The 57271-nt window shown below is 48.8% G+C and carries 54 protein-coding genes (1 of these 54 running past the window's edge); 35 read left to right on the forward strand and 19 right to left on the reverse strand.

The window, feature by feature from the left end; all coding sequences use genetic code 11:
- The first annotated feature begins 84 nt into the window (after positions 1-84).
- Positions 85-291 carry a hypothetical protein gene (locus tag SHEWMR4_RS20870; protein WP_157037018.1) on the forward strand — a complete coding sequence of 69 codons (207 nt, stop codon included), beginning with the start codon at positions 85-87 and terminating at the stop codon, positions 289-291.
- Between the two features lie 90 nt (positions 292-381).
- Positions 382-1959, forward strand: coding sequence for a hypothetical protein (locus SHEWMR4_RS00280; RefSeq protein ID WP_011620885.1), 1578 nt, complete (start codon positions 382-384; stop codon positions 1957-1959).
- A 207-nt stretch (positions 1960-2166) separates the two neighbouring features.
- On the opposite strand, the gene SHEWMR4_RS00285 is transcribed toward SHEWMR4_RS00280, so the two are convergent.
- The 5 genes from SHEWMR4_RS00285 to SHEWMR4_RS00305 form a co-directional block, all read right to left on the reverse strand.
- The gene (locus tag SHEWMR4_RS00285) at positions 2167-3528 is read right to left on the reverse strand and encodes a TrkH family potassium uptake protein (protein ID WP_011620886.1); all 1362 of its coding nucleotides are present in this window, start codon (positions 3526-3528) and stop codon (positions 2167-2169) included.
- Between the two features lies 1 nt (position 3529).
- A complete protein-coding gene (locus SHEWMR4_RS00290) occupies positions 3530-4228 on the reverse strand; it encodes a potassium channel family protein (protein WP_011620887.1) in 699 nt (232 codons plus the stop codon).
- Between the two features lie 44 nt (positions 4229-4272).
- Positions 4273-4962, reverse strand: a complete 690-nt coding sequence (locus SHEWMR4_RS00295) for a response regulator transcription factor (protein ID WP_011620888.1) — start codon at positions 4960-4962, stop codon at positions 4273-4275.
- Positions 4963-6009 carry a DUF4118 domain-containing protein gene (locus SHEWMR4_RS00300; protein WP_011620889.1) on the reverse strand — a complete coding sequence of 349 codons (1047 nt, stop codon included), beginning with the start codon at positions 6007-6009 and terminating at the stop codon, positions 4963-4965. It lies immediately after the preceding gene.
- A 227-nt stretch (positions 6010-6236) separates the two neighbouring features.
- Positions 6237-7160, reverse strand: coding sequence for a pirin family protein (locus SHEWMR4_RS00305; protein WP_011620890.1), 924 nt, complete (start codon positions 7158-7160; stop codon positions 6237-6239).
- 484 nt (positions 7161-7644) lie between these two features.
- Here SHEWMR4_RS00305 and SHEWMR4_RS00310 point away from each other — a divergent pair, with 484 nt between their 5' ends.
- The 3 genes from SHEWMR4_RS00310 to SHEWMR4_RS00320 all read left to right on the forward strand — a co-directional run bounded on the left by SHEWMR4_RS00310 (position 7645) and on the right by SHEWMR4_RS00320 (position 11395).
- On the forward strand, positions 7645-9318 hold the full coding sequence (locus SHEWMR4_RS00310) for a sensor histidine kinase (RefSeq protein ID WP_011620891.1): 1674 nt from the start codon (positions 7645-7647) through the stop codon (positions 9316-9318).
- A complete protein-coding gene (locus SHEWMR4_RS00315) occupies positions 9312-10043 on the forward strand; it encodes a LytR/AlgR family response regulator transcription factor (protein ID WP_011620892.1) in 732 nt (243 codons plus the stop codon). Before SHEWMR4_RS00310 ends, SHEWMR4_RS00315 begins: the two co-directional genes overlap by 7 nt.
- Before the next feature lie 107 nt (positions 10044-10150).
- Entirely contained in the window at positions 10151-11395 is a 1245-nt protein-coding gene (locus tag SHEWMR4_RS00320) for an MFS transporter (protein WP_011620893.1), read from the forward strand.
- 89 nt (positions 11396-11484) lie between these two features.
- Here the strand turns inward: SHEWMR4_RS00320 and SHEWMR4_RS00325 are convergent, their stop codons facing one another.
- Positions 11485-12105, reverse strand: coding sequence for a hypothetical protein (locus SHEWMR4_RS00325; protein ID WP_011620894.1), 621 nt, complete (start codon positions 12103-12105; stop codon positions 11485-11487).
- 425 nt (positions 12106-12530) lie between these two features.
- Between SHEWMR4_RS00325 and SHEWMR4_RS00330 the strand changes: the two genes are divergently transcribed.
- The 4 genes from SHEWMR4_RS00330 (at position 12531) to SHEWMR4_RS00345 (ending at position 16438) form a co-directional block, all read left to right on the forward strand.
- On the forward strand, positions 12531-13268 hold the full coding sequence (locus tag SHEWMR4_RS00330; RefSeq protein ID WP_011620895.1) for a sulfite exporter TauE/SafE family protein: 738 nt from the start codon (positions 12531-12533) through the stop codon (positions 13266-13268).
- 115 nt (positions 13269-13383) lie between these two features.
- Positions 13384-13848 carry an NlpC/P60 family protein gene (locus tag SHEWMR4_RS00335; RefSeq protein WP_041408656.1) on the forward strand — a complete coding sequence of 155 codons (465 nt, stop codon included), beginning with the start codon at positions 13384-13386 and terminating at the stop codon, positions 13846-13848.
- A 24-nt stretch (positions 13849-13872) separates the two neighbouring features.
- A complete protein-coding gene (locus SHEWMR4_RS00340) occupies positions 13873-15321 on the forward strand; it encodes an MFS transporter (protein WP_011620897.1) in 1449 nt (482 codons plus the stop codon).
- An 88-nt stretch (positions 15322-15409) separates the two neighbouring features.
- Entirely contained in the window at positions 15410-16438 is a 1029-nt protein-coding gene (locus SHEWMR4_RS00345; protein WP_011620898.1) for a LacI family DNA-binding transcriptional regulator, read from the forward strand.
- Between the two features lie 58 nt (positions 16439-16496).
- Here SHEWMR4_RS00345 and gtfA read toward each other — a convergent pair whose 3' ends face one another.
- Positions 16497-17981, reverse strand: a complete 1485-nt coding sequence (gene gtfA / locus SHEWMR4_RS00350; protein WP_011620899.1) for a sucrose phosphorylase — start codon at positions 17979-17981, stop codon at positions 16497-16499.
- A 256-nt stretch (positions 17982-18237) separates the two neighbouring features.
- Here gtfA and SHEWMR4_RS00355 point away from each other — a divergent pair, with 256 nt between their 5' ends.
- The 4 genes from SHEWMR4_RS00355 to mog all read left to right on the forward strand — a co-directional run bounded on the left by SHEWMR4_RS00355 (position 18238) and on the right by mog (position 23905).
- Positions 18238-19458 (forward strand): MFS transporter, encoded by a 1221-nt coding sequence (locus SHEWMR4_RS00355; RefSeq protein ID WP_011620900.1) that lies wholly within the window; start codon positions 18238-18240, stop codon positions 19456-19458.
- 259 nt (positions 19459-19717) lie between these two features.
- On the forward strand, positions 19718-22114 hold the full coding sequence (locus tag SHEWMR4_RS00360) for a TonB-dependent receptor domain-containing protein (protein WP_011620901.1): 2397 nt from the start codon (positions 19718-19720) through the stop codon (positions 22112-22114).
- 92 nt (positions 22115-22206) lie between these two features.
- On the forward strand, positions 22207-23166 hold the full coding sequence (locus SHEWMR4_RS00365) for a carbohydrate kinase family protein (protein WP_011620902.1): 960 nt from the start codon (positions 22207-22209) through the stop codon (positions 23164-23166).
- A 205-nt stretch (positions 23167-23371) separates the two neighbouring features.
- Positions 23372-23905 carry a molybdopterin adenylyltransferase gene (mog, locus tag SHEWMR4_RS00370; RefSeq protein WP_006083754.1) on the forward strand — a complete coding sequence of 178 codons (534 nt, stop codon included), beginning with the start codon at positions 23372-23374 and terminating at the stop codon, positions 23903-23905.
- 33 nt (positions 23906-23938) lie between these two features.
- On the opposite strand, the gene SHEWMR4_RS00375 is transcribed toward mog, so the two are convergent.
- The gene (locus SHEWMR4_RS00375) at positions 23939-24157 is read right to left on the reverse strand and encodes a hypothetical protein (protein ID WP_011620903.1); all 219 of its coding nucleotides are present in this window, start codon (positions 24155-24157) and stop codon (positions 23939-23941) included.
- Positions 24158-24308: 151 nt separating this feature from the next.
- Between SHEWMR4_RS00375 and SHEWMR4_RS00380 the strand changes: the two genes are divergently transcribed.
- Complete coding sequence (locus SHEWMR4_RS00380) at positions 24309-25352, forward strand: GlxA family transcriptional regulator (RefSeq protein ID WP_011620904.1); 1044 nt, start codon at positions 24309-24311, stop codon at positions 25350-25352.
- A 3-nt stretch (positions 25353-25355) separates the two neighbouring features.
- Here the strand turns inward: SHEWMR4_RS00380 and SHEWMR4_RS00385 are convergent, their stop codons facing one another.
- From SHEWMR4_RS00385 to SHEWMR4_RS00400, 4 genes are all read right to left on the reverse strand, one after another.
- Positions 25356-25616: a hypothetical protein gene (locus tag SHEWMR4_RS00385; RefSeq protein WP_011620905.1), complete on the reverse strand. Its 261-nt coding sequence runs from the start codon at positions 25614-25616 to the stop codon at positions 25356-25358.
- 49 nt (positions 25617-25665) lie between these two features.
- Complete coding sequence (locus tag SHEWMR4_RS00390; protein ID WP_011620906.1) at positions 25666-26805, reverse strand: ABC transporter permease; 1140 nt, start codon at positions 26803-26805, stop codon at positions 25666-25668.
- Between the two features lie 88 nt (positions 26806-26893).
- Positions 26894-27628: an ATP-binding cassette domain-containing protein gene (locus SHEWMR4_RS00395; protein WP_011620907.1), complete on the reverse strand. Its 735-nt coding sequence runs from the start codon at positions 27626-27628 to the stop codon at positions 26894-26896.
- 2 nt (positions 27629-27630) lie between these two features.
- Entirely contained in the window at positions 27631-29238 is a 1608-nt protein-coding gene (locus SHEWMR4_RS00400) for an alpha/beta hydrolase (protein WP_011620908.1), read from the reverse strand.
- A gap of 92 nt (positions 29239-29330) precedes the next feature.
- Between SHEWMR4_RS00400 and SHEWMR4_RS00405 the strand changes: the two genes are divergently transcribed.
- From SHEWMR4_RS00405 to SHEWMR4_RS00435, 7 genes are all read left to right on the forward strand, one after another.
- Positions 29331-29696: a GntR family transcriptional regulator gene (locus SHEWMR4_RS00405; RefSeq protein WP_011620909.1), complete on the forward strand. Its 366-nt coding sequence runs from the start codon at positions 29331-29333 to the stop codon at positions 29694-29696.
- Positions 29697-29742: 46 nt separating this feature from the next.
- The gene (locus tag SHEWMR4_RS00410) at positions 29743-30606 is read left to right on the forward strand and encodes an ABC transporter ATP-binding protein (protein ID WP_011620910.1); all 864 of its coding nucleotides are present in this window, start codon (positions 29743-29745) and stop codon (positions 30604-30606) included.
- On the forward strand, positions 30603-31913 hold the full coding sequence (locus tag SHEWMR4_RS00415) for a hypothetical protein (RefSeq protein ID WP_011620911.1): 1311 nt from the start codon (positions 30603-30605) through the stop codon (positions 31911-31913). The genes SHEWMR4_RS00410 and SHEWMR4_RS00415 overlap by 4 nt, the downstream gene beginning before the upstream one ends.
- 128 nt (positions 31914-32041) lie before the next feature.
- The gene (locus SHEWMR4_RS00420) at positions 32042-33835 is read left to right on the forward strand and encodes an AMP-dependent synthetase/ligase (protein WP_011620912.1); all 1794 of its coding nucleotides are present in this window, start codon (positions 32042-32044) and stop codon (positions 33833-33835) included.
- Positions 33836-33975: 140 nt separating this feature from the next.
- Positions 33976-36465, forward strand: coding sequence for a toxin-antitoxin system YwqK family antitoxin (locus SHEWMR4_RS00425; RefSeq protein WP_011620913.1), 2490 nt, complete (start codon positions 33976-33978; stop codon positions 36463-36465).
- Between the two features lie 107 nt (positions 36466-36572).
- Positions 36573-36983: an acyl-CoA thioesterase gene (locus tag SHEWMR4_RS00430; protein WP_011620914.1), complete on the forward strand. Its 411-nt coding sequence runs from the start codon at positions 36573-36575 to the stop codon at positions 36981-36983.
- Positions 36984-37100: 117 nt separating this feature from the next.
- Positions 37101-37649: an HPP family protein gene (locus SHEWMR4_RS00435; protein WP_011620915.1), complete on the forward strand. Its 549-nt coding sequence runs from the start codon at positions 37101-37103 to the stop codon at positions 37647-37649.
- A gap of 251 nt (positions 37650-37900) precedes the next feature.
- Here SHEWMR4_RS00435 and SHEWMR4_RS00440 read toward each other — a convergent pair whose 3' ends face one another.
- The 3 genes from SHEWMR4_RS00440 to SHEWMR4_RS00450 are packed head-to-tail and all read right to left on the reverse strand — an operon-like array spanning position 37901 to position 39109.
- Positions 37901-38308, reverse strand: a complete 408-nt coding sequence (locus SHEWMR4_RS00440) for a hypothetical protein (RefSeq protein ID WP_011620916.1) — start codon at positions 38306-38308, stop codon at positions 37901-37903.
- Positions 38309-38357: 49 nt separating this feature from the next.
- Positions 38358-38621, reverse strand: a complete 264-nt coding sequence (locus SHEWMR4_RS00445) for a GNAT family N-acetyltransferase (protein ID WP_011620917.1) — start codon at positions 38619-38621, stop codon at positions 38358-38360.
- 59 nt (positions 38622-38680) lie between these two features.
- Positions 38681-39109, reverse strand: a complete 429-nt coding sequence (locus tag SHEWMR4_RS00450; protein ID WP_037416226.1) for an acyl-CoA thioesterase — start codon at positions 39107-39109, stop codon at positions 38681-38683.
- A 183-nt stretch (positions 39110-39292) separates the two neighbouring features.
- Here SHEWMR4_RS00450 and SHEWMR4_RS00455 point away from each other — a divergent pair, with 183 nt between their 5' ends.
- From SHEWMR4_RS00455 to SHEWMR4_RS00475, 5 genes are all read left to right on the forward strand, one after another.
- Positions 39293-39646 carry a MerR family transcriptional regulator gene (locus SHEWMR4_RS00455; RefSeq protein ID WP_011620919.1) on the forward strand — a complete coding sequence of 118 codons (354 nt, stop codon included), beginning with the start codon at positions 39293-39295 and terminating at the stop codon, positions 39644-39646.
- A gap of 71 nt (positions 39647-39717) precedes the next feature.
- A complete protein-coding gene (locus SHEWMR4_RS00460) occupies positions 39718-40296 on the forward strand; it encodes an NAD(P)H-dependent oxidoreductase (protein WP_011620920.1) in 579 nt (192 codons plus the stop codon).
- Positions 40297-40311: 15 nt separating this feature from the next.
- Positions 40312-40707: a GFA family protein gene (locus SHEWMR4_RS00465; RefSeq protein ID WP_011620921.1), complete on the forward strand. Its 396-nt coding sequence runs from the start codon at positions 40312-40314 to the stop codon at positions 40705-40707.
- 3 nt (positions 40708-40710) lie between these two features.
- Entirely contained in the window at positions 40711-41067 is a 357-nt protein-coding gene (locus tag SHEWMR4_RS00470; protein ID WP_011620922.1) for a MerR family transcriptional regulator, read from the forward strand.
- 183 nt (positions 41068-41250) lie between these two features.
- Positions 41251-41637, forward strand: a complete 387-nt coding sequence (locus SHEWMR4_RS00475) for a carboxymuconolactone decarboxylase family protein (protein WP_011620923.1) — start codon at positions 41251-41253, stop codon at positions 41635-41637.
- 51 nt (positions 41638-41688) lie between these two features.
- Here the strand turns inward: SHEWMR4_RS00475 and mtnC are convergent, their stop codons facing one another.
- The gene (gene mtnC, locus SHEWMR4_RS00480; protein ID WP_011620924.1) at positions 41689-42369 is read right to left on the reverse strand and encodes an acireductone synthase; all 681 of its coding nucleotides are present in this window, start codon (positions 42367-42369) and stop codon (positions 41689-41691) included.
- Between the two features lie 363 nt (positions 42370-42732).
- On the opposite strand from mtnC, the gene SHEWMR4_RS00485 reads away from it, so the two are divergent.
- From SHEWMR4_RS00485 to SHEWMR4_RS00495, 3 genes are all read left to right on the forward strand, one after another.
- The gene (locus SHEWMR4_RS00485) at positions 42733-43167 is read left to right on the forward strand and encodes a hypothetical protein (protein ID WP_011620925.1); all 435 of its coding nucleotides are present in this window, start codon (positions 42733-42735) and stop codon (positions 43165-43167) included.
- Between the two features lie 92 nt (positions 43168-43259).
- Positions 43260-44273: a DUF3137 domain-containing protein gene (locus tag SHEWMR4_RS00490; protein WP_011620926.1), complete on the forward strand. Its 1014-nt coding sequence runs from the start codon at positions 43260-43262 to the stop codon at positions 44271-44273.
- A 128-nt stretch (positions 44274-44401) separates the two neighbouring features.
- Positions 44402-45133, forward strand: coding sequence for a hypothetical protein (locus tag SHEWMR4_RS00495; RefSeq protein WP_011620927.1), 732 nt, complete (start codon positions 44402-44404; stop codon positions 45131-45133).
- Positions 45134-45223: 90 nt separating this feature from the next.
- Here the strand turns inward: SHEWMR4_RS00495 and SHEWMR4_RS00500 are convergent, their stop codons facing one another.
- Positions 45224-47119, reverse strand: a complete 1896-nt coding sequence (locus tag SHEWMR4_RS00500; protein WP_227499217.1) for a DUF885 domain-containing protein — start codon at positions 47117-47119, stop codon at positions 45224-45226.
- 281 nt (positions 47120-47400) lie between these two features.
- Here SHEWMR4_RS00500 and SHEWMR4_RS00505 point away from each other — a divergent pair, with 281 nt between their 5' ends.
- Both SHEWMR4_RS00505 and SHEWMR4_RS00510 read left to right on the forward strand, forming a co-directional pair.
- A complete protein-coding gene (locus SHEWMR4_RS00505) occupies positions 47401-47829 on the forward strand; it encodes a MarR family winged helix-turn-helix transcriptional regulator (protein WP_011620929.1) in 429 nt (142 codons plus the stop codon).
- A gap of 35 nt (positions 47830-47864) precedes the next feature.
- Positions 47865-48611, forward strand: a complete 747-nt coding sequence (locus SHEWMR4_RS00510; RefSeq protein ID WP_011620930.1) for a siderophore-interacting protein — start codon at positions 47865-47867, stop codon at positions 48609-48611.
- Positions 48612-48681: 70 nt separating this feature from the next.
- Here SHEWMR4_RS00510 and SHEWMR4_RS00515 read toward each other — a convergent pair whose 3' ends face one another.
- Positions 48682-49161 carry a hypothetical protein gene (locus SHEWMR4_RS00515; RefSeq protein ID WP_041408657.1) on the reverse strand — a complete coding sequence of 160 codons (480 nt, stop codon included), beginning with the start codon at positions 49159-49161 and terminating at the stop codon, positions 48682-48684.
- 153 nt (positions 49162-49314) lie between these two features.
- Positions 49315-50541 (reverse strand): imidazolonepropionase, encoded by a 1227-nt coding sequence (hutI, locus tag SHEWMR4_RS00520; protein WP_011620931.1) that lies wholly within the window; start codon positions 50539-50541, stop codon positions 49315-49317.
- A gap of 197 nt (positions 50542-50738) precedes the next feature.
- Between hutI and hutC the strand changes: the two genes are divergently transcribed.
- The 4 genes from hutC to fdnG form a co-directional block, all read left to right on the forward strand.
- Positions 50739-51446 (forward strand): histidine utilization repressor, encoded by a 708-nt coding sequence (hutC, locus tag SHEWMR4_RS00525; RefSeq protein ID WP_011620932.1) that lies wholly within the window; start codon positions 50739-50741, stop codon positions 51444-51446.
- A gap of 123 nt (positions 51447-51569) precedes the next feature.
- Positions 51570-53240: a urocanate hydratase gene (gene hutU, locus SHEWMR4_RS00530; protein ID WP_011620933.1), complete on the forward strand. Its 1671-nt coding sequence runs from the start codon at positions 51570-51572 to the stop codon at positions 53238-53240.
- 47 nt (positions 53241-53287) lie between these two features.
- Positions 53288-54829 carry a histidine ammonia-lyase gene (gene hutH / locus SHEWMR4_RS00535; RefSeq protein WP_011620934.1) on the forward strand — a complete coding sequence of 514 codons (1542 nt, stop codon included), beginning with the start codon at positions 53288-53290 and terminating at the stop codon, positions 54827-54829.
- A 608-nt stretch (positions 54830-55437) separates the two neighbouring features.
- Positions 55438-57271, forward strand: the 5' portion of a protein-coding gene (gene fdnG / locus SHEWMR4_RS00545) for a formate dehydrogenase-N subunit alpha (RefSeq protein ID WP_157037019.1). Its footprint extends 1181 nt past the window's final position; only the first 1834 of its 3015 coding nucleotides appear in the window; it begins with the start codon at positions 55438-55440; the stop codon falls past the right edge of the window.

Consider the following 57271-nt stretch of genomic DNA (forward strand, 5'->3'; position numbering starts at 1 on the left):
GAATATCTGTAAACGTTGAGATTTTGCTGTATAAATGACTAATGCTTTTCTTCATTTCACTATAGACCTAAAAGGGCTGTTAAAATGACTAGAGAACAACGGAAGGTGACCCTCTGGACTAGCAACTACTCTGATCGTTCAGGATTAGAAAAAGTTAATGTTGAATTACCTATTAGCAATGAGTTGAAAGGAAAGATTCAGGCGGCATTCTCAAGTTCTTCATCTGATGAGCGCATTAAAATGTATGCATCGGTAACTGATAATGCTTCTTTAGCTCGAGTATTCGGCTAACATTTTCTGATAATAAGACATTTTAACCGCCCGATAGTAAAACTAGGAGGCGGTTTTTGTTTATCCAATGTTGCTACGCGGTCGATTGAATTGAATACAAATAAACCTTTAAGATTTTTTGATTTTTCTTCTGCAGATAATCCGCTCGTTGAAATTCAGAGGAGATTGGGATCTCAACAGTCTCGTTATGTATCTAAGTACTTGAATTTTTTGGGTGCAAAAAAAGTATTAGTTGAGGATAATTACTTCGACAGGGACTATCTTAATGAATTCTCCGCATTTTATAGTCTTAGTGCCAAAGGGTATCCAAATATTTGTCAACGCCTTCATTTTTTTTCTACTATGCGGCTCGATAGAGAGTTGTTTGTTAGTGCGGTTGGAGGGGACGAAAGTGCTATTGATGAGCTTCAAAATGGTTATTTAGGGTTTATAGTTGTTAGGCCTATTACTGATTCACCTTTTGGTAGAACGGTGTTGAAGTGGTATCCAGATCAAACACCGGGAACGCCAAGAGTTACACAACCATCTAGAGATTATGTATGCAATGTTGCTGGACTAGAGTTTTGTGTTCATGGATTGGCATGGCAGCAGCAAGATTCTGGCGTCGCTGCATGCGCTACAATTGGTATTTGGAGCATGCTTCACTCCTCAGCATTTAATGAATGTAATGCCATCCCAACAACATCAATGATAACTGAGGCTGCACATTCTTCTGCACTTGTAGGGCGTCCACCTTATCCATCGCATTTCCTTAGAATTGATCAAATACAACATGCGATTATTCAACTTGGTTTTTCACCAGCCATAACTAATGGTGAATTAGTTGGCCAATTCTTTACTACTGCTCGGTTTGCAAATACTTGCGCAGCATATCTTCGATCTGGCTATCCTCTCCTAATTGGGGGCGTCCATGGTGATGGTGTACCAGTTGGTCATGCTGTTTGTGCTGTAGGATTTAGGGAGCCAGCTCCTCAACAAGGAGGTGGTATTGCTGAGGTATCTTTACAAGATGATAATATTTCATACCTCTATATTCACGATGATAATATTGGACCAAATGTTAGATTTAAATTAATCACACAAAAAGTCCATGAAGGAACTCCTGAAGAGTTTGAACGCTGTGTTATGAAAATGGAGACTCCTGCTTACCTAAATGTTGGTGCGGCTGAAAACCTTGATAATACAACAATTATACCTCAATCCATTATTGCTGCTGTTCATCCTGATCTTAAAATAACTTCAGATAGTTTTTTTCGACATGGTATATCTCTAACTGGAAGTTTACATGCCGCATTAAAGGAATATACGGAAGGAATGAATATTGAACCAACATCACTTGTTTTTAGCACTCGTTTTGTGATGTTGAAAGATTACTTATCAATTGAACTAAAGAGACAGTTAGGGAGCGAGCCTGATTTATTATCTAACACTAGAATTCAGCTCCAAGAAAATGTACCGCCAATGAGTCTACATTTAGCATTACTTAGAATTGCGATGCCAGATGCATCTGTATTAATTGATGTTTTGTTTGATACAACAGATACGGACAAAAACAGATCTGTTTTTTGTCATGTTGTATATGACCTAACATTTGCGAATTTTCTAGACGTACTACAGACTAATGTAAGAGAACGATTTTTAGGGGTGTTTGTGAAAGCATATAAATAATTACAATCCCTTAATTTTATAGCGTCTGTAGGTAAGAGAGTTTGGTTCGTTGTATATAATAATTCTGGAGACTACAATCTATATTTTATAGTTAAATAAGTTATATTGATTATTATTTTTATAAAATAACTAAGTAAAGACTTACATTAGGAATGAGGTCTAAATTTAAAAGGTATCAACCTTTCTATTGTTCTTAAATAACGTGATTTACCCAATTGCCAATTTGGTTTCTGCATAGCGCAGCTTTTTTACCCTTGGGTTGGCAAGGAAGTAGGCCAACATCAGTGGGCCGAGGCGACCCATGAACATCATAAAGATGATGATGGCTTGGCCTAGGCTAGTTAAGTTACCTGTCAAACCGCGGGATAAACCGACTGTGCCCAGTGCGGATATGGCCTCGAAGACGATATCGACTAACGGCGCTTTCTCGCTTAATACCAATATGAAGATGGCCAGCCAAGATACGACCAAAGAGATGATGGTTAGCGCTAAGGCTTTGCTGACGGTATCTTTGGGGATTTCCCGCTTAAACACATACACTGCTTCATCGCGGCGTAAATAGCCGTAGGTGGCGAGAATAAGCACCATAAAGGTCACGACTTTAATGCCGCTGGCGGTGCTGAGGGAGCCGCCGCCGATAAACATCAGCACTAAAATCAATAGGGTGGAACCATCCTCGAGTTGGTCTATGGGCAAGGTGTTAAAGCCTGCGGTGCGCGGGGTCACGGCTTGAAACCAAGAGGCCAACCATTTGCCGAGCTCGCTTAAGGGCGCGAGGGTGTTGGGGTTGTTGTATTCAATCAGGTAAATGGCTATCACGGCCACGGCATTGATCAGTATGGTGCCAGTAATCATCATGCGGCTGTAGACGGTGAGTTTCGACCAACGTTTATTGCGCTTAAGGTCAATCCACACCGAAAACCCAAGGCCGCCCACAATAAATAAACCTGTGATGGTGAGGTTAACGACTGGGTCGGCCACATAGGGGATTAAGCTATCTGGGCTTAGGGCAAAACCCGCGTTATTAAAGGCGCTAATAGTATAAAAGAAGCCATGAAATAAGCTAGTTTGCCAACCCAATTCGCCGCTCCAGTAGACAGATAAAATCAGCATACCCACGGCTTCAACCAATAGCGAAAACACCAGTACGGCCTTAGCAGTCGAGACTAAGGTAGAGGTATCGGTTTGATTAAACGCTTCTTTCGCCACTGTTTGCTGCAAGAAACCTATCTTACCGCCCAGCGCTATTAGCGTGACTATGGCAAAGGTCATCAAGCCTAGGCCGCCGCATTGAATTAACAGCGCGATAATCACTTGGCCAAAGGGCGTGAACATACTGCCAGTATCGACGACCACAAGCCCTGTGACCGTCACCGCCGAGGTCACGGTAAAGAGGCTTTGCAGCCAAGTAATAGGCGACTCGGTGGCGATAGGCAGTTTAAGCAAGCAAGTGCCAAGTAAGATCAGCAGAGCAAAACTGACACTTAAGATAAAGGGCGGCGCGCCAAAGAGTTTTTTACCGCTTTTAGGTGTGTGCTCTAGGGTGAGCGAAGGATGCCATTGAACCACGTTACACCAACCTTGGTGCGAGCTGTTTTAACTCGGCACGGCTACCGCAGAGGAATAGGGTATCCTCTGTGTGCAGGCTAAAGTCGCTATCAATCTTGCTAAATACGTTGTGCTCACGTTTAACCATCAGCGCCGCTATCTTGCCCTTAGGATTGCGTGGGACATTGGTTTGCTCATCGGTGCTGTGCTCCTGCAAGCTCCCGAGCAGTTGGCCAACAGTGGTGTGATGCAACTGGGCTTTAATATGGATTTCAACAATATAAAGCCCATCGCCGATGGCGAGAAAGTTATTCACCATAGGATAGTTAAGCGACTGGGCGACGCGGATCCCCATTTCCTCCTCGGGATGAATAATGCGGGCAACGCCGAGTTTCGACACTATGGTATGGTGCGCCATGGTGCTGGCCTTGACCCAAATCGTCTGCACGCCGAGGTTTTTCAGTGCCAGCGTGCACAGCAGGCTAGACTGCATATCCTCACCGATAGCGACCAGCACTGCCTCGCAGTTGGTCAGATCGAGTTCGCGCAGCGACGCCTCATCGGCGCAGTCGCAAATCACCGCTTCGGTAAGACTTTCTACATATTTTTCAACGATTTTTGGGTCGCTATCGACACCGGTAACCGTGTGGCCTAAGTGGATGAGTTCGAGGCTCGCGGCAACGCCGAAGCGGCCTAATCCGATGACAGTAAAATGTGCCATTTCATATCCTTTTGTGGTTGAGCTAAAGAGTGAGGCGAGTTGGCCTAGGGCGGGCCGAGGTCGGTGAGTCGATACCCTAAGCCGGGCTCGGTTTTGATCAGTTGTTGTTCGTCGCTGTCGTTAAGCTTTTTACGCAGTTGGCGGACTAAAATCCGCAGATAGTGGCTATCTTCCTGGTGAGTCTCGCCCCAAATATTGCGCAGCAGTTCGCTCTGTTTCAGTAATTGCCCTGGGTGGGACATGAGTTGGGCGAGCAGGGCAAATTCCTTCTTGGTAAGCGCCACTTCCTGTTGATTCAGCCAGCATTGATGGCTGCTCTTTTGTAGGGTGAGCGGGCCAAATTGCAGCATATCGATGGTGCTTGAGGTATCCACAAGATCACGGACTAATACCTTGATACGCACGATTAATTCCCTGATGCCAAAGGGCTTACTCAGATAATCGTTAGCACCAGCCTCGAGCAGACGGATTTTTTCTTCCTCCTGATCGCGAGCGGTGAGCACCAGCACTGGGGTCTTATCCTGCTGGCGCAGCCCATGGAGCAACTCGATACCATCGCCATCGGGCAGGCCGAGGTCGAGCACAATAAGGTGCGGCTGGTGGCTTTGGTATTGTTTAAGCGCCGTGGCTATGCTGGTGGCGCTTAAGTATTCAAAGCCTTCCGCTTCGAGTGAGATCCGCATAAAGGTATGGATTTGCGGCTCATCATCCACCACTAAGATCTTATAAGCCATTTATGCCGCCTCCGTGGTTATGGGTAAGGCGATGCGGATCAGGCTGCCTTGGGCAACGCTTTCGGCGCCGATGCTGCCCCTGTGGGCGGTAATAATGCCTTTGGCGACCGCAAGGCCTAATCCCGCACCGCCATCGGTCGAGGGATGTTGACGATAGAACAGTTCGAAAATGGCCTCGGCGTCGGCTGGCGCTATGCCCTGTCCTAAGTCTTGAATATCGATGCGCAGCAGTTGTTGGTGGCGGTACAGATTTACCGTAACAGGCAGTTCTGCGGGCGAGTAGCGCAGGGCATTGTCGAGCACATTGAAAATCGCCTGTTCAATCAAAGAGCTACAAATCATTAATGGCGGAAGTTCTGGCTCACTATGAATTTGGATCCTAGGTTGCGCGGTTTGAAAGCGGGCAATAGTGCGTTGTAACACTTCGCGTAGATTGGCTTCGTCTAGGCTAAATTTGAGCGCACCGTGTTGTAACTTGGTCGCCTGCAAGAGGTTTTCGATATATTGGTGCAGGCGATGACTCTCGGCGGCGGCCGAGTCAATAAGCTCCTCGTTTTGCTCAGGACTGAGTTTAGCTTGGTATTCCTTCAGCGTGGTTAAGGTGCCGATAATGGTCGCAAGCGGCGTGCGTAAATCGTGGGAGACCGAGAGTAAAATACTGTTTCTGAGCTGTGCCTGTTCGAGTGCCTGCTGCTGGCGGCGGTAATGTTCGGCTAACTTGCTGCTAGTGAGGGCGACCAGCAAAAACACGCTTAGATTGACTATGTCTTCGACGTTGAACATCTGCAACGAATAGCGCGGCGTGGTGAATAAAAAATTGAAACTGACGGCGCCAAACACGGCCACAAAATAGGCGTAGTTGGCGCTGCATTGCAGGGCCACGGCGACCACGGCTAATTGCAGGATAAGCAGTACGGCAATGGCCGAGCCTGAAAAGTGATCAATCAAATAGCTAGTGAGCAGAGCAATCACTAACAGCATGGCGGTAAATAACGCGGGATGCGTGCGCAAGTATTGGTTGATGGAGGCTGTGTTTGCAAAAGTCATAACGGCTAAGGCGTTGCTGAAGTTAAGGCTACTCTAGCAAAGGCCTATGGTGATAGCGCGTAAAAAATCCGTAAAATTTTCTGTGGCTTGGCGTGTGGTCATTGTCTGACATTTACATCAGGCTGGCGGTTCTGCTCGCCGTCTTACATTAGAAAAGGGCTATAAATACCGCCATTACGCGAGGCAATCTTGCTTGATTACCTCGCGCTAAGCATGAAAGGCTTGGGTTACCAAGGGATGGTCGGCGGCATTAAGCGTTTGCCGTTATAACCCGGCACTGTGGCAAAACGTGGGGACTTGGCCTCCCAATCGGCTTGGGCGCTGGCGATATCTTCCTTACTGTGGCCGACAAAATTCCACCAAATACTGACGGTGTCGGCGAGGGGCGCGCCGCCAATCAGCAGTAAACGTGCGCCAGGGTGAAGCTCGAGCGTCACACTCTCGCGCAGCATGCCAAGATAAGCGAGGTTATTGTTATCAAAGGCCTCGTCGTCGATATCGAATCGGCCCTCGAGGGGCATTAGGCCATATTCAAATCGCGGGTCTAGCCTGAGCGTCAGTTGTGTCGCCTCTGCGGCGAAGATATCGAGCGCGACGATTGGTGAAAAGTGCAGCGTGGGCGCTTGCTTATCCTTCCACGAGCCAATCAATAGGGTGAATTCGACGCCCGCCTCCTGCCAAGTGGGCAGCTGGGGATAATGGTCGAATCTAGGGGCTGTGTCTTTGTGCTCCAGCGGCAGCGCAATCCATAGCTGCACCGCATGCATAGTGCGATGACCTTCGACGGACTCTTCGGTGTGGGCGATACCATGGCCAGCGGTCATCAGATTGACTTGCTTTGGGCGGATCACTTGGGCGCTACCTAGGCTGTCCCTGTGCATGATTTCCCCCTCCAGCATCCAAGTGAAGGTTTGAAGGCCAATATGGGGATGCTCGCCCACATTCATTAAGGGGCCGTCGGTGACTGGGCCAATATGATCCAGAAAACACCATGGTCCTATGAGTCGACGCGGTTTTTGTGGAATCGCCCGCGCCACGGGTATCCCGCCCACATCACTGATTTTGGGAGCAATATGCTGGATTTGGATCCGCCCATCTTCGACGGGGCATTCCCTTGGGCCGCCGTAAAACTGTGCTTGAACTTCACTCATGTTCGCTCCTTATTCCTTGGTGAGGACACACTTAGTTAGTGTTTATCTGGCATGCTGAACTGGTTTTGATCCTATCTTACATTCGCACTGAAGGTATTAGCTTTGGGCATTCCCACGGGTTTTGCAAATTGTCCTTAGATAGACTTTGTTAACCCCATTCAAAGGCGAATATGTGACTGAGCCCGCGTGTATGGGAGTTTTTGCTGTCCTTTACTTTAGCAAGCCTGTATTTATGTGGGGCATTAGCGTTTGATGTTTTACTCGAGCCGCATCGCGGGCGAGTTCTGGGTTAGTCTCGGTGATTTTTATCCTTCAGGCGTTAAGTCAGATCTGTAAAATCGTGTCTATTTTCTATCGGTACTGGTGTGGCGGCGACGTTGCTAGCCTAAACCTTAATCCATTCAGCGTACCGTTTAACACTAACACAGATAGAATTCACATGTAGAATTAGGTCGTCACTCAGCGCGATGGCTTAGGGGGAAGCGTGCTCGAAAATCAAATGATGTTACTGGCGGTATTTGAACGGGCAGCCTTGATGCTGATGACCCTGTTCTTTTTAACCCGCACTCGACCGTTCCAGCGTTTATTCCAAAAGCGTAATCACACCCCCGCAGAGCTGGTCTCTGTGGCGGCGATATTTTGCTTATTTGCGGTGTTCAGTACTTATACTGGCATTGAGGTTGAAGGTGCGCTGGTTAACGTGCGGATTATCGCGATTATTTCCGGCGGGATTCTATTTGGCCCTTGGGTTGGTATTCCTGCAGGCGTGCTGTCGGGGCTACATAGATATCTGATTGATATGGATGGCGATACTTCTATCCCGTGTCTAATCGCCAGCATTATTGCCGGTCTAATGGCGACCTGGATTTACTATAAATGTCCCAAATCTAAGTTGTGGATTTATGGCATTGCGGCGGGCATGTTGTGCGAAACACTGACCATGTTGTTGATTTGGCTGCTGACAGAGCCACACGAGGTAGGCGTTGAGATAGTGAGTCACATTGCCTATCCCATGATCGCAGGCACTGTGTGTATTGGACTTATCATCAAGCTAGTGCAAGACCTCGACGATGAAAAAGAACTGATTGCCGCTAAGCAGGCCAAGCTCGCGCTGGATATTGCCAACAAAACCTTACCTTTCTTCCGCAAAATTGATCGCCAAGCCTTAGAGCAAGTGTGCGCCGTGATCCGTAATGAAATCCATGCCGATGCCGTGGCGATTACCGATACTCGCGATGTATTAGCCTATATGGGCGTTGGTAAAGATTACTACGAGGTTGATGGTCATCAGGCCATTAGTGAAATGACGCAAAGGGCGATAGAGCTAGATCAAAACATTATTAACAACGACTTACGCCAATATCATTTATCTGATTTTCATTCGGTCATCATAATTCCGCTGCGCGAAAACGGCACGGTAAGCGGTACGCTGAAGATTTATTATCGCAATAACTACCGGATTACCAGCTCGCTGCGGGAGATGGCGGTGGGCTTGTCGCAGTTGATTTCGACCCAGATTGAGGTGTCGCGCATCGAGCAACTGCAAGAGATGACCCGTAAGGCGGAGTTCACTGCACTGCAGAGCAAGATTAACCCACACTTTTTGTTTAATGCCCTCAATGCGATTTCTTCTTTGATCCGCATTCGACCACAGCAGGCGCGGGAGTTGATTGCCAATCTGGCCGATTATCTGCGTTATAACTTAGACAAAGGCGATGAGCTGATTGATATCCAAGAAGAAGTTAAACAAGTACGCGATTATGTGGCGATAGAGCAGGCGCGCTATGGCGACAAGCTTGAAGTGGTATTCGATGTCGACGATGTGCATTTTTGTGTGCCTTGTCTCCTGTTACAGCCGCTGGTGGAAAACGCCATTTTGCACGGCATTCAGCCGCGTAGTGCGCCGGGCAGAGTGACCATAGAGGTGAAAAAACTCGATGCTGGCATTCGGGTGGCCGTGCGTGATACGGGTTATGGCATTAGCCAAGAGGTAATTGATGGTGTCGCCGCCGGTCGTATCGAGAGCAGCAGTATTGGACTGACGAATGTGCACCAGAGGGTGAAGTTATTGTACGGTGAAGGGCTACAGCTTAAACGGCTAAATCCGGGGACCGAAGTTAGCTTTTATTTACCAGAAAATGAGGCGCAAGTATGTTAAAAGCCATCATAGTTGAAGATGAATATCTGGCCCGTGAGGAGCTGGAGTATTTAGTAAAGAGCCACAGTGAGATAGACATAGTGGCAAGCTTTGAGGATGGCTTGGAAGCCTTTAAATATTTGCAGGATCATGAGGTCGATGTGGTGTTTTTGGATATCCAAATTCCGTCTATCGATGGCCTATTGCTGGCGAAAAATCTGCATAAATCGACCCATCCACCCCATGTGGTGTTTGTCACAGCCCATAAAGAATTTGCGGTAGAAGCGTTCGAACTCGAAGCCTTCGATTATATTCTCAAGCCCTACAATGAGCCGCGGATCATCAGTTTATTGCAGAAAATTGAGCAAGTTGGGCGACAAGCACCCAAGCCACAGCATGAGGCTGCGAGTAACGCCAGTCGTACCGTCAACTTAGTCAAAGGTGAGCGAATTATCGTCACGCCCTGCGAACAAATTTATTACGCCGAGGCCGATGAAAAACTCACCTATGTGTATACCCGCACCGACCGCTATGTGATGCAGATGACCATCAGCGAGTTTGTCAGCCGCTTGCCCGCCGAGGGCTTTTTCCGTTGCCACCGTTCCTATTGCGTCAATATCAACAAAATCCGCGAAATCGTGCCCTGGTTTAATAGCACTTATCTGATCCGCTTGCATGATTTGTCGTTTGAGGTGCCCGTTAGCCGTAGTAATATTAAGGCTTTTCGACAGCTGATGAGGCTGTAATTGTCATTCATTCCTGCAGATCTGTATTTCATGCCTTAATTGATCGGCGCCAATTGCATCTCTCTTATAGTGGACTCAATTCCTGATCCCCTAAAGCGAGATGCATCATGACTAAAGAGATGAACCGTACTCGGTACCTGACCTTAGTTGGTACTATTATCACCCAGTTTGCACTCGGCTCTGTTTACACTTGGAGCCTGTTCAATGCGCAATTGGCTGCAAAGCTCGATGAACCCGTTAGCCAAGTGGCATTTGTGTTTGGTTTACTGAGTTTGTCTTTGGCCGTGGCTTCTTCCATGGCGGGTAAATTACAGGAACGCTTCGGCGTGCGTAATGTCACCTTAGGTGCAGGTGTGTTACTCGGGTTGGGATTCTTACTCACAGCCCAAGCCAGTAACTTGATGATGCTTTACCTGTGTGCCGGGATTTTAGTGGGCTTTGCCGATGGCACTGGCTACTTGATGACCTTGTCTAACTGCGTGAAGTGGTTCCCCGAACGCAAAGGGCTGATTTCGGCATTAGCGATTGGTGCTTATGGTCTAGGTAGTCTCGGATTCAAGTACATCAACATGTTGTTACTCGAAAACACAGGCCTTGAAACTACCTTCCAACTGTGGGGCCTAATCGCCATGGCGCTAGTTTTGTGTGGCGGCATGTTGATGAAAGATGCGCCAGCACAATCCGCCGCAAGTCAGCAAGCCGAAAGCCGCGACTTCACCCTCGCAGAAGCCATGAGTAAGCCACAATACTGGATGTTGGCGCTGATGTTCCTATCGGCCTGTATGAGTGGTTTATATGTGATTGGTGTGGCGAAAGATATCGGCGAGAAGATGGTCGACTTGCCCGTACTAGTCGCCGCCAATGCGGTTGCTGTCATTGCGATGGCGAACCTCTGTGGTCGCTTGGTGCTGGGTATTCTGTCGGACAAAATCCCTCGTATTCGGGTCATTTCGCTGGCGCAGATCATCACCTTAGTCGGTATGGTGTTACTGTTGTTTGTACCTTTGAATGCTAACTTGTTCTTCGTCGCGGTCGCCTGCGTTGCCTTTAGTTTTGGTGGCACTATTACTGTTTATCCCTCATTGGTGAGTGACTTCTTCGGCCTGAATAACCTGACTAAAAATTATGGTGTTATCTACTTAGGTTTTGGTATAGGCAGCATTATAGGTTCGATTGTCGCCTCGTTATTCGGTGGCTTTATCGCGACCTTCAACGTGATTCTAGTGCTGCTGGTGGTGGCGTTAGTGATGTCATTAACCATACGTTTGCCAGAACCTAAAACTCCAGCATCAGCCAAGAAAGCGACCAAGAGCACAACCCACTTAGTGAACATGGCGACTGAATCGGCGTAAGCACAAACACTTTGCCCTCTTAGCCAAGAGCTCAAACAAAAATCCGCAGCCAAATAGCTGCGGACTTTTAATGTCAATTGAAGTGAAAATTATAGATTTAAGGCCTGAATTACTTCAGCATCTTTAAATATAGCTTCGAAGCGTTGTTTATAAATTAGTTGCATTTCATTTACGATTACGCCTTCAGGAATATCATTTTCACCAGTGAAGTTTTTGACGAGTTTCTCTGTGCCATTTTCATCAATGATCATCAGGTCAAGGTTGTACCACGAATTATCTGATAATGTGTGATAATCATATTTCCACTCATTTAAAATGAAAATAATCGATTTATTACCCTTATTGCTGACTTGGGTAACCGCTGCATCGATACTCATCTTAGGTGAGGTTTCAACTGATTCAGCCTTAATTCCTTTCTTATTGAAACCTGCGACAAGTCTGTTGGATAGGTAAACAGACATTGCCTCATTTGTGGGAGTGTTATAAGAGTAGGGGATACCAAAGCCACTGCGAATAAGTCCTTCAAAAGCTGGTGTTTTGTCATTATCAATTACGTATTCACGTTTGTCGATAACCGCGATTGTGAGTGGTTTTTCTGCTGCACTGAAATTGATCTCAGGGGCCGATTGTTCGGCAGTTAAGACTTGTGCACAACCTGAAAGAAATAAAACGGAAAAAATAACAAAAAATTTTGCAGTATTTTTGAACACAATATAATCCTTATATTAAGGTTCGAGGCACACTATTGGGTGTGCGATATAACAGCTTAGAAGGGCGTAGATAATAAGGCAGGATTACCCAGATAAGATGATTGAACAAATTATGTTCTATTACGAGCTTGGCAATTCCATTTATCTACTGGTTAAAGTTTAAAGATGTGTGTAACTTCTTCATACTTATGCGGCTGAATTGTAATGAAATGATGTTAGGTTATCAATTTTAAATATAAATCATGCAATCTATTTCAAATATTAAGACTGCAAAAGTAAAGGGTGTATGTTTTTTAATCTGCTTGTGAGGTTATATGTTTTTGAGCTCTGAGATTTTTAGTAGCTAAAAATCTTTGTAGAAGCATTTTTTATCGCGCCAACAACAGGTAACTTGATAGCCATAAAGCGTTATTCAGGATGTGTTGATGTTAACAGACCCTGTTTTTTGGCTGGTGGCGATTCCAGCGGTGTTGATCACTGGGATCTCTAAATCAGGTTTTGCCGGCGGCGTCGGTGGCTTGACCGTGCCCCTGTTAGCGCTGGCCATTAGCCCGGCAACCGCGGCGGCAATCATGTTGCCATTGCTGATTTATATGGATTTTTTAAGTGTTCGCTCCTGGTGGGGCCAACATAACCCTCGCCAATTATGGATCCTTTTACCCGCGGCGATTGTGGGCATAGGCATGGCCTATTGGTTGTTCGACCGCTTAAACGAAGATTATTTACGGGCGATTTTAGGCTGTGTTTCCTTAGGTTTTGGTCTTTATGGCTTGATATTAGGGGATAAAACCCAAGCTAAGCCTTCGCCACTCGTGGGGCGGCTTTGTGGCTTAACCGCAGGCTTTACCAGCTTTGTGGCCCATGCGGGCGGGCCACCACTGAATGCCTATTTGCTGCCGTTACGCTTGGCCAAGCCAGAGTTTTTAGCCACGGCAGTGGTATTTTTTGCGGTGGTGAATCTGGTTAAGTTGGTACCTTACAGTCTGCTCGGGCAAATTAACCAAGGTAACATTCTGATTTCGCTATTACTTGCGCCTCTGGCTTGGTTAGGCGTAAAACTGGGGTTGGCGATCCAAGATAAGATCAGCGATAGGTTGTTTAAACGCATCATCTTGATTTTAATGGTGCTGGTGGGTATTCGTTTATTGTGGACGGCGTTATAGTTTTAAGCTTGGGATTAGCTTAGGCTGTTACCATCGGTTTTTTCACGATATTTTCGTTATCGCTTTGATAGCACCCGATATTACGCAAGAATTGCCTGCGATGAGTTTTACGCTAATGAAACGATTACTGATAGTTATCTTAGCCTTAGGTCTTGGCGCCTGTGCGAGCGCGCCAGAACCTAAGCCTGTGGTGAAGCAAGTTGAACCTGTCTCCGTTTGGAACGATAGCAATATCGCCGATTTCCATTCCGAATGGCGCGGCGTACCCTATCGCCTAGGTGGCGGCACTAAGAAAGGCATCGATTGCTCGGCCTTTGTGTCGGTCGCTTATCAAAAGATGTTGGGCATGACTCTGCCGCGCACAGTGGAAGAACAGCAAGCCCTCGGCAAACCCGTGGCGCGGGACCAACTGCGTAAAGGCGACTTAGTGTTTTTCAAAACGGGTTGGAGCACGCACCATGTCGGCATTTATGTGGGCGGGAATAATTTTCTCCATGTCTCGACGAGCCAAGGGGTGAAAATTTCGAGCCTGCTAAACAGTTATTGGGCATCAAAGTATTGGAATGCAAGGCGAATTTAAGCCTTAATCACAGGTGGAGACTCTATGACCCCAGCGTCTGCTTCGTCCCCTCATGAGCCTCTGCCCACCTCGGTTTTTCTGGCGATTTTCTCCGCCGTATTCTTACCCATGTTTCTGGCGGCGGTCGATCAAACCTTACTCGCTACCGCCACCCCAGCGATAGTGGAAGATCTTGGCGGCCTCAGGCAAGCCTCGTGGATCACTATCGGTTATATGCTGGCGATGGCGGCCAGTGTGCCTATTTACGGCTGGCTAGGGGATAACTATGGCCGCGCTAAAATTCTGATGATCGCCTTAGTGGTGTTTGCGTTGGGTTCAATTGTTTCCGCCAGTGCTGGGACTATGGACCATATGATTGCTGGCCGGATCCTCCAAGGCCTCGGTGGTGGCGGGCTGATGAGTCTGTCCCAATCCCTTGTGGGGGAATTGGTGCCTATACGGCAAAGGGCACGTTTTCAGGGCTATTTTGCCGCTATGTTTACCCTCGCCAGTGTTGGCGGCCCTGTGATTGGTGGCTTTGTGGTGCATGCCTATTCTTGGCACTGGTTATTTTGGGCGAATATTCCTTTGGTCATGCTGGCGGTTTGGCGGCTTAATCGCCTGCATAAACAGAGTGTTAAACCGGTGCGGCAAGGGCGGTTTGACTTACTCGGCGTACTGTTATTTCCCACGATCATCACAGCGCTGCTGTATTGGTTGTCCGTGGCGGGGCAAGACTTTGCTTGGCTATCGGCCACAAGCTTAGGCTTTATGGGATTTATCTGTGTGGGTGCCCTTGTGCTGTTGTGGTGGGAACGTCGGCGTGAGAGTCCTTTCTTACCGCTGGATTTACTCGCCAATAAAGCCATTTATATGCCGCTCTTCACGGCCGCGCTGTTTGCCGCCTGCCTGTTTGCGATGATCTTCTTTTTACCCATTTACTTGCAGGTCGGTCTGCACACCAATCCGGCCAAAACGGGCTTGCTGCTGATGCCAATGACCTTTGGCATTGTGACGGGCTCCACCATCGCTGGCAGGCTGTTGAGTCGGGATGTGGCGCCTAAATGGTTGCCGACCTTCGGCATGGGCTTGGCCTTTATCGGTTTGCTCTTAATCGGTTTAGTGCCGCCGAATGCGAATCTTATCGGTGCTTTAGGTGTGCTGGTGGGCATTGGTTTAGGGACTGTGATGCCCAGCGTGCAGCTAGTGGTGCAGAGCGTGTCGGGCAAGGCGCGTTTAAGCCAAATCACCGCTATGGTGTCCTTGAGTCGTTCCATGGGCGCGGCAATTGGTACGGCTTTATTCAGTCTGTTGCTATATGGCTTATTGCCGCTCGACGGGGCACAGGTGGGAATTGCGGCAATAAAGCAGTTACCCATAGAGGTTGTGCATCACGCTTTCCAATGGGGTTTTATCGCGGCGGCACTGGTGGCGCTCAGCTCGGCGATTGTGGGTTATTTGTCGCCTGCGACTGCGCTTAGGGATCATGAGTAGATTTGTTGGTGCACGACGGATTTAAGCTGTGTAGTATTTGCGGTAGGTTAGCTTCCGCTGTGACCCCATTCTTTGCCAGGAATTCTGCATGACAACTAAAAACTGGACCTTAAAGAGCATAGCAAACGAGCTAGGTGTCTCTAACGCCACTGTTTCTAATGCTTTTAATCGTCCCGATCAGCTATCGGAAAAACGTCGCAACGAGATTTTAGCCGCCTGCTCTAAACTGGGGTATTTTGGCCCAAATAAGGCGGCGCAGTCCCTACGTAGGGGCAAATTTGATACCGTCGCGCTGGTACTGTCCGATAGTGTTGAATATATGGTGTCCGATCCTGTCGCCAGTAAGTTTATGAAGGGGGTGGCTTCGGTATTGGAGCGGGAAAAACTCAACTTACTGCTATTTTCTGGCAGCTCCGACAGTGTGAATGCGGTGGCCGATTTTGTGGATGGGTTTATTTGTTATGGTCGCCCGCGCAATGCCTTGCTCGCCGAGCAATTAAAACAGGTTAAGAAGAAGGTGGTTACTGTGGATTTTGATATCCACCGCAACGCCTCTGTCAGCATTGACAATAAGTTAGCCGCCTATGAGGTGGCAAAATTGGCGTTAAAATCTCCCACCGATCAAGTTGCAATATTGGGATTGAGGCTACTCGATACCCATTTAACCTGCCGAGTTTACGATTTGAATTTGCTCGAAATCGATATGTCGATTGCGCACCAGAGGTTGCAGGGATATTTACAGGCGATTGAGGAAACGGGTGTCACCCTTGGTAATGATCGGATTTGGAATATTCCGGAAAGTAATGCGGAGTATGCGCGGATTGCGGCCAAGGAGGCATTAAACTCAACCCCAAGACCCAATGTATTTTTATGCATGAGCGACTTAATTGCCCTCAGCGTGCTGGGTGAGGCGCAGGCCATGGGATTAGCGATTCCGGAGGATATTCGTGTCGTGGGATTTGATGGTATTGATGAGGCGACTCGCTCGAATCCACCACTGACCACGGTTTACCAATACTCGGAACAAAAAGGCCAAATGGCGGCGCAGATGTTTATCGACGATGCCGTGCATGCTCAGGTATTAGGGTATGAACTACGTTTAGGCAAAAGCTGTTAATACAATCAGTTTTATATGCAAAAGGCGCTAATTAAGCGCCTTTTGTTTTTGTTCTGCATTAGGCCTGTGCTTGAGTGAGCAGGTCTGCTAATGCGATTTGGGTTTCGATGCCTTGCTCATCAAGTAGGGTGATCAGCCCTTGTTTATGGGCAAAGTCGAGACTAAGACTGGCCGATGCATTTTGTGCAGACCATGTGAGAGTTAGTGTTTTTCCACTTGCTGCCATCGAAAAGCGGCCATTGAATGCTGCGCTCTTATTACGCAGTTTAATCAATTGGATGAGGGCTTTAACCACAGGTTTTTGCAGGGCTTGTTGCACTTTTTCCCGGTTTAAATAGGGGCGATTAATGTCTCGGCCGACGTGGGTTTGATTCAGCAACGTCATGTCGTTTGGTATGGCAAGCAGGCCTGTGTAGTAGACCTGCGGAATACCCGGTGCGAAAAACTGAATTGCTCGCGCCATCAAGTAATCTAGATCATTTTGCCCTAGGGCATCGTAATAAGTGCAGTTGATTTGATACAAATCGACATTGCTGGCGGCCGCCCCTGTGGCTTGTAGACTCTCGCCTTGACTGTTGCCGTGTATGGTTTCGACCAGATTATCGATTTGTTTTTCGTCCAATAATCCGCGTAAGCCATCCATTGGGCCGACATCGATAATACCAATGCCATCGTGGGTATCGAGTACTGTGATGCAGTTGCGAGGGGCCATGTCTAGCCAGTGACTCAGGGCGCTACAATCTTGGCTAAACAGCGTGTGCAGGATGAGCGGTGGCAGGGCGAAGTCGTAAACCATGTCCACTCGTTTGGCGATATCGATTTGCGTCATATGATGGGAGTGGATTTCGGCTAGGGTTGTCATACCTAACTCATTAGCTTGCTTCGCTAATTTATCCACAAACTCGAAGGATTCCTCAATCATAAAGCAGCTAGTACCGGGCTTTTTGATTGCATACCCTGCGGCATCTAAGCGGATTAAATTGACTTTGCTGTGGTTAAATCGCGCCAATACGCGGTTTAAATAATCCTTACCTGCAGCTGAGTTAACATCGATATCGATCTGGTTACGGGTAAAGGTGGTCCAAAATTCTTCCGTTGAACCATCCGCTAAGGTGTAAGTGCTAAAGCAGCTCCCTGGGCGGGGGCGATAGATAGCTTTTTGATCCTGTTCACTTAATCCCTCAGGGAATACCTTGTCCTTGGTCAGGAATAAATCCCAGTAAACCGATTGTTTGCCATGCTTGAGCACATCTTTAAACTCGGGAGATTCTGCGGACATGTGGTTAACGATCAAGTCGGCCATGATGTCGAACGCTTCGCCTATGTTTTTGACATCGTCCCAATCACCTAAGCGTGAGTCCACTTGTACATGGTCTATGGGATCAAACCCCGCATCGCTGCCATCGATGGGATAGTAAAAGGGCAGTAGATGAACGCCCCCAAATAAACCATCTAACTCATTATCGAGTAAGGCTTTGAGTTGTTTGAGTCCGGCACCGGTTATCCGATCGACATAGGTGATCAATTGCACTTGATTTTTCATACTTTGCCCACGCTTGAGTAGCCTTCCCAGAGTAAAGTTTGCTGGCGGTTATTTATAAATTGCACAAACAAACTTAATCGATTAAGTTGTATATTTAACCAATGTGAAACATTATTCAAGTGGTTTGTTAGATTTTTGAGTTAGTCTTGGTTTTGGGGGGATTAACTCACTGCTGTACATAAATAATGCCTAAAGCTGTTTGGGGCTTAGCTAGCTTCAAAGGGGATTTAGCGCGATAACGATAAGGTGAAACAGTATGGTAAGTGATTCAAATTCTGCAGAAAATCGCCATCACACTCGAATTAGAGTGTTGACGTATTTAATGTTTTTTATGTTCGCTATGACCTCAGATGCCGTGGGCGTGATCATTCCTCAGCTCATTTCTGAGTTTGGCCTCTCTTTATCACAGGCGAGCGCCTTTCATTATATGCCGATGATTTTTATTGCAATAAGTGGTCTATTCCTCGGTTTTTTGGCGGATAAAATAGGGCGTAAACTAACCATTTTATTAGGGCTGTTGTTGTTCGCCATTGCCTGTTTTTTATTTGCGCTTGGGGAGTCGTTTTATTATTTCCTGCTGCTATTGGCCTTGGTGGGCTTGGCAATAGGGGTATTTAAAACCGGGGCCTTAGCCCTGATCGGTGATATTTCTCGGTCGACAAAACAGCATTCCAGCACCATGAATACGGTCGAAGGATTTTTTGGGGTCGGCGCCATGGTGGGGCCAGCCATTGTCAGCTATCTGCTTATCAGTGGTGTGTCATGGAAGTATTTGTATTTTGGGGCGGGTGTGTTTTGTCTGCTGCTCTGTTGGTTAGCATTTAGGGCCGATTATCCGCAGGTTAAGCGATCTTCAACGGAAACAATTAATCTGACGAATACCTTCAGTATGATGAAAAATCCTTATGCATTAGGTTTTTCCCTTGCTATTGGTTTGTATGTGGCCACCGAAGTGGCGATTTATGTATGGATGCCTAGCTTGCTGCAAGAGTATCAGGGGGATTACACAGTACTTGCGGCCTATGCCTTGACCATCTTTTTTACCCTGCGAGCGGGTGGACGGTTTTTGGGAGGGTGGATACTAAATCACTTTTCGTGGCAACAGGTTATGTTCTGGTTTAGCTTAGCGATCAGCATTTGCTACCTCGGCTCTATGCTCTATGGCGTTGAGGCCGCAGTTATTCTCTTGCCCCTCTCTGGGCTGTTTATGTCAATGATGTATCCCACTTTAAACTCCAAGGGGATCAGTTGTTTCCCCGTGGCACAGCACGGCTCTGTGGCTGGAGTTATCCTGTTTTTTACCGCGGTTTCTGCGGCGTTGGCTCCCCTGTGCATGGGGTTAGTTGGGGATATTTTCGGCCATGTGAAGTATGGCTTTTACCTCGCAACCGGGTTTGCCGTTTTGTTGTGCCTGTTAGCGGGGGTTAATCTGATTAAAGATCCTTCTCAAGCTCTGTTAAGCCGTGAAACCGCTTGAATTGAAATGTGACAGAAAAATTTTTTCTGTCACATTTTTTCGATTAATCAATTAATTGCCAGCTGTTCCCACTTTAAGTTTGTTGGCTTGTACAAAAAACGCACTTGCTTTTTGTTATTTAGTTGCTAACTTGTTAACTTAATCGATTAAGATGTTTTTGGGAACCAAACAAGACTCACTAATCGATTAACAACAATTCAGTAGAAGTTGCCGTGGGGAGATATAGGCAGCTTCTCAAAATATGGGTGGGGACATAAAAATGATAAATCGCACATCACAACAATTCTTGTTAAGTACCATCGCCGTCTTGGTGAGTTCTCAGCTTTGGGCTGCCGATGCACCCGCGCAGGAAGAAACCAAGAAAGATGCGTTAGGCCTCGAGCGTATTACCGTTACGGGCGTTGCTCGTGGTACCCGCGTCATGGACTCGAGCGTGTCAGTTAGCAGCGTATCACTCGCCGAGTTGGAGGTTAGTACTCCCCGTTCATCTGCCGAAGCATTCCGGATCATTCCGGGGATGAAGGTGGAATCAACGGGTGGTGAAGGTAACGCTAACATTGCTGTCCGTGGCTTACCTGTGGCATCGGGCGGTGCTAAGTTTCTTCAAATCCAAGAAGATGGATTACCTATTCTGCAGTTTGGCGATATTGCCTTTGGTAATGCGGATATCTTCTTACGCTTAGATTCTACAGTGCAAACCATTGAATCGATTCGCGGTGGTTCGGCGTCTACTGCGGCCAGTAATGCTCCCGGCGGTATTATTAACGTGATCAGTAAAACTGGTAGCTCGGATGCTGGCAGCGTGTCTACCACCTTTGGCTTGGACTACGATACCTTCCGCACCGACTTTGAATATGGCACGAGTATCAATGACAGCCTGCGTTTCCATGTGGGGGGATTTGTGCGGACTGGCGAAGGTCCTCGCCAAGCTGGTTATGATGCCAACAAGGGCGGCCAGGTAAAAGCCAACATTACCAAAGAGTTCGATAGTGGCTATGTTCGTCTTTATTTTAAACACTTAGATGATAAGAGTATTGGCTACTTACCCATGCCAATGTATTCGGACGGTAGTTCTGTCCCAGGTTTTAATGCGAAATCCGATGCCATTCAATCAGCTTATTTCCTCTCAACCCTGAGTTTAGGTGCCGATGGTGAGCGTCGTCGTGGTGATATGCGCGATGGTATGAATCCTGAGGTTAACTCTGTGGGATTAGAAGCGTCTTTTGATTTGGGCAATGATTGGCAAGTCGAAAACCGTTTCCGTTTCTCGGATGTGAGCGGTAATTTTATGGCGCCATTCCCTGCCGAAGTGGCTAATGGAGCCGACATTGCGGCCAGTATTGCCGGCACTGGCGCCAAGTTGATTTATGCCAATGGTCCCGATGCGGGCAATCCTATGGATGGACTCGCCATGCGTATCCATACCTTCGACGTCAAGATGAATGACTTTGGCTCAATCGTAAACGACTTAAAATTAACGAAAACTTTTGACGATACCAGCGTTACTCTGGGTTATTACAATGCCACCCAAAATATCAATATGACCTGGATGTGGAACTCCTATCTGATGGAAGTCAAAGGGGATAACGCCGCATTGCTCGATGTGGTGGCCGCCGATGGTACCGCCTATTCCGATGCTGGGCTCTACGGCTATGGTGTGCCTTATTGGGGCAACTGTTGCCAACGTAATTACGATACCGAATACAACATTAAGGCGCCTTATCTTGCGGTAGCGTCAAGCTTTGGGGATTTGTCGCTGGATGCCAGTGTGCGGTACGACAGCGGTGATGCCAGTGGTTACTACGCAGGTAATGTGCAATCGCAAGTGGATATGAACTTGGATGGCGTTATCTCTATTCCTGAGCAGAGCGTCTCTTCTATCGATAATGCCAATCCGCAACCTGTGAATTATGACTGGAGCTACACCTCCTATTCACTCGGCGCAAATTATCAGTTTGACAGTGATTTAGCCGCCTTTGGTCGCTTGAGTCATGGTGGCCGCGCCAATGCGGATCGCCTGTTATTTGGTAAGGTTCGTGCCGATGGTTCAGTGGCAAAAGAAGACGCTGTCGATAATGTGGATCAATATGAGTTAGGCGTTAAGTACCGTTACGATGATTTATCTGTGTTCGCGACCGCTTTCTATTCAGAGACCGAAGAGCAAAACTTCGAGGCGACCAGTCAGCGTTTCTTCGACCGTAAGTACAAAGCCAAAGGTATTGAAATTGAATCGGCCTATTTTATCGGTGACTTCGATTTTAGGGGCAATGTCACTTGGACCGACGCTGAAATTGCCAAGGATGCGTTAACGCCAGACGTTGTGGGGAATACCCCAAGAAGACAGGCCGACTTTATCTACTCGCTGATGGGCCGTTATAACTTTGACCAAGGCTCAGTGGGCATCAACCTGATTGGTACCACTGACTCCTATGCACAGGATAATAATGATCTCAAGTTTGATGGTTACAATCAGGTCAATGCCTTTGCAACCTACAACTTGACTCAGGCCTTAAGCGTCTCGTTAAACGTCAACAACCTGTTTGACGCCACGGGTATCACCGAAGCTGAAGAGGGTTCGATTCCTGATAACAATATTATCCGTGCTCGCACCATTAATGGCAGAACCACGAGTGCAACCTTGAGATACGAGTTTTAACTCCGGCGGGTTTGAGGCTTAAAACCAACAATTTAAAAGGCCCATCAAGCATGGGCTTTTTGCTTAACCATTAGAGACATAAAGGGATCCATATGACGGTATTACTCAGTTTCGGTGAGGTGTTAGTGGATTTATTGCCCACAGATATTAGCGGCAAGTCCCATCAAGCCATTGCGGGCGGCGCGCCTGCAAACGTGGCTGTGGGTTATGCCAAACTGGGGGGCAAGAGTTACTTTGCCGGCGGCATCAGCACCGATGATTATGGGGCTATGTTAAAACAAGCCCTAGCGAATGAAGGGGTTGTAACGGATTACTTGACCCAAGTGCCGGAGGCGCCAACGGCGACTGTGGTGGTTAATTTGGATGAGCATGGCGAACGGACCTTTGAGTTTAACCGCCAAGGGACTGCCGATCTTTGCTATAGTCAGCGCCATTTTGATGCCATTCCATGGCAACAGATGGATATTTTCCATCTCTGCTCCAATACCTTTACCGAAGCGAGCATTTTTAACGCGAGTCTCTATGGCGCTCGTTGTGCGAATTCATTCAATAAGATAGTGAGTTTTGATGTTAATTTGCGCTTATCGCTCTGGCCCGATACCGCATTGCTTGCTGAGCGGGTTGAGCAGTGTTTTCGTTACACACAAGTGCTGAAAATGAGCCGTGAAGAGGCTGAGTATTTAGCGTTAACGCGGAATAAGAGTTTTGAAGATTATTTGCAGTTTTGTTTGGCGCAAGGTGTTGAAGTTATTCTGATTACTGACGGCGCCAATCCAGTGCAATGCATCACAGTGAATGAACGATTTAGCGTGCCAGTCCCACAAATTAAAGCCGTTGATACCACGGCGGCGGGCGACAGCTTTATGGCGGGTTTTTTGTTTGCGCTAGGTTCTGAGTTAGCGTTTGATCTCGAGCATCTAACCTTAAAACATCGACTCGCATGTCAGACACAGTTGCGCAAGGCGATTGAGTTTGCGGTGCGTTGCGGCGCCGTAACCTGTGGGCAGAAGGGCGCTTTCCCTGCCTTGCCCACATTGTCACAGGTGAGTTAACACTTCCTGCAAACCATCAAGCTGAGGTGAGTGATTGCTTGCCTTAGCTTTTTTTCGAGCCTATTGCGCGAACTTCATCACGTTTTACTTGCCCCATTAGTCGAGCATTTATGCTATTTTAGCTGCGGCTTATAGTCGAAGGAGCATAGGTTTCTCCTCTGCTTTCGGTCGATTGGTTTTATTTCAACATGATTGGGGATTTCCTATGAGCAAAGCAAAAATCGGGATTGTTACGGTAAGCGATCGTGCCAGTGCGGGGATTTATGAGGATATCTCGGGCAAGGCCATTATCGACACCCTCAATGATTACCTCACCAGCGAGTGGGAGCCGATTTATCAAGTGATCCCCGACGAGCAGGATGTGATTGAAGCGACCCTGATCAAGATGGCCGATGAGCAGGATTGCTGCTTGATTGTGACCACGGGCGGCACTGGCCCAGCCAAGCGTGATGTTACGCCAGAGGCGACTGAGGCCGTGTGCGATCGCATGATGCCGGGCTTTGGCGAGTTGATGCGCGCCGAGTCGTTAAAGTTTGTACCGACGGCGATTCTCTCGCGCCAAACTGCGGGCTTGCGAGGGGATTCCTTAATTGTGAACCTGCCGGGCAAGCCAAAATCTATCCGCGAATGTTTAGATGCGGTGTTCCCCGCCATCCCTTACTGCATCGACCTGATGGAAGGGCCGTACCTCGAGTGTAACGAAGCCGTGATTAAGCCTTTTAGGCCTAAGGCAAAATAACGCGCCGCACAGCAAGATGACATAAACCCAAGCCTAGCTTGGGTTTTTTATTGGCTTGTTCGGAGTTGGTGGCTTGCTGGTGATTAGCAGCGCCGACACGCCCGTCGCGATAAACAGCACTGGGATAGCCACAAAATGCGCGAAGGCATTGGGTGCAATGCTGAAGTTTAACCAGAGCAAGAGTGCCCAAATGAGGCTGAGTAAGCCAAAGGCCAGCAGGCGTTTAAACTGGCTGAGGGTGCGCTGTGTCATAGTGTCGTCCTGTGTGCTGGAGATTTAAGCACAGTCTAAAAACTCCCATATTGGGTTTGAAGTGTCGTTATTGACAGTTTTAGGGTGAGTAGTGACATTTTTGGCCAGTGCGCTAGACTCAATGCATGATGAGGCTGGGGAGGGCATTGGGATGAGAAGGATCACTATTTTGGCGACGGATAATACGGTTGCCAGCGGGATTATTGGTTTTCTCGATGTGTTTAGTTTCTGCAATACCTATTGGCGGCGAGTCAATCCACAGGCCGAACAAGACTTGTTTGAGTGCCAAGTGGTGTCGAGTCATGGCGGTGATATCCTAACGAATCAAGGTATTAAAGTGCCTGCCGTTGGGCTTAATACCCCGAGTGATATTCTGCACTCCGATGCGGTGATTTTGGCTTCGGCCATGGTGACTAACAAGAACGAATTCCAAACCTATCTCAATGATTTTGAATTCTTATTTGAACCGTTAAGGCTATTTGCTGCCTCAGGTAAACCATTGGCAGCCTATTGCTCTGGCACCTTGATTTTAGCGGCCTCCGGCCTGCTGGACGGACGCGAGGCGACGACTGTCTGGTGGCTGAATGAGATGTTTCAGCGACATTTTGCCAAGGTGAACCTGCGGATGGACAAGCTGGTGGTGTCCGACGGCCATCTGCATACCGCAGGGGCGACGACCTCGAATATGAGCCTCGCCCTGCATTTAGTGCACATTTTGGTGGGTGAGCAGTTAGCAAGCCAGATGGCAAAAATCCTGCTGATTGATCCTAATCGCCAATCCCAACAACCCTTTATGACCATGGATCTGATGACGTCGAGCCATAAGGACGAGGTGATTTGGAATGTGCAGCAATGGATGCAGCATCATTTAACCGAACCCCTGTTACTGGATGATATTGCTGATAAATTTGCTTTAGGTAAGCGCACCCTTATTCGCCGCTTTAAAAAGGCGTTAAACGAGACTCCGGCCAGTTATGTGCAGCGTCTGCGGGTGGATGAGGCAAAACGTCTATTGGAAACGACCAGTCTAGGCTTAGAGGAAGTGGTCACCCGTGTGGGTTATGAGGATGTCAGCTCGTTTCGCAAATTATTCATTCAGCTAACGAGCTTAACCCCGAGGGCCTACAGGCAGCGCTTTAATACTCAGCAATATGAGTTTGATAGCGACAACTGCTGCGAGGCCGAACTGCATTAATGGCTATTTCAGCGCGTCAATCTGTTGCGCCAGAGATGTCTTGGCAGTGTCGTTCTCTGCGTCTGTCACTATGCGCTCCAGTACTTGCACACGCTCGGTAAGCACTTGATTCTGTAAACTCAGTTGCGTGAGTTTATCCTCAAGCTGTCGCTCGTTGCCGCCGCCCAGTTGGCGGATTTTTAGATAATGCTTAAACATTTCTGTGGCACTCACGCTCACCACAAAAGTCACCATGATCACCATCAGCACATATTCGTTTTCCATAACTGACCTCTTTAACCCAAGGGCGTACAGTGCCCTTGGGTCGATAGTGTTATAAGCCGAAGACCACTTTTTCACTCTTTAAGGATTTTTCCATACCAAGCGCCAAGACGAGGGCGATGGCTAGGGTGTCGAGCGTCGATACCAGCAGTTGCAGCATGCTCATGTCCTTACCTTTGATAAAGTCCATCAGCGCCTGTTGCTGACCGGAGACGGGCAACCATTGCAGAATGTCCGGCGCTATGTTGTAGCTGGCCGCCATCGATAGCGCCAAGGGCACAAACAACACCATGGTCAGGTAGGACTGGGCTTCCTTAAAGGTTTTGGCCATAAAGGACACAAACAATTGCAGACAGGCGGCCATCAGCGCGACGGGAATACCGACCAGCAGCATTAGCGCCATAAACTCATTGGTGATGCTGACGCTAAAGCCGAGTTCCTGCCAAGGCACGAAGGTATAGGCGACCTTAGACACCAGTAAAATCAACACTAAGCCGAGCAGGGCAAACAGGCCGACGGCGATGATTTTCGAGAGCACTAACTGGCGTGTGGTCAGCGGATGGCTGAGTAACAATGCCAAGGAGTTGCGCTCACGCTCACCGGCGCTGGTGTCGATGGCCAGATTCATCCCCGAGATAAACACTGAATAAATCATAGTGAAAATGGCGATGCCTAAAATCATCCCGCCCTTAGAGTCGGTCGTGGCTTGGTCATGCACATTCACTTTCAGTGGCTGCACCACTCGAGGGTCGATGCCACGGGCGATTAAGCGTAGGCTGCCCATTTCGGCGCTGTAGGCCTGCAACTGTTTCTCTAAGCGACGAATCGAGTTTTGCAGTTTTTCCTCTGAGTTATCGGCCACGATAGTGATTTCGGCGCCTTTGCCTTGGTTCATCTGCTTGGCATAGTCGGGGCTGATAATCAGCTCGATGGCTTTCAGATCCTTAGCGCCAGCTTCACCTTGGGTAATGCCCTTGTTGGACAAAAATCTCACTAAGTCAGGTGCTTTGTCGGGGTTAGTGATGCTGATTTTGAGATCGTCCGGGCTGGTCAGTTGGCCGATAAGCACCATAAACAGGCCACACATGATCAGCGGCGTGCCGATGGCGTAGTAGAGGCCCGCCATCACAGAGCGTTTATCGCGGGCGGCGTCTATCAGTTCCTTGCGAACCATTGCGATGATTTTGTTCATGATTATTCCTTATCCCAAGTTTGTCTGTTCGCCATGAGGTCGAAGCAGGCGTTATCGCAATTTGTGTGAGCGTTAATGCTGTGAGTCATCATGCGGCAATCCCCTCATCGGTGCCGATCAGCTGGATAAAGGCATCTTCGAGTGAGGACTTACCCGTTTGCGCGCAGAGCTGTTCAGGGCTGCCGATGGCGACCACTCGGCCCTGCGCCATCACGATCACTTGGTCGCACAATGCCGCGACTTCCTGCATCACATGGCTGGAAAACAGCACACAATGCCCTTGATTCTTAAGGTCGATAAGAATGTCGCGCAGCAAACGAGTGCTCATGACATCGAGTCCACGGGTTGGCTCGTCGAGGATAATATTGCTCGGGCTGTGGACTATGGCCTGGGCGAGGGCGGTCTTCATTCTTTGCCCCTGGGAGAAGCCTTTACAGCGGCGGTCGCTGATATCTTCGAGGCGCAATTTGGCGATGACATTGTCGGTGGCCGCCTTGGCATCGCTTGCGGATAAACCGCTGAGTTCGGCAAAGTAACGGATATATTCCCGCGGCGTTAAGCGCTCATACAGACCGAACGGGTCGGGGAATAAGCCTAACTGCTGCTTAGCGCCAATCGGGTCGATGGCAACGTCGATACCTTCAATTTCAGCCGTGCCAGTGTCGGGTTTTAACAGCCCGAAAATCGTGCGTAAACAGGTGGTTTTACCCGCGCCATTGGGGCCGAGCAGGCCGGTGATCTGGCCATTTTCGGCCACGAAACTCAAATCGTTTAGGGCCTGCACTTCGCCGATGCGCTTAGAAAGATGGGATACTTTGATCATGATTACTCCTTGGCACCAGTGCTGGGCTTATCCTTGGCTGATTGGGTTGCGGCTTCGGTCGCGAGTGGCTCAACCGAGCTGGCATTTAAATAGAAGCTACGGCGTACATCCTTCTTCAAACATTCACCATCGAGATCTTTGACCGAACCAGTACGCACTAACTCGGCGATTAAGTTATTGGCACAGGACTGATAGGCCACGCCATGGGTGGCGTATGGCGCGACAAAGTGTTTGGCGTTAGTGAGTTTTTCCATCGCCAGTTCACCCCAGCTCGGTGGGGTTGCTGGGTCAATTTCGCCCGACAGCAACAGTGTGGGGATATCGCTCTTGATAGGCTCGCTAAAGCTGGCATCGACCGCAGGCACCTTCCACACAGAGCACGAGGTTTCGAGGCTCTCGAGCATGGTTTTGCCGACATAGGAGTTTTTGGCCTGTTCACGCATCGCCGGAGTGATGCGGTGCATGTCTTCGCCGCAGACGACGGAGGCGTGCATGCCCATTGCCATACCCGCATTATCCGTAGTTAAGGCAAATAACCCGAGTAATGGTTGGTAGTTACCCTTAGCGGCCTGATGAATCGCATGGGGCACTAAGGCGCGCACATTGGTTTGATACAGCGCCATGCGGATCGCGCCATAAAACTTTGAGCGAGTCATAGTGAGTAGGGTCTTTTCTCCCGTCACAGGGTCGTGCACTTGCTCCATCACTGGCCCTTGGCTGAGTTTAGCGACTACTTGGTCAAACTCGGCTTTGAGCTCAGGAAACTCGGCATGGCAGGCGGCTGTGTCTTGGCAGTCTTTAAACAGCAAGTCAAAGCCACGTTCAATCGCCGAGCCAATCTCCAATACGCTCTGCTGCATGGGCACAATGCCGTCTATGGTGACTGTGGCTAAGTGCTCGGGATATAAGCGCATATAGAGCTGCGCCATACGTGTGCCGTAGGAGATACCGTAGAGGTGCAGTTTCTTATAGCCTAACTTGGCGCGTACGGCTTCGAAGTCTTGCACCGCATTGAGGCTGCCATATTGGGTGACGTCAGTATCGGGGAATTGATCGCGGCATTTTTGTGCCTCGACCAAGGTATCGACATTATCCTCGTCGATGGCGAGCGGAGATTGCGGGCCTGAGTCGCAGTTTAGTGGATTCGAGCGGCCTGTGCCCCGTTGATCGATAAGCAAAATGTCGCGCTGCTGGCGCACTTTGTTCAGCATGCTATCGAAGCCTGCCGCGTTATCTATGGCCGATTGACCTGGGCCGCCGGCGATCGCCAGTAAGGCCTCTTCGTGGTTGACGTTTTTCACCGCGGGCAAGACCACATAATGCACTTGGATCTGTTTGCCATCGGGCTTATTAGGGTTTTCCGGCACAGTGACAAAGCCGCAGTTTAAGCGGTCCGACACGCCCTCCACATAACAGGTGTTGGCGGATTCAGTGGGCTTTACTGAGTTGTCGCTCGCCCAAGCCGTGGCGCTACCCATGGCGAGCATCAGCGCACTCAAACTGATGATGCTTTTGCTTAACTTGCTCGAGAGCTGGTGCGTATCAATGCGCTTCATTGCCACGTCAGCGCTGGCATTATGGGACTTCCTGTGGATCATGCTATCTATCATGAGCGCTTTCCTTTTTGCATTTCAGGATGAGTGTGTTACTTTAAACACAGTGTATCGGTGTATCAATGTATTAATACAGTGTGTAAAGACTAATGTTAGAACTTTTAAATGTCAACCCCAGCAGTGGTGAGCCAATTTACAAGCAATTACACGAGCAAATCGTGCGCTTGATTGTGGGCGGCCAGTTGCAAGAGGAAGACGTATTACCCTCAGTGCGCCAAATTGCTGAATATCTTGCGGTCAATCCAATGACGGTGTCCCGCGCGATTCAGCAATTGGTCGATCAAGGTTGGCTAGAGCGCCGCCGTGGTCAGGCGACTAGGGTTGCGGCGCGTACCGAGGCGATGGAGTCGGGCGTGAGTCTGCTCGAGCCGCAATTAGATGCCTTGCTGGCGCAGGCAAAGCAGCTGGGCGTGAGTTTGCCCGAGTTACTGCAATTGATTAATGAGCGTTGGTAGCCTGAGTCGAGCTAAGTGAAAACGAGAATAAAAAGGACGCAATTCGATGGACCAAGACTGTACCCCAATACTAGAGTTTTCTAACGTAAACAAAGTGTTTCGTGGCAAAGGTGCCAGCGAAAAACGTGCGCTCAAGGATCTGACCTTACGTTTATCGGCCGGTATGGTGGTCGGTCTATTGGGACAAAACGGTGCGGGTAAATCGACCCTAATGCGCTGCGCCTTGGGGATCCTCTCGCCGGATTCGGGCGAAATCTGCACCTTAGGCGAAACGCCGGAGCAGCTTTCTTCTGCCGCTAAGGAACGCTTAGGCTATGTTCCGCAGCAACCTTTTGGTTATGAAGGCTTTACCGTCGAGCGCGCCCTCGATTTGCACCGCAGTTTTTATCCCCACTGGGACATGCAGTTAGAGCAGGATTGGCTCACCCGCTTCGAATTAGATGTCACTCAACAGGTACAACGCCTGTCCGTTGGTCAGCGCCAATCCTTGGCCTTGATCATGGCGATGGCCTATCGCCCCGAGTTGCTGATCCTCGATGAACCCGTGGCTAGCCTCGACCCGATAGTCAGACGCAAGTTTATGGTCGATTTGTTCGACTTAGCCCTCGAATCCGGCTCGGCCGTGTTGTTTTCATCCCATATCACCTCAGATTTAGAACGGGTCGCGAGCCATGTCGCCCTGATTAAACAGGGCGAGTTAGTGCTGTTTAAGGAGATAGATGCCCTGCGGGAAGAGGTGCGTTTAGTCAAACTCGCGGAGGGCGCCGAGTTACCTGAGCAGGTGCGTATCCTCAGCCGCGATGGCGATTCTGTACTGGTGGATAGGGGCGATGTGGAGCTTAATTTGCGCGGCGTGCAGCGCAGCGAAGCGCTGAATTTAGAACAACTCTTTGTGGAGCTGCACAAATGAGTGCCGCGAAACCCATAGCAGAATCAACGACCCGCATCGGTACTAGCCATTCGCTCAATCCCTTTAACGGTATGCTGCGCCTGTGGTTTTTTGATGTGGGCAGCGTGAGTTTTATAGGCACAGGCATATTTGGCTTGGCTCTGAGTGTGTTAGCGGGATGGGCGGGGCAAAAAGCGAGTTTCGATATTTTTGTCACTATGGGGCTAGTGTCTACCTCGGCAGCGGTGGCATGGCAGCTGATCCGCCTGATGGCGAGTGAGTGCTCCATCTTAATCCCCCGTTATCGGCAGAATATTTTTATCCAGTGTGAAGTGATGCTGATAGGCGCCTTTAGCCTTGCGGTGTTGCAGTGTGTGCTGTTTGACCTGACCGATACTCTGTCGTTACTGGTCTTTGCCCAAGGGATAAGTCTTGGGTTTATCTTGTTGTGCCTGCGACAAACCCAATGGTTTTACAGCTCCTTTTTACTGTTTATCTTAGTGCCGTTTTCCAACGAGTTGGCGGAGCAAGTGCCGTTGTGGCTGAGCATCATAGTGCTGTTTGTGTTAGCCGCTTTGATTTGGCGCCGATGCTTAGTGTTACCTTGGCGGGTGGAGGCACGAAGTGTGTATCTTAACGGCTTGGAAATGGGCTGGTTTTGGCTGCCCAGCCTGCAATCCATACGGATATTGACTCGGTTAGAGCGTTATCTGCATCCGGTTAATTTTTTTATCGGTCCTATGCTGACCGTGTTGCTGCTGTTGCTCCCCGTGTTAACCATCGGGCTTGGGATCGTCTCCCACGAACTGCATTGGAACTTCCCGGTATTACTGCTACTGGCACAATTTAGTGTGATTAGTTGCTCGTTGGTGCATTGGAGCCGTGTACAACGCTCTCGGGCGACTGAAATGCTGCTGTTGATGCCAAGCTTCGACGGCCGTGCTGGCTTAGTTAAGGCCTTTGGTCGTGGTCAACAACGCTTGCTGCTTCTGCTCAGTTTGAGCGTGTTAATCTGCAGTCTGTTTGTCACTTGGCTCGATGGTGATTTGAGCTTACCTCTGCTGGCGCACATAGTGATGAGCACATATTGGGCCTGCGCCTTAGTGTTAGGGCTAGGTTGCCTGTGTCGCCGCGTATTGCAGGTGAGCCTGACCATGCTGGTGGTGCTTGGGCATTCGCTCTGGGTGTCTATTAGCCTCGCGGCGCTGCAACACGAGGGCAGTCTGCTCTATTGGTCACTGGGTAATCTAGTGCTACTGATCCTTGGTCAAATCGCACTGATTTGGGGCAGTAAAAAGCTCTGGCAGGGCGACATTACCGGGCTCTAATTGCCCTGAAATGGCGTGATTTGGGCGACATTTGCACAAGATTAGAGCAAAAACTCTTAGTTTTTAGCTTGCCTTCAGGTAGAATGCCGCAAAAGCGGTACACTTGTAAGCTAAAAGGTGAGTCACTCATGTCTCTCGAACAATATCACGTAATTCGACTATTACAGCAGCAAAGCCAGTCATTAAAAGAGGCTATAGCGCTGGAAGGTTTTGAAATGGCTGCGCCTTGGCATCAAGTCAGTTGGCAGGCATTCGATCAAATCAGCCATAAAATTGCACAGGTGTTGATTGAACTTGGCGTACAAGTGCAAGACCGTTGCGTGATCCTGTCGCAAAACTGCCCTCAATGGACCTGCGCCGACATAGGTACCCTGAAAAGTCGTGCCGTTGTGGTCCCCATTTACCCGACCAGTACCTTAGAGCAAGCCAGCTTTATCATTAACGATGCGGCGGCTAAGGTGATTTTTGTCGACGACGCTAAGCAATATGCGCTGGCCTGTGAGCTGCAAAAACAGTGTCCAACCCTAGAGCATGTGATTGTGTTTGACGCGAGTGTTGAGCTGGCGCAGGACAAGGCTCAACATCAGCATTTAGACAGTTTGCTAGCCAAAGAATATGGCCAGAGTGCTGAGCTTGAGCAGCGCTTAAAGGATGCCAATCTCGACGACCTGTTAACCCTAATTTATACCTCTGGTACCACGGGCGACCCTAAGGGCGTGATGCTGGATTACCGCAATATGGCTTCGACTGTGCGTCAGCACGATCAGATCCTGCCGTTTACCACTGGCGATGTGTCGTTAGCTTTCCTACCGCTAAGCCATGTGTTTGAGCGTGGTTGGAGCTTCTATGTGCTGTGCCGTGGCGGCCACAACGTGTATCTGCAAAACACCCAAAGAGTGAAAGAGGCCATCAGCGCCGTGCGTCCGCATACCCTGTGCGTGGTGCCGCGTTTCCTCGAGAAGGTTTACAGCGCAGTGCAGGATAAGGTCGCTAAATCCGCCGAAGGCCGTAAAAAACTCTTCGCCTGGGCCATGGGCGTCGGCGAACGCCAGTTTGAGGTGAGCCAAGGCCGCGCTAAGGGCGGTTTATGGTTATCCTTGCAATGGCGTTTAGCGCACAAGCTGGTTTACAGCAAGTTGCAAGCCGTGCTCGGTGGGCGCTTAAAGTTTATGCCCTGCGGTGGCGCCGCCCTCGATTTAAACGTGGCGTCTTTCTTCCATGCTATTGGTATTCCGGTACTTTGTGGTTACGGCATGACGGAAACGAACGCCACAGTGACCTGTAATACCCTAGATAACCGAGTTGCGGGTTCGAACGGTAAAGTATTGCCCGAAATCGAGGTGAAGCTAGGTAAGGACGATGAGATTTTAGTCCGTGGCGACACTGTGATGCGCGGTTATTACAATCGCCCCGAAGACACTGCAGCTGCCTTCGAAGATGGCTGGTTAAAGACTGGCGATGCGGGACGACTCGATGCCAATGGCAATTTATTTATTACCGACCGCATCAAAGAGTTAATGAAAACTTCCAACGGTAAATACATTGCTCCGCAGCGGGTTGAAGGCACAGTGGGCCGTTGCCCCTTTATCGAACAGGTGGCTGTGATTGCCGATGCCCGTAACTATGTGACGGCGCTGATTGTGCCAGCCTTTGAATCCCTCGAAGCCTGGGCCAAGGATAAGGGCTTGAAATACGAGTCGTCTATCGAGCTGCTGCGTCACAGCCATGTGGTTGAACATTTCGAGCAGCGCTTAAAGCATTTGCAGCAAGAGTTGGCGGGGTTTGAGCAAATCAAAAAGTTTACCCTGTTGCCTGAAGCCTTTTCGATGGAGGCGGGATTAATCACCCCGACGCTGAAATTGCGCCGCAAAATGATTTACCACAAGTACGCCCACGAAATTAATGCGATGTACAATAATTGATTGTTAAATCTTTGATCTTAAAAGGCCGCTTAGCGGCCTTTTTTGTGTCAGCCACTTCCTGAAGCATCTGACTTCGCTTAAAATTCGTCCCGCTTACTGGTGCGCACGAGGCGCAAGGTGTCGGTGTTAAGGATAGTTAAATGGAACTTTCGATTCGTCGTTTATGCGCCGCGGCTGGTGCGGTGTTGCTCTCTTCTTTTGCGGTTATTCCTGCTGCACTTGCGGCGGAATATGACAAAATGGTTCACGGTCCCGTGGATCTTCCCAATGGCCAATGGCTCAATTTTTATCAAAAAGATCAACAGGTATGGGGCGAAATGCTCTACGGCGATGCGCCTGGTGTACGCATTGACGATTACGGCCGCGCCGAAATCGTGGCGGTGTTTTACTATGACTTCGACAAGGGCGGCACTAAAGAAGTGATCGTCATGCTCAAGGATGCCGATGGCCAGCATCTGCGGGGTTATGGTTTTGAGGGCGAGGAGTTGACTAAACTGCCGCGCTTGCAAGCCGTGCTCGATGAAGTCGCACCCACCATTAGCACCTTTACCGTCGGCGGCGTTCGCAAAGTATTAAGCCAGTTACCACCTCAGCAGTATCGTATGACCTATGAGGCTGAGGGCGTCCAAGATCCTGACATCAAAGCGATTCTTGATGGTGCCTCTAAACTCAAACCGACCTTAATTGGTTATCGCAACTCTGAAGGCACGGCGACGGATGTAAAAACCGCAGTGGAATACAAGCTGCGCTATCCCCTGACTCGCACCGATAAGGATGCCGAGGGGCGTGAACGAAAATACAGTCTGGTGGTAACCTTTGATCGCAGCGCCTACGTCGAAGAAGATAGCAGCTTTATGCTGGTGGCCATTGGTTACGAGGCCGATGACATCGATTGGCTTAAAAATGGCGGCGACAAAATCCCTCGTACTGGGCCTTTTTACGAATTTATGAGCATGGGCAGTACTTGGGCTGGCGTTGCCAGTGAAGCCCATTATGTGCAGGGTGAGCTGGATGGTCACTTTGCCGCCTACGATGCCCGCAATGGCAGTGTGATGTATGCCGGTGACTATAAGCTGGGTAAGCAAGTGGGTAAGTGGATTGAAGCCGACGGCCGTGAAACCTATTGGGAAGGCGAGTACCTCGACGGTAAGAAACAGGGCAAATGGGTGTTGCAGTCCATGATGGATGATGCCGATAACTACGGCTTTATTCACTACAACAAGGGTGTGCCCGATGGCCCGAGTGAAATCTATACCCCAGATTACGATTCCAGCACCGAAGGCGCGAAGAAGTTGTCCGAAAAGGGCATTTATCTCAATGGCGTAAAAGATGGCGAGTGGCTTGAGTCCGATGGCAGCAAAGGCCAATACCAAAAGGGCGTGAAACAAGGCGCTTGGGTGGAAAAGGTCACTCAAGGGGATTATCGTTTTCAAACTGGTGAAGGCAGCTACCTCGATGGTAAGCGTTCAGGCACTTGGGTGTATATTCGCACGCCCGATGAGAACGATGCTTTTACCACTAAGCAATCGGTGACTTATCTCTACAAAACCGAAGTCAACTATGAGAATGGCCTACACCAAGGTGAGGCTAAGCTATTCAATAAAGATAATTTTATGTTCGCCCTCAAACATTACGATAAGGGCCGCCTCCACGGCGAAAGTCTATGGTACTCAGCGCCAAATATCGTCAGCAATGTTGCCAATTATCGTCAAGGGGAGTTGGATGGCGAACAAATGTGGCTCGAGCCTAACGGCGATCTGAATGAGCTGAGTCAGTATAAGTTTAATGACGCCGTAAAGCTTAAGCCTTCGCAGGATGAATGCATGATGCGAAAAGAGCCCTACGCAGGCGATTGTGAGGGGGTGTTAAGTTCAAAAAATGCTGAAACTAGCTCTATTAAAGACGGTGAGCAACGTGTATATCGCGGCGGCCAACTATCCGAATTAAGCTATTACACTAATGGGTCAGTCGATAAAGAATATCGATTCGATTCTAACGGTCGCTTAATGTCCTTGCAGACTTATAAAGCGGGTCTGGAATACGGCCCAAGCATCCGCTATTCCACCGACGGCGGCTATTCGCTCGTGCAATATGGTCATCTTATCAATAACCGTCTTTCTGGCCCCCATTACACTTTCTACCCGAACGGCCAGTTAAAGAGCTTGTGGAACTATTGCCAGCAAGAAGGCGAAACCTGGAACGGTGAACCTTATTTCTGGGATAACGCCATTGCGCGCTGTGGTATCCAGCGGGAGTATTTTGATAATGGTGCCGTGAGTTGTATCGAGGATCTCGACAGCAATTATGCCGTGGATAAAGTCTGTTACGACCGCAATGGTAAGTTAGCCAGCGAAATGCTGCGTATTGACGAGCAGCATGTGGTGCATAAGCGCTATATGAACGGTGTTATCTATCAAGAGGAACCCGGATTCTCGGATTTTTCCCATGTGACTAAGGGGCGCAAAATCTATCACTTAGAAAACCCTAAAAGCCATGGTGTGTTTAAGTCCTACGACAGCAGCGGCAAGCTCAAATACGAAAAAATATTCGATATGGGTAAGGCTGGCTGTATGAAAAAGTACGATGCTAACGGCAAGCAAACCCCAGAGACCGCGAGCTGCCAGTTCTAGCATCGCGCTTCTTATTTCTGTTAGGCTTGGTGGGGATAAACGGGGCAAGCACCTCGTTTATCCCATTCACAGCATAAAAGTATAAGAACAACAAAAGGGAAGTTTGCATGTCAGTCACCGAATACAGCCTCGAAATCCACCCAAGATTTACCGAAACCGATGGTCTAGGCCATATCAACAACACAGTGATCCCCGTGTGGTGTGAGGCGGCGCGCACGCCAATCTTCGAGATTTTTAATCCCGAGTTGGATTTGCATCAGTGGAACCTCATAGTGGCAGGCTTTACCGTGGCCTTTATCGCACCGACTTATTACGGCAAGAGTGTGACGGTGAAAACCTATGTCAGCCGTATCGGCAATAGCAGCTTCGAGCTGACTCAAACCTGTTGGCAGGCTGGCAATAAAACCGCCGAAGTGAAAACCACGCTGGTGCACTACGATTACAGCTGCGAGAAGAGTCGTCTCATCCCGGAAGATATTCGTGAAATCTTAGCTAGCCTGAATGGTGAAGCTGCTTAAGTTTGATATTTGCTTTCACCACGTAATTGCAATTACGTGGTGAAAACGCTACCTTGTCGGCCGCAAATGTGACGCGGATCACTTATCCGCGCTTTCTCTCTACCGGCCGGATTTAGCATGAGATTTTACTTCACCCGAATGCGTTCTAAGGACATCTGTCCGCCACGACAACCCCTGAAAAAGATCGTTTGGTCATGGATAGGGGCCTTTTGTGGTATTTATTTAGTCGCCAGTCTCGCCACTTATATGGGCGAACATCTGCTCGGCACTATGTTTGTGATTGGCTCATTTGGAGCGTCGGCGGTATTAGTCTATGGTGCGCCGCTAGCAGAGTTTTCTCAGCCACGTAACTTGATTGGCGGCAGTGTGCTATCGGCACTGATTGGTGTGGCTGTTTATCAAGTGTTTGCCGATTATATGGTGCTCGCGAGTGCGCTAGCCGTATCACTCGCCATCGCATTGATGTATTTAACTCGCACGCTGCATCCACCGGGCGGCGCAACGGCGTTAATTGCTGTGATAGGCGGTGAGAACGTGCATCAACTCGGGTATCTCTATGCGTTGATGCCAGTCTTTCTCGGCACATTGCTGCTATTGCTGGTGGCGCTGGTAGTGAATAACCTCTCCACCGATCCCAAACGCCACTATCCAGTGTATTGGATTTAGCTCAGTACAGTACAAGTCAAAATAAATCCTTAAACTCGGATGCGGCTTAAGGATCTACTCTAGATAGATAAGCAAGAAGGTGCAGTTAAGTACTTTAAAATCAGAATTTTGGATTGGCGTGTAGATTTCGGCAGGGCTAGGGCCGCGCCATGTTTCTCTTTGTTCGTGAGTGAGCTGAAACGCTTGTTGAGTATGCTTTAATTGAACCTTGAGTTGTTCTCCATCAAAAAACCAAGTTCCAATGTGCTGCTCTAGCTCAAAGTTATTGTTGGTCGGTTTTTCGTATTCGAGTACGACTTGGCCTTGTGGCGTAAGTAAATACCGACATTATTCGTGCTGAAAAAGTGTTTACCTTCGGCAAATTTATAGATTGCTGGCTCGGTAAAACCCTGGCCTTTTAGGATGTTTTCAATTTCCGCTATGGCTTGGGTATCGCGAAAAGCCGGATTGGTGGCGATTACGGCATTTGGAAATTCCACCGGAATAGCAATCGGGCTTTGACTCACCTGCCAACCGAATTGTATCAAGGCCGTTTCAATGGCTTGTATCTTAACTTGCTCAACACCTTGAGTAATCAAAATGGCTTGGCGTTGTTGGCAAGCGGATATGAGAGTTAGGCTGACAAGCAGTAAACCCTGGCAAACTCGAGTTAGGTTCATGTAGCAGCATTCCTTTGCGGCGATATCATTGATTATGTTATAAAACTAGTTATTTCAAAAACTTCTGTACATACCAACAGCTGGCTGCTATCTCAAAATCTTGGGCTTTAGCCCACTTTAGGCCATGGCGAACTAAACGTTCGGCAAGGCCTTTGCCGCGTAGCTCGTCGGGCACAAAGGTACGGTTAAAGTCGATGTGCTGACCATTGAGTCGGTATTCCAGCACGGCTTCATGCCCGTCAACGGGGATCACAAAGCGTTGCTGATCCTGTTGATGCTCAATGGCGACTTCTATTGGCGCTTTTTCTGACATACAGCCTCCCTCTGATATGGCCTAAAGTGTTATGGCAATGTTGCCATAGACTCGGTAGCTTAAGCTTGCTCGTGTTGTTTAAGAATGGCGAGTAATTCCGTGGGAAGCTCGGCTTTTTGGCCTGTTTTAAAGTTAAACATCACAGCGACCGAAGAACCTAAGGTCGTTATGGCCTGTTGCTGCTTACTAAAGGCCTGATAATGCATGGTAAATCTGTCGCTTTGAATATCGCTGATACTCACGCTGACCAATAGCGTATCGGGGAAGGTTACTGGACGTTTATAGCGGGCCTGATTTTCGCTAATCACTGGACCAACACCGGATTTATACAGGGCATCGAGTGGAAAGAGGCGGTTGAAAAAGTCGATACGTGCGGTTTCAAAATAGCGGAAATAGACCACGTTGTTGACGTGTTGCAGCGCATCCATTTCGCCCCAAGCCACGGGGATTTCGGTCACTATAGGGTGCTGTGCGAGAAACTTTTCCATTGGACTTAGTGTTGGACTTTCCATTGCATTACTCATAGTCAAAAGCTCTAGTTAAAACGCTCGTTTAAGGCAGCCAGACTAGCAGTATAAAGTGCGAGCGACAAGCCTAAAGCGCGGTGATATGCTGGCTAAGGCTTGGAGGTTTATGATGATTTTTTCAATTATTTTAATGGATTAAATACTATGTATATTGGTGCTGTGGCGAAGCAAACTGGCCTGTCGATCAAGGCGATTCGCCTCTACGAGGAGTGGGGACTGATCAGTGCGCCGATCCGTAAGGGGCGTTATCGCACTTATAGCGCAACCGATATAAAGCAGTTAATGCTGATCAAAGAGGCCAAAACCTTAGGTATCAAACTCTCGCAACTTAAAGACTTGTTTACCGAGGGGGAGCAGGCGGCGCAGCTTGAGTCTGTGCAGCAGTTTTTATTGAATATCAAAGCCGATTTCCAGCGGCAGATTAGCGAATTAGAAGATAAATTAGTCAGGCTCGATGCCTGTATTGATGGTTTGGATACCTGTGAATCCCGCGCCTAATTGCATGCTTGACTCTGCCCCTAGGGGCAGAGCTTAAGCTGTTGTCATATTGAATACTCAAGGTTTTTACTATGACAAAAAAGATTCTGGTGGTTTCTGGCCATCCTAAACCCGATAGCCTGTGTGAACATTTAGCCGACACTTACGCCAAGGCCGCTGGCGAGTCGCATTCGGTGCGTCTGTTAAAGCTCAGCGAACTGGAGTTTGAACCTAATCTGGCGCAGGGATACCATCAAGAACAGCCATTAGAGGCGGATTTGCAACGTTTTCAGCAGGCTATTCTCTGGGCCGAGCATCTAGTGATTGTGGTGCCCATTTGGTGGGGCAGCGTCCCCGCCAAGTTTAAAGGACTAATTGATCGAACATTTTTACCCGGTTTTGCTTTTCAGTATCAGCAGGGGAAAACCTTTCCCAATCGGCTACTCGAGGGGAAAACCTCACGCATTATCATGACCATGGATACGCCGCCTTGGTATTACAAGTGGTTCCAAGGCGCGCCCGCCCTAAAGCAATTAGATATCGCGACGTTAGCCTTTAGTGGTTTTAAGCGCGCCAAGAGTCAAATGTTGGGGCCAGTGATCAATGCCAAGGCACAACAAGTGCAAAACTGGCAAGCGCAAGTTGAACGGCATGGCAGGTTGGGGCGTTAATCAAAAGGAGCTTAAGTGATTAAACAAGTTGGCAATACTCAGATCCAAGCAAAGCATCTCGCCAGTTGCCACTGTGGCGCCGTGGTGTTGGAGTTATCGCTGCCCAATGGCATTGAAATGCCAAGACGTTGTGATTGCTCTATCTGTCGTCGCAAGGGGGCTATCGTCGGCTCAGTGCCGCTGACGGGATTGAAGATTATCAAAGGCGAGACCGCATTAAAGTGCTACGAATTTAATACCAAAACGGCCAAACATTACTTTTGCTCCGTGTGCGGCATTTATACCCATCATCAAAGGCGCTCTAATCCCAATGAATATGGCTATAACCTTGGTTGCCTCGAAGGCGTTAATCCCTATGAATTAGGCGATGTGCCGGTTTGCGATGGGGTGAATCACCCGGCGGATCGTTAAATTATGAATATTAGTCAGTTTGCGGCGCTCACTGGATTGTCGGCGCATACGCTCAGATATTACGAGAAAATTGGTCTACTTCAGTCTGTGGTGCGAAATGGCAGCGGGCATCGTGATTATTCGGCGAAAGAGGTGGAATGGATTGGATTTATTAATCGCTTAAAAGAAACGGGTATGCCGTTAAAGCAGATATTGACCTATGCAGACCTGCGTGCCCAAGGCGATGCTACCGCTAGTCAGAGGCAGCAATTGCTCGAGCAACATGCTACCCAATTGGCTGAGCGTATTCGCCAAGAGCAGGAGCATCTGCTTGCCCTCAAGCAAAAAATTCACTATTACCAAGATCATTTCAGTGGTTAAGTTCAGCTGAACAGTCACGATTAAATGCTAACCAGTTGTTTTATATTTGCTTGGGCAGCTAGTCGGCGAGCAGGGTACTCGCTTTAGAGTCTGCATTGCCAGTGTCATGCATCAATGAGCTATTGACTTAGAGTGAACTCTAAGATTTAGGCTTGCGGTGAGTTAATTCAACTGGAGCTAAACATGAGTAATCAAAGATATGTGCAGGGGCTCGCTAAACTAACTGAAATAGACGGTGAAGCGGGTGAGAAAGTCATTCGCAGTCTTGCCGATATTTGCCCAGACTTAGGCAAGTACATTATTGAATATCCTTTTGGGGATATTTATCAGCGTGAAGGACTCGATCTTAAGACGCGTGAGCTAGTCACAGTTGCCGCACTCACAGCGCTAGGGCATTGCCAGCCACAGTTAAATGTACATATTAATGGCGCATTGAATGTTGGTTGTACACCGCAGGAAATTGTGGAGGTGATATTGCAAATGTCTGTTTATGTTGGTTTTCCTGCAGCTCTGAATGGCATGTTTGTCGCTAAGACAGTATTTTCCGAACGGGCGATAAGTGTCGTTTAAGCAATAAACAAAAAGCGACCCTTGGGTCGCTTTTTGTGTGCAGTGCCGATGTTAGTCGATCACTAGCTCATCAAAACTGTTGATAGTGCGAAAATCGCCGGTGCGTTGTTTGCTGTCGCGCACCATTTGGCAGGTCATCATGCCTGCGGCTTCGGCGGCTTTAAGCTCTTCAACCACGTCGGACACAAACAGCACTTGCTTAGGACTTAGGCTGATGGTGTTGAGTATGTTGGCGTAGGCTTGTTTATCTAATTTGTTACCGGTACGGGTATCAAAATGGCCGCTAAACATCTCGGTTAAATCGCCGCCATCACTGTGGCTGAACAGCAGTTTTTGGGCTTCAACTGAACCCGAAGAGAAGCTGTAAATACGCAGTTTTTGCGCGCTAAAACGGTTAACCGCTTCGATAAAGTCGGGGAAGATATGGCCAGTAAATTCGCCATGGGCGTAACCTTGCTTCCAAATCAAACCCTGTAGGGTCTTGAGTGGGGTCGCTTTACGGTCTTCATGTACCCATTGCTGCAAAATTTCAGTCACGCGGGCTAAATCGGCATCGGGTTCGAGGGCGATATCTCGGGTGTCGCAGATACAGTTTTCCACCAAGACATTGTGTTGGTTCTGCGCTAAAAAGTCTGGTAAGGCTTTGACAGAATAGGGGAATAGCACATCTTGGATAAAGGTTAGGTCTGTCGTGGTGCCTGCTGTGTCTACGACTATGGCTCTGATACCCATAATGTTTTGATACTCCACAATATGTTGGCTAAAAAATGCAACCCCGATCCTAAGCGTTATTGGGGTAATTGGCTAGTGGATTTCGCCCTTAGACCGTGGGAGATTGTGCACCATATCACTCAGCTATTCGACTGAAACTTAATTAAATGAGGAATTTTAGAGGCTTATCTAGTGGATATGGATGAAATACTGGATTTAGTGGGGAGAATTATGCTGTTTATGATCCCACAATTTGTTGTCGGCATAAGACTATGGTCTTAATAGCTAAGGGAAATTTTGGCTGTTATTGTAGCTTTATTATCTTTCGACTGAATTTGTTCTCCTTTAGGGTTTTAGGAATGAGGTCGAGCGAGTTCTGCACTGATGAGACTGTTTATGAAATATTTACCCGCATTTGGCTTAGGTATTCTGTTGGCGGTATTAAGCTTTGTGAGTTTCGCACTGGTTGCCACGGCGGGCTACATGTACGCCTTGCTCGGAAGTGTCGATAACCTGAGCCACACTAGCCCAGTTTATCTGGGGTTAGGTGCCCATGATGCGGGCTTATTATTGCTGCTCTCAGGGCTGATGTTATTTAGCTATCAGCGGCTTTTTCCTCGATTGCCATTCGATTGGTATGCAGCGGTGGCGATGCAATTACCCTTAGGTTCCTTAGTGCTGTGGGCGGATGGGGTTTCCTTTAGTCTTACTGATTTTTACGGCGTAGCCAGAGCCTTAACCCTATTTAGCGCCAGCTTTGGAGTGCTGATTATTTTTGGCTTATTGCAACGCCGTAGCCGCAGGCTTGCTCGGGCTTAATCGGTCATTTGTTGGCCTTAAACTGGCCTTGCTGAAATAAAATCCGTAAAATCATTGGCCTAAATGGATTTGAATCGTAAGAGTAGGAGCCAATGAGTTCGATTGAATTTGATATTCCCGAAGATCACCGTATTCCCTTTCAGAAGTATTACAAACAAAAAATCGCCCCTAAATGCGCCCCGTTTGAAGCAAAGCGTGAAGGCGTGAACCAAAGGCGGCGTGAAAATGCCAAGTTTACCACCCCAATCTACTACATATGCATCACGGTTATTTTGGGTGCCTTCGCTGGGCTGCTCGGGGTGCAGTTTATGCTGGTGCCTATGGATTATTTTGTGCCTTTGATGATTGGCGCGTTTCTGCCGACTCCCGTGATAGCGTTAGTGGCGATTGCCTCGGGAAAGGAAAGCAATGAACTCTATAATGCCGCCTTTGAAAAACTCTATCCCATTAGTCTCAAGTACTTTGGCAATGATTATGCGTTAACGAGGGAACCTAAGGTGGACTTCTCAACCTTCCTTGAGTTGGGGCTGTTGCCTAAAACCGATAAACAGTATGCACAAAATTGCCTTAAGGGAACCTATAACAAGGTGCCGTTCAAGTTTTATGAGGTCGATGCTTACAACACTAAATCGAACAATAACGGCTCGGTTGAGCGAGAGACCATCTTCAATGGTGTGCTACTGGTGTGCAATATTCCTAAGCGATTCAACGGTACGACCTTGTTAGTCACGGATAAGGGCAGTTTAAAAAATCGTATTGAGGGGTTTAAGACAAAGCTGTCGCGGGTCAAGCTTGAGGATGTACGTTTCGAGCGTTGTTTTGAGGTGTATAGCAGCGACCAAGTCGAGGCGCGCTATTTACTCAATCCCTTGATGATGGAAAATCTCTTGGCCCTAGGCCGCGAGCTAAATGCCGAGGTGGAAGCCTGTTTCTATCAAAAACAATTGCTGATTAAGATCCCGACAAAACACCATTTCTTTATCAATCAACTCGATTTAGATCGCCCCATCGATTTTAAGCTCAATATCGAGCGGATGTTTACCGAGTTAGGTTATACCTTCTCGATCATCGATACCTTAAGGCTCGATAAACATACCGGGTTATAGCAATAGTCGCCTCAATAGCAGCCACGTTCTGTGGCTGCTTTATGCGGCAGCTTAAAACATGACTTTTGGCACTTATGGGTGACTCCCCGTGCTCGTTAATATCAAGCTTCAAACTTTGATGGAGCAAGATGATGAACACGATTTTCACCCTGTCGCAATTTGTGCATATTACCGCGGGCGCATTGGCATTAGTGTTATTTTGGATGCCTGCCATGCTGAAAAAGGGCAGCGCGAACCATAGTCGTTTTGGCCGTTATTATGTTTATGCCATGTACACAGTGGCGGCGACGGGCGTGGCGATGGCAACGACGGGCCTGATTGATCCGCTCGCGGTGATTAAACAGCCTGCGGCCAGCGCCGATGCTTTAGCAGCGCAGATTGCGGATCGTAAAAATGCTTGGATATTTCTCATCTATATCAGCCTATTAACTCTAGTGACCGTTAGGCATGGCGTGTTAGTTCTGCGTTATAAGGCGCAGCGTCAGCAATTAAAATCGCCGCTGCATTTGTCGTTAATGCTGAGCTTGACGCTACTTGGCCCAGTGATGGCGATATGGGGATACCAAGAAAAGCTGATCCTCGCGATGATTTTCGGCCTGTTAGGCACTACGGTTGGGGCGGGATTCTTGCGTTATAGCGTTAAGGCGACCCTGACCAAATTAGAATGGTGGATTGAGCATTTAGGCGCCATGATTGGCTCGGGTATCGCCTGTTACACCGCCTTTTTCGCCTTTGGTGGCAGCCGTTTGTTTATCGACCATGGCAATTTGCGTCTGCTGTCGTGGACACTGCCAGGTGTTATCGGTTTTGTGGTGATCCGCTATTTAAGCGGCAAGTATCAGCGTCGTTTTGCGGATTAACCTGAAACGTAAAAGCATAGGGAGCCGTAAAAAGACAGGGGCCGCCTAAGCTGCCCCTATATTGAGATGATTTGAGTGGTTTTACCCGAGTTACACCTTGGTCTCGGCGGCGGCATTGGCCGCCTTAGCGGATTCGAGCCACAGATCCATCTTTTGCTCCAATAAATCTAAGGGCAAGGCGCCATTTTCAAGCAGCCTGTCGTGGAAGACTTTAATATCAAACTTATCGCCCAAGGCTTTTTTGGCCTTAGTGCGCAATTCGATAATTTTCAGCTCGCCCAGCTTGTAACCTAAGGCTTGCCCCGGCCAAACCACATAGCGCTCGATTTCGCCCGTGGCTTCAGAGAGGTGTATTCCCTCAGTCGCCACTGCATAATCAATGGCTTGCTCACGGCTCCAATCCTTAGCATGCATACCCGTGTCGACCACTAAGCGCACCGCACGATGTAACTCAGACTGCAAGCGGCCAAGGTCGTTAATCGGATTATCCTGATACATGCCCATCTCGGCGGCTAATCGCTCGGCATACAGCGCCCAACCTTCTCCCGCGGCATTAGAGTAAAAAATGGTACTCAGCAGCGGCAAGGTATCCGACAGACCGATGAGCGTCTGTAGATGATGGCCGGGATTGGTCTCGTGGTAGGTTAAGGTTTGCAGCGAATAGGAGGGCAGCGCCGCCATATCGTACAGGCTTATCCAGAAGGTGCCCTTACGCGAACCATCTTGAGAAGGCGCATCGTAAAATGCACCGCTGGTTGCGGCGGCGCGACTGTCTGGCACGGCTTCAACCGCAACCTCTTGATTCGGTAACAGTCCAAACCACAACGGTAATTTGGCGTTCACTTTCGCCAGATAGCCGTGAATGTCCGACATTAACTGCTGTTTGCCCTCGGCGGTATTAGGGTAGATATATTTAGGATCCTTGAGCAATCGCTGCATGCGCTCGCCAACTGTGCCTTTGCGGTAACCCACTTGTTTGAGTAACACATCCATCTCGGCGGTAATGCGGGCAACTTCGTCTAATCCCAGTTGGTGGATCTCATCTGGGGTCACCTCCGAATTGGCGAGGTGCTTAATCATCGCCTTGTAGAGTTTAGCGCCTTGAGGTTGGTGTCCGAGTCCCGCCACATGGGTGGCCTTGAGGCGCACGGCTTGCAGTGCGGAAATCAACTGGCGCGTCGCAGGGTAATATTTTGTCTCCACCAGTTCGGCGGCAGAGTTCGCCAACGCCTCACTTTCTGGTACTTGGGCGGTGGTTAATTTGGCTTTAAAACTGCTGACTAAGGGATGCTCATTAGCATGGTGCACTAATTGTTGCTGCAACACGGCTATGGTCTTATCGATAATAAAATCGGGTGGGATCACGCCCATTTGCACATCTTGATCCAACTTATCGATAACTGTGCCCATGGCGGCAGGATACATGGTTAAGCGGTTGAGATAGGCCTTAGCTTGCTCTGGGGTGGTGACCGCAAACTTATCTTCCATATACCCAGGAAATTCAACATGCAATCCAGATAAGTGGTTGACGACATATGGTAAAAACCAAACGCCGTATTCACCGAGCATAGTGCCATAGGCCACGGTTTCGGCTGGCAGCAATGCGCCGGCGATTTCAGATTTTATCGAGCCTAAACTCACTTGCTCCGAGGCGCTAAGCTGGCTGGCATCGATAGCATTGAGTTCAGTTAATATGGCCTTAAGCGCTTTACGGCGATGATTTTCCCCCGATGGGCTGTAATCGGTCAGCTTAGAAAGCACATCCTTGCCCGCTTCATCCTCTGCCACGCCATAATAGGTGGCGATTTCCGGTCTAAGGGCAAAATAACGCTGGGTGATTGGCGCAAGTTGTTGCTTGAGGCTCAATATTTGGACGGCCTTTTCGGCCTTGGCCTGCTCAGCGGTTTGATTGGTCTGTGTTGGGTTTGGATCGCTACAGCCCGTTGCTAACATGGCCAGCATTAAAGCATTTATTATTCTTTTCATCGGGTTACTCATACAAAGACATTGAGGCAAATCCGTTATCTAACTGACACCTCAAGCGTTAAACCGTGTTTAGTGTGATCAAGCTCAAATTTGAACGGTTATCCTAGCAGTTTATTGCATCTAAACCGCAAGAATTTTGTTACTCGTTTTAGTGAGTGCTTTGGATTGACTCATGCTTGTAAATTTTTGGGCTTAGCCAGTAATTCACCAACTGCTATTTAGTTGACATAGTCAATCAATCTCGATATTGTTGACAATGTCAACTATCTCGAGATGCCATTATGTCTACCACTTCCCTCGGTGAAACCTTGCACAGATTAGTGCATGCCTACAAAAAACAGCTGCGTGCGGATATTGCTGCGCAGCAGATTGAATTGCCTGTCACCCATATTCGGGTGCTCAAGGGGATTTGCCGTCACCCCGAGGCCACGGCGCAATCTATTGCCCTACGTATGCAGCGGGATAAAGCCCAAATTACGCGGGTGCTCAATGAGCTACAGCAGGCTGGTTATATCCTCAAGGTCGATAATCCTAAGGATGGTCGTAGTCAGTTGTTGAGACCGACGGCGCAGGGTGAGCAGTTGATGACGCAAATTATTGCCGCCGAAAAAGCCACCGTTGCCCATATGACCCAAGCACTCGATCAGGATGAAATTGCGGTGTTTATCCGTATTGCCAACCAGATCAGCGATAGTGTGGCGGAAAGCTAACAATTGAGTGCCATTTATCTTTTTGGAGTTTAAGTATGAACAGACCCGCCCCGCGCGAATTGACCGTGATAGGTAAAACCCAAGTCACGCCACATATGCTGCGTATCACTTTAGGTGGCGATGGCTTTGCAGGTTTTCCCGCCGATCAAGAAAGCGCCTATATCAAATTACTGTTTCCGCAGCCGGGGGATGAGCGGCCATTAATGCGCACTTATACCATTCGTCAGCAGCGGATGAATGAAATCGATGTGGACTTTGTGTTGCACGATACCGATGGCCCCGCATCCCGTTGGGCAAAGTCGACCGAGATTGGGGATACAATCCAAATCGGTGGCCCCGGACTGAAAAAATTGATCAATTTAGATGCCGAATGGTTTTTACTGGCAGGGGATATGACGGCCTTGCCCGCCATCAGCGTGAACTTGGCGCAATTGCCAAGAAATGCAGTGGGTTACGCTGTGATTGAGGTGCTAAGTGAAGCCGATATTCAGCCCTTAGTGCATCCTCGTAATGTGCAACTGCATTGGGTGATTAATCCAGAGGCCGACCCAGAAGGTAAGCCCTTGGCCGAACGCATTGCCCAGTTGCCAAAACTCGAGGGGCAAGGCGCCGTATGGCTCGCCTGCGAATTTAGCAGTATGCGCGCCCTAAGAAAGCTGCTTAAGCAGACATACGACTTACCGAAAAGCCATTTTTATACATCAAGTTACTGGAAAATCGGCTGTAATGAAGGCGAGCATAAGCTGGTAAAACAGCAAGATGAGCAGTTAGAAAACCAATAAACCCTGTTAGGATTAGCTGACAAAAATTAAAATGCACAGTACATTTTTTGCAGGCGTATTGTAGCCTGCTTTAGCCATTTGCACCTGTAACATTCATCAATAGCAATTTGTTTGTGAGATTAGAAATTAAGTATTCCTCTAGGCTTGAGGCCATGAAATGCATATTCAAGGCGTCCAAATCTATGGAGGCTAAGTATTCAATGATAAAAACTTGGTCGTTTGCTCCTTTCATTGTAAAAAATTCAGCATCTGCATGGATTCTTAAATGGCTGTATAGACGCTTCCCAATAGTTGAGTTGAATGAGGCTTTACCAATGTACAACCCCAGTTCACTGGTATCCTGTTTTTTTCCAAAAGCAAAATAAACTCCTCGCCGTTGAGCGTTTGGAAAGGGAAAGGTATTCCAATTTCCGTGCACAACTTTAATTAATTCTGATTGCAATTCACCATTAACCTGAGACAAAAGAGGGATTGATTTATCGTTAGCTAGGAAAATGTTGAATTTTCTTATGACGTCATTAATTTCAGAAATTAATATGGTGTAAGGCATGCTGTTCACTTTATTTTTTTCGAAAGAGATTAAATTTAATATTGCAAAGCTGTATAACCAATTAATTCTCAATATTCATGTTAGATGGCTAAGCACATCAATAGGTTATAAGCTGTCTCTAATAACCTATTGTTTATGTCAGTATAATGCGGGTTATTGATGCACTAACTTACCGTTTTTCACCACATCCTTGCAGGGATTCACGCCGTAGCTATAGGCGAGTTGCGCCGGGGTGGCGATATCCCACAGACAGAAATCCGCCTGCTTACCAACCACCAAGCTGCCGACATTCTCTTCAATCCCTAGTGCCTTGGCGGCATTCAATGTTAAACCCGCAAGCGCTTCCTCTGGTGTTAAGCGGAATAGGGTGCAACCCATGTTCAGCATCAGCAGGGTCGAACAGATGGGCGATGAGCCGGGATTAAAGTCGCTGGCGAGCACCATAGGCACACCGTATTGACGCAATAAGTCGATAGGTGGTTTTTGGGTTTCCCGCAAAAAGTAAAACGCGCCCGGTAACAGCACGGCGCAGGTGCCACTTTCACTTAGGGCTTTAACACCAGCCTCATCTAAATATTCAATATGATCAACCGACTTAGCCCCTAAGCGTGCGGCTAATTCAGAGCCGCCCATATTGGATAATTGCTCGGCGTGCAGTTTGACTTGCAGGCCAGCCGCTTTGGCGGCGCTCAGCACGCGCTCGGTTTGCTCTAGGTTAAAGGCGATGTTTTCACAGAATACATCCACCGCATCGGCAAGATTTTCGGCAATCACCGCAGGCAGCATTTTATTGATTATTAAGTCGACATAGCCGTCGCTATTGTCTTTAAACTCGGGCGGCACCGCATGGGCACCGAGGAAGGTGGTCTTCACATCCACATGGTGATGTTGGCCGAGTTCGCGGGCAACACGCAGGATTTTGAGTTCGGTTTCGGTATCTAGACCATAGCCAGATTTAATCTCAACCGTAGTGACACCTTCCTTCGCCAAGGCATTTAAACGTTGGCGGCCGAGATCAAATAACTCGGCTTCGTCGGCCTCACGGCAGGCGTTAACCGTGGAAATAATGCCGCCGCCAGCACGGGCGATTTCCTCATAGGTAGCGCCCTTTAGGCGTAGCTCGAATTCGTTGGCACGATTACCGGCAAATACCAGATGGGTGTGGGCATCAATCAGCCCAGGAGTGATCCAACCGCCCTTGCCCCTGTAAACAGGAATGGACAACACATCGAAGGCGGGCAGCTCGCTGCGTGGGCCTAACCAGGCAATTTTACCGTCTTTTACTGCGATAGCTGCATTGGTAATTGCGCCGTAAGGTGCTGATATGGAAGGGTCCATTGTTGCTACGTTAACGTCTATCCAAACCTGATCCCAAGACATTGTTATCCCTCGCTGCGTTGGCTTTTTGGCCCCGCAAACTCTTTATTATCGAAAGTTATGTGAGCCAGCTTGTATTTACTTGTATATACAAGCTAGGATTGTAGCCGCAATTTTGAACGTTTGAAAGTGGCTCAGTGTTTTGGTGTGTGAGTACCTACCATGCCAAACCTAGGTAGATTTGATCTTGAGGAAGTGTTTTGGCTACGCCTAAGTTTGCAGAAATTAAGCAATATATCATTGGCTGTATCGAGTCTGGTGAGTGGGAAGAAAATGCCCGTGTCCCCTCGGAAAATCAGCTAGCCGAACTGTTTGTCTGTAGCCGTATGACGGCGCGTCGCGCCTTGACCGAGCTGACAGACAACGGCGTGCTTGAGCGTTCGCAGGGGCTGGGCACCTTTGTGGCCGGGCGAAAGTCGCAATCCTCGATGTTGGCAATCCGCAACATTGCCGACGAAATCAAAGACCGTGGTCATGGTTACAGTGTGCAGCAGTTAGCACTTAAACAAGTGAATGCCACCGCGCCTATCGCCATCGCACTGGCGCTGGAGCTCGGAAGTCCGGTGTTTCATTCGGTGTTAGTGCATTGCGAGCAGGGCGTGCCGCTCCAAGTCGAGGAGCGTTATGTGAATCCTGCCTTTGCGCCCGACTATTTGGCGCAGGACTTTAGCGAGCAGACGCCCCATGAGTACCTGTCGCAGGTGGCTCCGCTGACCGAGGCGCACCACACCATCGAAGCCATTATCGCCAGTAGCGAATTGCAGCAGAGGTTAGCCATTCCGGCGACTGAACCCTGTTTACAGATTTCACGCCGCACTTGGTCGCGCCAAGGGGTGGTGAGTTTTGCCAAATTAGTACACCCGGGGAGCCGCTTTAAGCTCGGCGGACACCTGACATTCAATAAATAGCGTACGCAAACAGCGGTGAAGGCTTATGGCATTCATCCGATGTTTAGCGGCAAAAACACAATAAAAACAATAGCACTTAGCCGAATGGCGAGTGAGTTCAACAGGTTGAAAGAGGACATCTCAATGGACAAGCGACACGACCCAAGCCGCCGCATTATTGCGCCCCATGGTAGCCAATTAAGCTGCAAAAGCTGGTTAACCGAAGCGCCAATGCGCATGTTAATGAACAACTTACATCCAGATGTGGCCGAGCGCCCAGAGGATTTAGTGGTTTACGGTGGTATCGGCCGCGCGGCCCGCGACTGGGACTGCTACGACAAGATTATCGAAGTACTAAAACGCCTCGAAGACGACGAAACCTTAATGGTGCAATCGGGTAAACCTGTGGGCGTATTCCGTACCCACGCCGATGCTCCGCGCGTGCTGATTGCTAACTCTAACCTAGTGCCACATTGGGCAAACTGGGAACACTTCAACGAGTTAGATAAGCAAGGTCTGGCGATGTATGGCCAGATGACTGCGGGTTCGTGGATTTATATCGGGACTCAGGGCATTGTCCAAGGTACCTACGAAACCTTCGTTGCCGTGGCAAAACAACACTTTGGCGGTGTGGCTGCCGGTAAGTGGATCCTCACCGGTGGTTTAGGTGGTATGGGCGGCGCGCAAACGCTGGCCGGTACTATGGCTGGCTTCTCTGTGCTTGCCTGTGAAGTCGATGAAACCCGTATCGATTTTCGTCTGCGTACCCGTTATGTGGATAAAAAGGCCACTTCATTAGACGAAGCCTTGGCTATGATCAACGACGCCAATGCCTCGGGCAAACCCGTATCTGTGGGCCTGCTGGCTAACGCCGCCGATATCTTTGCCGAATTGGTGAAGCGTGGCATTACTCCTGATGTTGTCACCGACCAAACCTCTGCCCACGATCCGCTGAACGGCTATTTGCCACAGGGCTGGACCATGGCGCAAGCGGCTGACATGCGTAAAACCGATGAAGCCGCCGTCGTTAAAGCGGCTAAAGCCTCAATGGCGGTACAGGTGCAAGCCATGCTGGATCTGCAAGCGGCAGGCGCGGCGACCTTAGACTATGGTAACAACATTCGCCAAATGGCCTTCGAAACTGGCGTTAAAAACGCGTTCGATTTCCCTGGTTTTGTGCCTGCTTATATTCGCCCACTCTTCTGCGAAGGTATCGGCCCGTTCCGTTGGGTAGCCCTGTCTGGCGATCCTGAGGATATCTACAAGACCGACGCCAAAGTGAAGGAGCTGATCCCCGACAATCCTCATTTGCACAACTGGTTAGATATGGCCCGTGAACGTATCGCCTTCCAAGGTCTACCTGCGCGTATCTGCTGGGTGGGCCTAAAGGACCGTGCGCGTTTAGCCCAAGCCTTTAACGAGATGGTGAAAAACGGCGAGCTGTCGGCGCCCATCGTCATTGGTCGTGACCACTTAGACTCAGGCTCAGTCGCCAGCCCTAACCGTGAAACCGAATCTATGATGGACGGTTCAGACGCAGTATCTGACTGGCCATTACTGAACGCTCTGCTAAACACTGCCAGCGGCGCGACTTGGGTGTCGCTGCACCACGGCGGTGGCGTAGGCATGGGCTTTAGCCAACACTCGGGTGTAGTGATCGTGTGTGACGGTACTGAGGCCGCCGCTAAACGTGTTGGCCGCGTACTGTGGAACGACCCTGCGACAGGCGTGATGCGCCATGCGGATGCGGGTTACGAGATCGCGAAAAACTGCGCAAAAGAGCAGGGCTTAGATCTGCCCATGCTTAAAGACTAGCTATTCAACAAACCGTGAAAAACAACGACAAGAATACGGATGTAAAAATGAAATCAGTCAATCATTTAGTATTAACGCCCGGCAGTTTAAGTCTGGCGCAATTGCGTGAAATCAGCCGCCATAAGCTGACACTCGAACTGGCGCCAGAGGCGATAAACGATATCAACACCAGCGCGCAAATCGTGCAAAAGGTGTTGGATGAAGGTCGCACCGTTTACGGCATCAACACGGGTTTTGGTCTGCTGGCCAACACTAAGATTGCCCCGGAAGATCTGCAATTACTGCAACGCTCTATCGTGTTATCCCACGCTGCGGGCACGGGCCAATACATGCAGGACGCGACCGTGCGCCTGATGATGGTGTTAAAGATCAACTCCTTAAGCCGTGGCTTCTCGGGTATCCGTTTAGAAGTGATTAATTTCCTTATCAGCCTAGTGAACGCCGAGGTTTATCCTTGTGTGCCTGAAAAAGGTTCTGTGGGCGCCTCTGGCGACTTAGCGCCGTTAGCCCATATGTGTTTGCCGCTGTTGGGTGAAGGCGAGATGAGCTATCAAGGTCAGATTATTTCGGCCGCCGAAGGCTTAGAAATCGCCGGCCTCAAGCCTATCGATTTAGCCGCGAAGGAAGGCTTAGCCCTGCTCAACGGTACTCAGGCTTCTACTGCTCTGGCGTTGGAAGGTCTGTTCCACGCTGAAGACTTGTTTGCTGCAAGCTCAGTGATTGGCGCCATGAGCGTCGAGGCAGCCATGGGTAGTCGCAGTCCGTTTGACCCACGCATCCATGCGGCTCGTGGTCAGAAAGGACAAATCGATGCGGCCATGGTGTTCCGTCATCTGTTGGGCGAAGAGTCTGAAATCAGCTTAAGCCACATCAACTGCGAGAAGGTGCAAGATCCTTACTCACTGCGCTGCCAACCACAGGTATTAGGTGCGTGCTTGACCCAAATCCGCCAAGCGGCCGAGGTGTTAGGCACAGAAGCCAACGGTGTGACCGATAACCCGCTGGTATTTCAAGATACTGGCGATATTATCTCCGGTGGTAACTTCCACGCCGAGCCCGTTGCTATGGCAGCCGATAATTTGGCGATTGCGATTGCCGAATTAGGCGCGATTGCAGAGCGTCGTATCGCGCTGCTTATCGACTCTAGCCTATCTAAACTGCCACCTTTCCTGGTTAAAAATGGCGGGGTGAACTCGGGCTTTATGATCGCCCAAGTGACGGCGGCGGCATTGGCCTCTGAAAACAAAACCTACGCCCATCCAGCATCGGTCGACAGTTTACCGACCTCGGCCAACCAAGAAGACCATGTGTCTATGGCGACCTTTGCGGCGCGCCGTTTACGGGATATGAGCGAAAACACCCGTGGCGTGTTAGCTGTTGAGTTATTGGCGGCCGCCCAAGGCTTGGATTTCCGCGCGCCATTAATGCCAAGCAAAGCAGTGGCGCAGGCGAAGGCCGAGCTACGCGAAGTGGTTGCCTACTATGATAAAGACAGATACTTTGCGCCGGATATCGATGCGGCAACGGATCTGCTTTATACCGCCAGCTTCAATGCTTACTTGCCCCAAGGCGTATTGCCGAGTCTGTAATGCATAGTTTTTAGCGCCGATAACCCATTTGCGGGTGAAAAGTGCTGAAGCAAGTGACCAATAAAGTGGAAGGCATAGTGATTTGCTATGCCTTTTATCTATCCTATGCGGCGATTTCGCTGTTTTTGCACTTTGTACTTTAGGTGTGTTTAACACCGCAGGATGAGTGCTTTTTTATCCAATCTTTACATTGTCAGCTTTGATAGCTGTCTATCCATCCAAAACCAGTAAATTTGAGGTGTTTTTAATCATCTCTTATTTCGTTTCGGCTTTAAATACACATTCTATATAACCTTAATATGCCATTGTGAGACAAAATGCCTACTAAGTAGTGGACAAAATGTCTTTTGGTGGTTTATGGGTTTATATCTTTGTTTGTATCGCTTAAATAAAATTAAGCTCTGAAAATATCAATTTAGAATCTATTTTGCAGTTGTTTATTCTGTAGCTGGTGAATTGAGATCTCGATCTCATGTCATTATTTGTTATCTATTTTCACTTTAAGGATAATCTTAGATTAAGTGGGGGCTTTATTGACTCACTCAAACGATTGCAGCGTTACCACTGCAATTACCAAACTCATAACGACAAAAGTGTGAGAGAACGCTATGAACAGACGCCAGTTTTTTAAACTGTGTGCGGCCGGAGCGGCAACCTCAGCGATTTCAGCGCTGGGATTGATGTCCGAAAAGGCCTATGCAGCAGTGCGAGAGTTTAAGCTGATCGGAGCCAAAGAAACCCGTAACAACTGTCCGTATTGCTCGGTCGGTTGTGGCCTGCTGATGTACAGCCAAGGCAGTGGGGGCAAAAACTCTGAGCATGCTATTTTCCATATCGAGGGTGATGCCGATCATCCAGTAAACCGAGGTGCATTGTGCTCTAAGGGTGCAGGCCTTGTGGATTATGTTAACAGTCCACACCGTTTACAGTATCCAGAATATCGCGCCCCCGGCAGCAACAAGTGGGAACGGATCAGCTGGCATGATGCCTTTAAACGTATTGCTCGTTTAATGAAAGATGACCGTGATGCGAACCTAATTGAGAAAAACGCCGATGGCGTAACGGTTAACCGTTGGTTAACCACAGGGATGATGACCTCATCCGGTATGGCCAATGAAAGTGGCTTAGCGACACAAAAATTTGCGCGCGCTTTAGGCCTAGTGGCTATCGATACTATTGCACGTAACTGACACTCCCCAACGGTAGCAAGTCTTGCTCCAACATTTGGGCGCGGTGCCATGACCAACCACTGGATCGATATTAAAAATTCTAACGTAGTGATTATTATGGGCGGTAATGCCGCAGAGGCTCACCCTGTCGGATTCGGCTGGGTTACAGAAGCTATGCAGCATAACAATGCTAAGTTGATTGTGGTTGATCCACGTTTCAACCGCAGTGCGTCATTGGCAGATCACTATGCCCCAATCCGCTCAGGAACTGACATAGCATTCCTTCTGGGTGTGATTCGCTATTTGATTTCGACCAATCAAGTTAACTTCGATTATGTGAAAGCCTATACCAACGCCAGCTATCTGGTGCGGGATGATTTTGACTTCCATGACGGCCTATTCTCAGGCTTTGATGAAGCAAAAGGCGAGTACAACAAAGAATCCTGGTTCTACCAACTCGACGAAGACGGCTATGCCAAAGTGGATGAAACACTTGAGCACCCGCGTTGTGTGTGGAACTTACTCAAACAACACGTAGAACGTTATGATTTTGCAACGGTAAGTAATATCACTGGTACGCCAACAGCGGACTACCAAGTGGTATGTGACGCCATTGCGAGCACTCATACTAAAGATCGTGTGGCAACCTTTATGTATGCGCTGGGCTGGACCCACCATAGTAAAGGTGCGCAGAACATCCGTTCTATGGCGATGATCCAGTTATTACTGGGCAACATTGGTCAGTTAGGCGGTGGTGTTAACGCATTGCGTGGTCACGCCAACGTTCAAGGTTCAACCGACATGGGGCTACTGGCTCAAAGTTTACCCGGTTACCTTAAACTGCCAAACGATAAAGAACCAACCTTAGCGGCTCACTTGGCGGCGAATACGCCTAAGCCATTGCGCCCAGGCCAAACCAACTACTGGCAAAACTATCCGAAGTTTTATGTGTCCCTGCTTAAAGCCTTCTGGGGTGAAAACGCGACGCCTGAAAACGAGTTCGGTTATCAGTGGTTACCTAAGTGGGATCAGATGTATGACTTCGGTAAGCATCTGGACATGATGTACCGTGGCAAAGTGAACGGTTGCATCGTGCAAGGGGTTAACGCCATTAACTCCATGCCTAACCGTAACAAGAACATCAAGGCGCTGAGTAACCTTAAGTACTTAGTGGTGCTTGATAACTTGTCATCGGAAACCGCCACCTTCTGGCAAAACGAACCCGGTTTTAACGAGGTCGATACCGCCAGTATTCAAACCGAGGTCTTCCGCC

It is taken from the genome of Shewanella sp. MR-4, assembly GCF_000014685.1.
GTDB lineage: Bacteria > Pseudomonadota > Gammaproteobacteria > Enterobacterales > Shewanellaceae > Shewanella.

Excerpts from the sequence above, each read along its gene's own strand:
- SHEWMR4_RS00300 (WP_011620889.1), bottom strand. The coding sequence starts at position 6,009 with ATGACTTTTGCAAACACAGCCTCCATCAACCAATACTTGCGCACGCAT.
- SHEWMR4_RS00390 (WP_011620906.1), bottom strand. The coding sequence starts at position 26,805 with ATGAACAAAATCATCGCAATGGTTCGCAAGGAACTGATAGACGCCGCC.
- SHEWMR4_RS00485 (WP_011620925.1), top strand. The coding sequence starts at position 42,733 with ATGAGACTGTTTATGAAATATTTACCCGCATTTGGCTTAGGTATTCTG.
- SHEWMR4_RS00295 (WP_011620888.1), bottom strand. The coding sequence starts at position 4,962 with ATGGCTTATAAGATCTTAGTGGTGGATGATGAGCCGCAAATCCATACC.
- SHEWMR4_RS00400 (WP_011620908.1), bottom strand. The coding sequence starts at position 29,238 with ATGATAGATAGCATGATCCACAGGAAGTCCCATAATGCCAGCGCTGAC.
- SHEWMR4_RS00330 (WP_011620895.1), top strand. The coding sequence starts at position 12,531 with ATGTTAACAGACCCTGTTTTTTGGCTGGTGGCGATTCCAGCGGTGTTG.
- SHEWMR4_RS00315 (WP_011620892.1), top strand. The coding sequence starts at position 9,312 with ATGTTAAAAGCCATCATAGTTGAAGATGAATATCTGGCCCGTGAGGAG.
- gtfA (WP_011620899.1), bottom strand. The coding sequence starts at position 17,981 with ATGAAAAATCAAGTGCAATTGATCACCTATGTCGATCGGATAACCGGT.
- SHEWMR4_RS00425 (WP_011620913.1), top strand. The coding sequence starts at position 33,976 with ATGGAACTTTCGATTCGTCGTTTATGCGCCGCGGCTGGTGCGGTGTTG.
- SHEWMR4_RS00455 (WP_011620919.1), top strand. The coding sequence starts at position 39,293 with ATGTATATTGGTGCTGTGGCGAAGCAAACTGGCCTGTCGATCAAGGCG.
- SHEWMR4_RS00305 (WP_011620890.1), bottom strand. The coding sequence starts at position 7,160 with ATGAGTGAAGTTCAAGCACAGTTTTACGGCGGCCCAAGGGAATGCCCC.
- mog (WP_006083754.1), top strand. The coding sequence starts at position 23,372 with ATGAGCAAAGCAAAAATCGGGATTGTTACGGTAAGCGATCGTGCCAGT.
- SHEWMR4_RS00505 (WP_011620929.1), top strand. The coding sequence starts at position 47,401 with ATGTCTACCACTTCCCTCGGTGAAACCTTGCACAGATTAGTGCATGCC.
- SHEWMR4_RS00460 (WP_011620920.1), top strand. The coding sequence starts at position 39,718 with ATGACAAAAAAGATTCTGGTGGTTTCTGGCCATCCTAAACCCGATAGC.
- hutI (WP_011620931.1), bottom strand. The coding sequence starts at position 50,541 with ATGTCTTGGGATCAGGTTTGGATAGACGTTAACGTAGCAACAATGGAC.
- hutH (WP_011620934.1), top strand. The coding sequence starts at position 53,288 with ATGAAATCAGTCAATCATTTAGTATTAACGCCCGGCAGTTTAAGTCTG.
- mtnC (WP_011620924.1), bottom strand. The coding sequence starts at position 42,369 with ATGGGTATCAGAGCCATAGTCGTAGACACAGCAGGCACCACGACAGAC.
- SHEWMR4_RS00340 (WP_011620897.1), top strand. The coding sequence starts at position 13,873 with ATGACCCCAGCGTCTGCTTCGTCCCCTCATGAGCCTCTGCCCACCTCG.
- SHEWMR4_RS00360 (WP_011620901.1), top strand. The coding sequence starts at position 19,718 with ATGATAAATCGCACATCACAACAATTCTTGTTAAGTACCATCGCCGTC.
- SHEWMR4_RS00500 (WP_227499217.1), bottom strand. The coding sequence starts at position 47,119 with ATGAAAAGAATAATAAATGCTTTAATGCTGGCCATGTTAGCAACGGGC.
- SHEWMR4_RS00375 (WP_011620903.1), bottom strand. The coding sequence starts at position 24,157 with ATGACACAGCGCACCCTCAGCCAGTTTAAACGCCTGCTGGCCTTTGGC.
- SHEWMR4_RS00430 (WP_011620914.1), top strand. The coding sequence starts at position 36,573 with ATGTCAGTCACCGAATACAGCCTCGAAATCCACCCAAGATTTACCGAA.
- SHEWMR4_RS00440 (WP_011620916.1), bottom strand. The coding sequence starts at position 38,308 with ATGAACCTAACTCGAGTTTGCCAGGGTTTACTGCTTGTCAGCCTAACT.
- SHEWMR4_RS20870 (WP_157037018.1), top strand. The coding sequence starts at position 85 with ATGACTAGAGAACAACGGAAGGTGACCCTCTGGACTAGCAACTACTCT.
- SHEWMR4_RS00290 (WP_011620887.1), bottom strand. The coding sequence starts at position 4,228 with ATGGCACATTTTACTGTCATCGGATTAGGCCGCTTCGGCGTTGCCGCG.
- SHEWMR4_RS00395 (WP_011620907.1), bottom strand. The coding sequence starts at position 27,628 with ATGATCAAAGTATCCCATCTTTCTAAGCGCATCGGCGAAGTGCAGGCC.
- SHEWMR4_RS00435 (WP_011620915.1), top strand. The coding sequence starts at position 37,101 with ATGAGATTTTACTTCACCCGAATGCGTTCTAAGGACATCTGTCCGCCA.
- SHEWMR4_RS00420 (WP_011620912.1), top strand. The coding sequence starts at position 32,042 with ATGTCTCTCGAACAATATCACGTAATTCGACTATTACAGCAGCAAAGC.
- SHEWMR4_RS00450 (WP_037416226.1), bottom strand. The coding sequence starts at position 39,109 with ATGGAAAAGTTTCTCGCACAGCACCCTATAGTGACCGAAATCCCCGTG.
- SHEWMR4_RS00345 (WP_011620898.1), top strand. The coding sequence starts at position 15,410 with ATGACAACTAAAAACTGGACCTTAAAGAGCATAGCAAACGAGCTAGGT.
- SHEWMR4_RS00335 (WP_041408656.1), top strand. The coding sequence starts at position 13,384 with ATGAAACGATTACTGATAGTTATCTTAGCCTTAGGTCTTGGCGCCTGT.
- SHEWMR4_RS00320 (WP_011620893.1), top strand. The coding sequence starts at position 10,151 with ATGACTAAAGAGATGAACCGTACTCGGTACCTGACCTTAGTTGGTACT.
- SHEWMR4_RS00470 (WP_011620922.1), top strand. The coding sequence starts at position 40,711 with ATGAATATTAGTCAGTTTGCGGCGCTCACTGGATTGTCGGCGCATACG.
- SHEWMR4_RS00445 (WP_011620917.1), bottom strand. The coding sequence starts at position 38,621 with ATGTCAGAAAAAGCGCCAATAGAAGTCGCCATTGAGCATCAACAGGAT.
- SHEWMR4_RS00405 (WP_011620909.1), top strand. The coding sequence starts at position 29,331 with ATGTTAGAACTTTTAAATGTCAACCCCAGCAGTGGTGAGCCAATTTAC.
- SHEWMR4_RS00355 (WP_011620900.1), top strand. The coding sequence starts at position 18,238 with ATGGTAAGTGATTCAAATTCTGCAGAAAATCGCCATCACACTCGAATT.
- SHEWMR4_RS00415 (WP_011620911.1), top strand. The coding sequence starts at position 30,603 with ATGAGTGCCGCGAAACCCATAGCAGAATCAACGACCCGCATCGGTACT.
- SHEWMR4_RS00495 (WP_011620927.1), top strand. The coding sequence starts at position 44,402 with ATGATGAACACGATTTTCACCCTGTCGCAATTTGTGCATATTACCGCG.
- SHEWMR4_RS00365 (WP_011620902.1), top strand. The coding sequence starts at position 22,207 with ATGACGGTATTACTCAGTTTCGGTGAGGTGTTAGTGGATTTATTGCCC.
- SHEWMR4_RS00410 (WP_011620910.1), top strand. The coding sequence starts at position 29,743 with ATGGACCAAGACTGTACCCCAATACTAGAGTTTTCTAACGTAAACAAA.
- hutU (WP_011620933.1), top strand. The coding sequence starts at position 51,570 with ATGGACAAGCGACACGACCCAAGCCGCCGCATTATTGCGCCCCATGGT.
- SHEWMR4_RS00380 (WP_011620904.1), top strand. The coding sequence starts at position 24,309 with ATGAGAAGGATCACTATTTTGGCGACGGATAATACGGTTGCCAGCGGG.
- SHEWMR4_RS00385 (WP_011620905.1), bottom strand. The coding sequence starts at position 25,616 with ATGGAAAACGAATATGTGCTGATGGTGATCATGGTGACTTTTGTGGTG.
- SHEWMR4_RS00515 (WP_041408657.1), bottom strand. The coding sequence starts at position 49,161 with ATGCCTTACACCATATTAATTTCTGAAATTAATGACGTCATAAGAAAA.
- SHEWMR4_RS00510 (WP_011620930.1), top strand. The coding sequence starts at position 47,865 with ATGAACAGACCCGCCCCGCGCGAATTGACCGTGATAGGTAAAACCCAA.
- SHEWMR4_RS00490 (WP_011620926.1), top strand. The coding sequence starts at position 43,260 with ATGAGTTCGATTGAATTTGATATTCCCGAAGATCACCGTATTCCCTTT.
- SHEWMR4_RS00475 (WP_011620923.1), top strand. The coding sequence starts at position 41,251 with ATGAGTAATCAAAGATATGTGCAGGGGCTCGCTAAACTAACTGAAATA.